The organism is Comamonas testosteroni ATCC 11996, assembly GCF_000241525.1.
Classification (GTDB): Bacteria; Pseudomonadota; Gammaproteobacteria; order Burkholderiales; family Burkholderiaceae_C; genus Comamonas; species Comamonas testosteroni.
Window position 1 is genome coordinate 1 of the sequence record NZ_AHIL01000032.1, and the last position, 57,671, is coordinate 57,671.

Here is a 57,671-nt window from a genome sequence, read left to right on the forward strand (position 1 = left end):
TTTTTCTTTGCCCGGGCTCCGGAGAAAAAGGCCTTGCGGCAAGGCCTTTGATTCACCCATTATTTCGGGGCCATGCGAATGGCGCCGTCCAGGCGGATGACTTCACCATTGAGCATGTCGTTTTCCAGGATCTGCTTGACCAGCTTGGCGTAGTCCTCGGGCTTGCCCAGGCGACTGGGGAAGGGGACACTGGCGGCCAGTGCATCCTGAACTTCCTGTGGCATGGTGAAAAGCATGGGGGTGCCGAAGATGCCGGGAGCAATCGTCATATTGCGAATGCCGCTGCGAGCCAGGTCACGAGCAATAGGCAGCGTCATGCCGACCACGCCGCCCTTGGATGCAGAGTAGGCTGCCTGTCCGATCTGGCCGTCATAGGCAGCGACGCTGGCGGTGGAAATCAGAACCCCGCGCTCGCCGGTGGGCTCTGGTTCATTCTTGCTCATGGCGTCCGCTGCCAGGCGAATCATGTTGAAAGTGCCGACCAGGTTGACCATGATGGTCTTGGTATAGACGGCCAGGCTGTGAGGGCCGCTCTTGCCTACGGTTTTCTCGGCCGGTGCAATGCCGGCGCAGTTGATCAGGCCGGCGAGTTTGCCCAGGCTGGTGGCTTTGGCGACCACGGCCTGACCATCGGCCTCATTGCTGACATCGCAGCGCAGATAGACTCCGCCGATTTCGCTGGCCACGGCCTCGCCGCGCTCTGCATTCATATCGGCAATGACGACCTTTCCGCCGTTGGCGGCCAGCATGCGCGCCGTGCCTTCACCCAAGCCCGAAGCTCCACCGGTCACGATGAATACGCGATCCTGAATCTGCATGAACTGTCTCCTTGTTCGATCTCTATTGACGTTGACGTAAACGTCAATTATGCACAGAGCAGAGGAGTTGGCGACCTGAGGAAAGCGCGCATAAAAAAAAGCCCAATCGGAAAGATTGGGCTTTGAAGGGATCCATGAAACGGGGGTTTCAGGAGGATCCAAGGAGACAACTTGCGCAAGGCCGGCATCCACATCAATGCATGCCGACCTGACATGCTGGCAATTATAGGGTAAACCCCTAATCTTTGCCAAGCATGTCAATAACCATGTGCTTAACGCTTGGCAGTGGTCGTGGCCTTGACAGCTTCGGTTGCTGTCTTGGTGGCCGCGTTGAAATTGGCTTCGGCCATGTCGGAGGCTTGCTTCACAGCCTTTTGCACGGACTCGAAAGCGTTGTTGGCGGCAGAGACTGCGCTCTTGACCATGGCCACAGCGGATTCGGAGCCGGCAGGCGCATTCTTGGTGGAGTTGTCCAGCAGGGCGTTGAAACTCTTGCGAGCTTCGGTGGATTGCACTTCCAGGGCCTTGTTGAATTCGCCGGCAGTGTTGCTGGCGATGTCATACAGATGGCGGCTGTAGGAAGCGGTCTTCTCAGCCAGAGGCTGGAACAGGCCGGCTTGCAGAGTCAGCAGTTCCTGGGCGTCCTTGACGCTGAGCACGGCTTGGGTGTGCTGGGCAGCTTCGGTCAGGGCGGCACGCGAAGCGGTGACGTTCAGCTCCACCAGCTTTTCCACGCCTTCGAAAGCTTTGCTGGTCAGGCCGAACAGCGTCTCGAAGTGGGCTTTTTGTGCGCTCAGGATTTGGTCAGGGGTCAGGCTCATGGCAATTCTCCAAAATTACGGATCTAACAAAGGGATCGGACCGGAGGAAACGTCTGCTCTGACATGACCGCTAGCTCTGAGCCAGTTCTATGTTGCAGTGCAGCATGGGTGCATTGTGGAAGAGAATTTGCGGCAATGCAAGCTTTAATTTGTTGCGTTGCAGCAAAAAGATTAATGACTCTTTGTTTTTGATAAGTATTTGATTTTTAAAAACTTTGTTATGTCTGATAACTGACAAAGAAATGCATGGATGTGCTTTTTGCTGCGCTGCGTCAAGCGTTGGCGGGCGGTGACTTCCAGGCCCTGTCGCGGTGGTGCTGGCGGCGCTGGAGCGGCTCTGCAAAATGCCTGCATGACTGCATCCCCCAATCATGGCAAACCCTTGCGCGCCCAGCCGCAGGCGCGCGACTCCTATTCCGTGTTCCGTGACATCAGCACGCGCTGGTCGGACAACGATGTCTACGGCCATGTGAACAACGTCATCTACTACAGCTGGTTCGATACCGCCGTCAATGCCTATCTGATGGAGCAGGGTGCGCTGGATATTCATGAAGGTCAGACGATCGGCCTGGTGATAGAGACCCAGTGCAATTACTTTGCCTCGCTGGCCTTTCCGCAGGCCGTACAGGCAGGCATTCGCGTGGCACATCTGGGCAGCTCCAGCGTGCGCTACGAGGTGGGGCTGTTTGCACAGGGCGAGAGCCAGTCGGCCGCTGCCGGGCATTTTGTACATGTCTATGTCGACAGGCAGACGCGCCGGCCTGTGGCTTTGCCCCAGCCCTTGCGTGCGGCACTGCTGCCGCTGCAGCGTGCAGAGCCGGTTGGCGAATAGCAAAAAAGATAGTTTCTTGCGTATACCTATCAGTCGTTCAAGGCTCATTTGAATGAGGCATCCGGTGGCGCTTGCAAAGCCGGCATCCGCAAGAAGCGCATAGGGGCAGCAACCACGGTGCCGGGTGTGGAATCGCCTACACTCGTCAGTCTCTGTTGAGGTTGGCGCAGCCTGTGTTTTGAGCCAGCCTTGTTCCATGACTGAACGGACCGCCAGGCCCACCGTCGTCCATGATCATCACCAGTCTGCTAGACACCGACCTGTACAAATTCACGATGATGCAGGTGGTGCTGCATCAGTTTCCGGGGGCGCAGGTGGAGTACCGCTTCAAATGCCGCAACCCTGGCGTGCAACTGGCTCCGTACGTCAATGAAATCCGCGAAGAAATCCGCTCTCTGTGCAAGCTGCGCTTTCAGGATGCCGAGCTGGCCTATCTGAGTTCGCTGCGCTTTATCAAGAGCGATTTTGTCGATTTCCTGAGCCTGTTCCAGCTCAACGACAAATACATCACGGTCACGCCCCTGGCCAGCGGCGAGATCGACATCACCATCCAGGGCCCTTGGTTGCACACGATCCTTTTCGAGATCCCGGTGCTGGCCATCGTCAACGAGGTGTATTTCCGCAATACCCAGCCCGTGCCCAATTTCCTGGAAGGACGCAAACGCCTGGACGAGAAGATCGAGCTGCTGCAGGCACCCGGTCTGGAGTCGCTCAAGATCGCCGACTACGGCACCCGCAGGCGCTTTTCCAGGGCCTGGCATGAAGAGGTGCTGCGGGTGCTCTGCGCCAGGCTGGGTCACTCGGGGGCAGCACGCATCAACGGCCAGCGCAAGGGGCAGCTGGCGGGTACCAGCAATGTGCTGTATGCAATGAAGCTGGGCCTGATTCCGCTGGGCACCTTGGCCCATGAATATCTGCAGGCCTGCCAGTCGCTGGGCCCGCGCCTGCGTGACAGCCAGATCTTCGGCTTCGAATCCTGGGCGCGCGAGTATCGGGGCGATCTGGGTATTGCGCTGTCCGACGTCTATGGCATGTCTGCGTTTCTGCGTGATTTCGATCTGTACTTCTGCAAGCTGTTTGACGGCGCGCGCCATGACAGCGGTGACCCGTTTGACTGGGGTGAGCGGCTGATAGCGCATTACAAGGCCAACAAGATCGATCCGCTGAGCAAGGTGCTGATCTTCAGCGATGGGCTGACCATCCCTAAAACCATCGGTCTGTTCGAGCGCTTCAACGGTCGCTGCCAGCTGGCATTCGGCATTGGCACCAATCTGACCAACGATCTGGGCAATCCCCCCGAGCATGTGCCCTTGCAGATCGTGATCAAGATGACGCGCTGCAACGGCCAGCCCGTGGCAAAGCTATCGGACACACCGGGCAAGAGCATGTGTGACGATGAAAAATACCTGGCCTATCTGCGTCAGGTGTTCAGCATTGCACCGCCGGAGCCGGTTTCGCAGGCATAGAAATAAAAAACTCATTGGCAGGAGTTGTGCCTGTTGCAGGCAAAGAGCAGAGAGGATGGGCGTTTGAACAGCAAATCTTGTATGAAAGCCGCAGCGGCTACGCTGCTGACTCTGGCAGCAGCCACCGCGCAAGCCGCAGACATTGACGGCGCAGCCATGTCCGTGGCCTGGGGCCTGCCGTTTGTGGGCATGCTGCTGTCGATTGCGCTGATGCCGCTGCTGTTGCCGCAATTCTGGCATCACCATTTCGGCAAGGTCACCGCAGGCTGGGCGTTGGTCTTCCTGCTGCCTTTTGCGCTGGTCTACGGCTTGGGTGCGGCGGGCGTGAATCTGGTGCATGCCTTGCTGGCCGAGTATCTGCCGTTCGTGATCCTGCTGACCGCCTTGTACACGGTGGCTGGAGGCATCTATGTGCGCGGCAATCTGCGTGGTTCACCGGGGTTGAATACCGCCATCCTGGCAATCGGCGCGGTGCTGGCCAGCTTCATGGGTACGACGGGGGCTTCCATGCTGCTGATCCGCCCCTTGCTGCGCGCCAACGACAACCGACGCCATCAGGCCCATGTGGTGGTGTTTTTCATCTTTATCGTCTCCAACGCCGGTGGCGCGCTGACGCCACTGGGTGATCCGCCGCTGTTCCTGGGCTTTCTGAAGGGGGTGGATTTTTTCTGGACCGTACGCAATATCTGGGGCCCAATGCTGTTTCTCACGCTGGCGCTGCTGGCCGTTTTTTATGCGATAGACCGCAAGCTGATGGGCGAAAAGGGTGAGACCGATCTGCCCGATCCCACGCCCAGCATGGACGTGACCGGTGCACCAAGCCGTCTGGGCTTTGATGGCCGCGTGAACTTTGTTCTGCTGGCAGTAGTGGTGGCGCTGGTGCTGGTCAGCGGCATCTGGCGCACTCCTGCGGGTATCGAGATCGCCGGAACGCATGTGGGCCTGCCCGGTCTGGTGCGCGATCTGGGTTTGCTTGCTGTGGTTGTGCTTTCCCTCAAGCTCACACCCGCCCGTGTGCATCAGGCCAATGAGTTCGGCTGGGGCCCCATGCAGGAAGTGGCCAAGCTGTTTGCAGGTATTTTCCTGACCATCATTCCCGTCATCGCCATGCTCAAGGCCGGTGTCGACGGCCCGTTCGGCGCCGTGGTACGTGCAGTCACCAATGCCGATGGCACGCCCAATCCGGCCATGTATTTCTGGGCTACGGGTCTGCTGTCCTCCTTCCTGGACAACGCACCGACCTATCTGGTTTTCTTCAATACCGCTGGTGGCGACCCAGGGCATCTGATGACCGATATGGCGCTGACGCTGACCGCCATTTCTGCCGGCGCCGTGTTCATGGGGGCAAACACATATATTGGCAATGCGCCCAATCTCATGGTCAAGGCGATTGCCGAAGATCGTGGCGTGAAGATGCCGGGCTTTTTCGGCTACATGATCTGGTCGGTCTGCGTGCTGGTGCCGCTGCTGGCTTTGATTACCTGGATTTGGTTCCTGTAAGCCACGCATGGCTTTCCGGGCTGCGGTGCGCCGCCATCACCCATAACTTGAAGAGGAAACAATGATGAGCAACAAGCCTCGCATTTTGATCGCCCGTGCCATTTCACCCGAGGTGGTGCAGCGGCTGCAGCAGCACTTTGAGGTGCAGTCCAATCAGGACGATGTGGTCTGGTCGCCAGCGGAGCTGGCTCAGCAGTTGCAGGGCAAGGATGGCGTGCTGACCACGGGGTCGCAGCGCATCGATGCCGAGTTGCTGACCGCCTGTCCGCAGCTCAAGATCGTGGCCAATATGGCGGTGGGTTACAACAATTTCGACGTGCCCGCGATGACGGCCGCAGGCGTGCAGGGTACGAATGCCCCCGATGTACTGACCGAGACCACGGCCGACTTCGGCTTTGCCCTGCTGATGGCCACGGCGCGCCGCATTACCGAGAGCGAGCACTATCTGCGTGCCGGGCTCTGGAAGGACTGGCATTACGACCTGTTCGCCGGTGCCGAGGTGCATAGCAGCACGCTGGGCATCCTGGGCATGGGGCGCATCGGTCAGGCGATTGCGCGTCGTGCGGCTTACGGCTTTGGTATGCAGGTGATCTATCACAATCGCTCGCGTCTGGATGCTGCGCTGGAAGCCGAGTGCAAGGCCAGCTATGTCGGCAAGCAGGAGTTGCTCGAACGTGCGGACCACCTGATGCTGGTGCTGCCATTCACCCCTGAAAACCGCCACACCATCGGCGCGGCAGAAATTGCCCGGATGAAGCCCACGGCCACGCTGATCAATATTGCGCGCGGCGGCATCGTCGATGATGCCGCCCTGGCCCAGGCACTGAAAGACGGGCGCATTGCCGCAGCGGGGCTGGATGTTTTCGAAGGCGAGCCAGTCGTGCATCCCGATCTGCTGACCGTGCCCAATGTGGTGCTGACCCCCCATATCGCCAGCGCCACCAAGGGCACGCGCACGGCCATGGCCGCTCTGGCGGCAGACAATCTGATCTCCTTCTTTGCAGGCAAGGGGCCGCTGACACCCGTCAATCAGCTGGCCTGATGCCACGATTAGGCCGTATCACGTCATATCAGTTTGAGGGCGAATACGTGCTCTGAGTGCGTTGTCGGCTTTGATAATTTCTGCCCGCTTGGCGTCTGTGCGCACAGCGGGCTTTTTTATATCAAGAGAGACAGCAATGCCTTTTATCCGCACCAGCGTCCACAAGGACACCACGCCCGCCCAGCGCCAGGCCATCGTCAATGGTATTCATCAGGCCCTGATCGACGGCATCGGCATGCCCGCCGATGAGCTGTTCAACATGGTTGAGGAATATGACGAGCAGAAGTTCTTCTTCAGCCGCACTTTCAACGGCTACAAGCGCTCGGACCGCGTGGTCGTGGTTGAGATCACCATGCGCCGTGGGCGCAGCGATGCCATGAAGCGTGCCCTCTACGCCAATATCGCTGCCAATCTGGAAAAAGAGGCGGGCGTGGCACCCAGCGATGTGTTCATCTTCACGCACGAAAACGACTACTCCGACTGGTCGGTGGGTGGCGGCAAGTTCGCCATGGCCATTGCCCAGCAGGTCGGCCCTGACGCCTGATTCTTGCGTCAACCGGTTGCAGTCTCGCTGTCGCCAAGGCTGCAACCGGAAGCCGCACTTTTGCCTGCATTGAATTTTTCGTGGCGCTGAGGGCTGATAATTTGCCAGCGCGCTAGTGCTTGCAAACTTCAGTCTGCAGTGCCATTCGCGAAATTTCAATGGAAAATAGCCTGTAGCGCTTTGCTGATAAGCGCTTGCAGCTATGAAAAAGAGTGCGAAAGGCGTGGCAAGACAGTGACTACGTGGTGGCTTGGGTTGGCGGCGCTGGCCGTATTGATGGTGGCCCTTCTCCTGGTGCTTCTGTGGTGGCTGCAGGGGCTGCGCCGCCAGACGGAGCTTGCTCTTGGCCCTGATGCGATGAGGCTGCAAGCCCAGCTGCTGCAGGGATTGCAGGCGCTGGATGTCAGGCTGCAGCAGCTCGAGCGCAGCAGCCAGAGTACGCAGATGACGGTGGCCAAGAGTGATGGCGCCCTGGATCGTGTCACCCAGCATGTACAGACCCAGTTGGCCCAGGCCCAGCAAGATGCACTGGCCGCGCGGCGCGAGCAGGCGGCGGCACTGGCGTCCTTTCGTGAAGAAGTTGCCCAGCTTGCGCAGCGGCTGACGGGCGACAGCCAGCAAGCCCGCGCGGCACTGGCCCAAAGCAGTGCAGAGCAGTCAGTCCATGTCCAGCAGCGCTTCGAGGCCCTGGCTGAGACGACGCGCGGCACGCTGGACTCGCTCAAGGGCGATATCCAGCAGCAGCTCACGCATATGAGTACCAATATGGGGGCTGCGCTCAAGGATCAACTGGGCAGCAATGGCGAGCAACTGCGCCATCAGTTTGCCGTGCTGCAGGATGCGGTGAGCCAGCAGCTGGCTGCGTTGGCACAGGGCCAGCAGACCACGGCGGAGCAGCTGCGCGCAACGCTCAACGAGAGACTGGCCACGATTCAGAGCGACAACGCCCTCAAGCTCGATGAGATGCGCCGCACCGTTGATGAGAAGCTGCATGCCACGCTGGAGCAGCGTCTGGGCGAATCCTTCAAGCTGGTCAGCGACCGGCTGGAGCAGGTGCACAAGGGGCTGGGTGAGATGCAGACTCTGGCGGGCAGCGTAGGCGATCTGAAGCGCGTGATGACCAATGTGAAGTCACGCGGCACTTGGGGCGAGCTGCAACTGGGCAGCATCATCGATAATGTACTCACGCCCGAGCAGTACGCCAGAAACGTCAAGACCGTGCCGGGTAGCGACGAGCTGGTCGAGTTCGCCATCCGGCTGCCGGGTCGCAATGACGAGCATCCCGTCTGGCTGCCTATCGACGCCAAATATCCGGTCGAGCATTACCAGCGCCTGCAGGATGCGCAGGACAGTGCCGACAGGGTGGCCATTGTCGCGGCGGGCAATGCCTTCGAGACATCGATTCGCGGCGAAGCCAGAAAGATTGCGAGCAAGTACATCGCCCCGCCGCACACCACGGACTTTGCCGTCATGTATCTGCCCACCGAGGGGCTGTTTGCCGAGGTGCTGCGCCGTCCGGGCCTGGTCGAGGCGCTGCAGAACGAGCACCGCATCGTGGTTACCGGTCCCGCGAATCTGGCCGCCATGCTCAGCAGCCTGCAGATGGGCTTCAAGACGCTGGCGATCGAGAAGCGCTCCTCCGAGGTCTGGGGCGTGCTCGGTCAGGTCAAGACCGAGTTCGGCCGTTTCGGCGAGGTGGTGGAGGCGACGCGAAAGTCCATCGATGCCGCTGCGCGCAAGTTCGATCAGGTGGGCGTGCGCACGCGCGCCATTCAGCGCCATTTGCGCAATGTGCAGGAGCTGCCAAATGGAGCGGGGCAGGAGCAGCCCCTGTTTCCGGTCGCATCACCTGGTGGTGATCAGACTGCCAGCGAGAACGACGAATGAATGCGGCCCTGTTACGCCTGATCCTCGCGCAAGTCTGTATCCACGGCACCATGACCGGAATGCGCATGGCCACGCCACTGTTGGCGCTCAAGGAGGGATACAGCGCGGCTGCAGTCGGCATGCTGCTGGCCCTTTTTGCACTGACCCAGGTGTTTCTGTCGCTGCCCGCAGGCCGCTATGCGGACCGTCACGGGCTCAAGCGTCCGCTCATCATCAGTGTGGTGGCCGCATGTTCCGGAGCGGGAGTGGCCGTGCTGTTTCCGATCTATCCGGTGCTATGCCTGAGCGCGCTGCTGACGGGAGGTGCAGCCGGCATGGCACTGATCGCCTTGCAGCGCCATGTGGGGCGCATGGCGCACAACAAGGACGAACTGCGCAAGGTCTTTAGCTGGCTGGCGATTGGCCCGGCCATTTCCAACTTCCTGGGGCCATTTGCGGCCGGGCTGCTGATCGACTACGCAGGCGGTGAAGCGGCCAGCACTACGGGCTTCAGGGCTGCCTTCCTGCTGCTGACCCTGATGCCTTTGGCAGCCTGGTTCTGGGCCAGGACGGTGCAGGAGCTGCCGGCGCTGCAGACCGAGGGTGCGAACCAGAAGGCAACGGCCTGGGACCTGGTTCAGAACCGGGGCTTCAGGCGCTTGTTGCTGCTGAACTGGGCGCTTTCCTCCTGCTGGGACGTGCATACCTTTGTCGTACCCATTCTGGGTCACGAGCGCGGGCTGCCAGCCTCGGTGATCGGCAGCATTCTGGGTGCTTTTGCGATTGCTGCGGCCGTGATCCGCATGCTGATGCCCATCATCACGCGCCATCTGGCCGAATCACAGGTGGTGTTGGGTGCCATGGTTGCCGCCTGCGCCTTGTTCATCGCCTATCCCTTCATGCCTGGTGCCTGGACCATGGGTGCCTGCTCGGTCTTGCTGGGCGTGGTGCTGGGATCGGTGCAGCCCATGGTGATGAGCATGATTCATCAGATCACGCCACCTGAGCGCCATGGTGAGGCGCTGGGATTGCGCATGATGGCCATCAACGGCTCCAGCGTGCTGATGCCGGTACTGTTCGGCTCGCTGGGCACGGTGGTCGGTGTCTCGGCCCTGTTCTGGGCGGTGGGGGCGCTGGTCGGCGTGTCCTCGCGTCTGCCCTGGCTGATCGGCAAGCAGGATATGCCGACGGATGAGTGGGAGGCACATTAGCCTGCCCGGCTGCTTGCATTAAAAAAGAGCGCCTAAGGCGCTCTTTTTTCTTCTGGAAGTGCTTTACAGCTCTTCGACTCTGCGTGCCGGGTAGCTGTCCCAGCTCTGGCAGCCGGGGCAATGCCAGAAATGGGTGCGGGCTTCAAAGCCGCAGGCTGCACAGCGGTAGCGGGTCAGGGGCTTGGTGGCATGGTTCAGTGCCTTTTGCACGGTGGCATGGTACTGCTCTTCGGTCAGAGTCTCGCCTTCCAGCCATTGGGCGGCAGCCACCAGGGAAGATTCATGCTCCAGATGTTGCACCAGGCGCTGGCGGCCGGGGGCTCCTGCATCTCCGCTTTTCTGATCGACTGCGACCAGTGCCTGCAGCAGGTCCAGCGAAGGTGCCTGCTCATAGTGCTTGAGTAGCAGATTGTGTGCCTCGCTCAGCGCACCCGTTGCCTCGGCCACTTCCACCAGCAGGCTGGCCGCCAGGGGCAGGGCTGCGGGGCTGTTCTGTGCCAGTGCCTGAAGGCTTGACAATGCCTGCGCGGACCGGCCCTGGCGATGCTGGAGCTGGGCCAGCTCCAGTCGGGGGCGCGGAGCTTGCGGCGCAGTCTCCAGAGCCTGCTGCAGCTGCGCAAAAGCCTTGTCGAGCTGGCCTTGAGCCACCTGTGATTGCGCGTCTTCGCAAAGGTAATGGGCCAGCCGGGTGCTGAAGTCTCCCTGGCCTGCGGCCTGCATCTTGCGCACGATGGCCGCTGCCTGGGCCCAGTCGCGAGAGCGCTCGTAAATGGCCAGCAGTGCCAGGCGTGCCTCGCCTTCGTACTGTGTGCCTTCCAGGCGGTTCAGTGCCTCTTCTGCGCGGTCCAGCAGGCCGGCCTTGAGAAAGTCCTGTGCCAGTGCATGCTGGGCACGGTCCCGATCGGGACGGGTGAGGTCGGCGCGGCTGAGCAGATGCTCGTGGACGCGCACCGCACGGTTGTATTCGCCGCGGCGGCGGAACAGATTGCCCAGGGCAAAGTGCAGCTCGGTGGTATCGGGGTCGTTCTGCACGGCCTCGATAAAGGCATCGATGGCCTTGTCCTGCTGCTCGTTGAGCAGAAAGTTCAGGCCTTTGAAGTACGCCTTGGGTGCCTGGCGGTTGTCGGCACGCACCTGGCGCAAATCCCAGCGGGAGGCCAGCCAGCCCAGCACAAAGGCCGCAGGCAGGCCCAGCAAAATCCAAGTCAGATTAAATTCCATGCACGTCGCCCGGCGCAATGATCGAAGAAGAGTTCTGTTCCTTCGCCGCAGGTGTGGCAGCAGTGGCCTTGTCTGCGGCATCCGGTGCCTGTTGAGTGGCCTGTGCCTCGCGCGCTGCGCTGCGATGCTTGAGCCAGCGTGGCACCATGCCCAGCACCCCGACAAAAAGACCCAGCGCAAAAGCCGCCAGAACCACCAATACCAGGGGGGCTGTCCAGGCCGTGCCAAAGAAGAAATGCACGGTGGCGTCTTGCTGGTTGTTGAGTGCGAATGCGAACAGAGTGAAAAAAATGGCTGCCTTGAGCAGCCACAGCAGGTATTTCATGCTTCCCTTTATGCGCCTTGTGTGACGGGAAGATTTTAGGCCAGCCCATGCGCGGACTGGCAAACGTACGGCGTGGTCAGTCCTGAGGTGGCTGACGGTGCCCATGGACTTCAGGCCGTCTGCGGCTGCTGGGCAGCGGAGTCTTCGGCCTTGAGGTTGTCCACGGCTTCGCGCAGGGCCTTGCCTGGCTTGAAATGGGGAACGCGCTTGGAAGGAACCTGAACGGACTCGCCCGAGCGGGGGTTGCGGCCTATGCGGGGCTGGCGGTGATTGATGGCAAAGCTGCCAAAGCCGCGAATTTCAATACGGTGACCGCGCACCAGGGCATCGCTGACGGCATCCAGAATGGTTTTGACGGCCTGCTCGGCATCACGTTGGTTGAGTTGGCCAAATTGGGCGGCAAGTTCTTCGACGAGATCGGATCGGGTCATCGGGTGGCGGAGGCTCTAGGTTGAAAACAACAACGGGCGCACAGGGCGCCCGTTGTCTTTGACGCTTGGCGGTCAGCCAGACGAGCTGGCTGACCGGCTGATGCAAGATTTACTTGTCAGCGTCCAGCTTGGCGCGCAGCAGAGCGCCCAGGCTGGTGGTACCAGCGTTTTCCTTGGAGGACTGAGCCGACAGGGAAGCCATGGCGACTTGCTGTTCAGCGTGATCCTTTTGCTTGATGGACAGCTGGATGTTGCGGCTCTTGCGATCCACGTTCACCACCACGGCAGTCACTTCGTCGCCTTCCTTCAGGACGGAACGAGCATCTTCCACGCGGTCTTGCGAGATTTCGGAAGCGCGCAGGTAGCCGATGATGTCTTCACCCAGGTCGATTTCAGCGCCCTTGGCGTCCACAGTCTTGACCTTGCCGGTCACAACCTGGCCCTTGTCGTTCACGGTCACGAAGGTCGTGAAGGGGTCGCTGTCCAGTTGCTTGATGCCCAGGGAGATGCGCTCGCGCTCAACATCCACGGCCAGCACGATGGCTTCGACTTCTTGACCCTTCTTGTAGTTACGAACAGCGGCTTCGCCGGCTTCGTTCCACGACAGGTCAGACAGGTGCACCAGGCCGTCGATACCGGCAGCCAGACCCACGAACACGCCGAAGTCGGTGATGGACTTGATGGGGCCCTTCACGCGGTCGCCGCGCTTGGTGTTCTGGGCGAATTCTTGCCAGGGGTTAGCCTTGCACTGCTTCATGCCCAGGGAGATGCGACGCTTGTCTTCGTCGATTTCCAGAACCATGACTTCCACTTCGTCGCCCAGGGACACGAGCTTGGTGGGAGCAATGTTCTTGTTGGTCCAGTCCATTTCGGAAACGTGCACCAGGCCTTCGATGCCGGGTTCCAGTTCCACGAATGCGCCGTAGTCAGCAATGTTGGTGACCTTGCCGAACAGACGGGTAGCGGAGGGGTAGCGGCGAGCCACGCCCATCCAGGGATCGTCGCCCATTTGCTTCAGACCCAGGGACACGCGGTTCTTTTCGGTGTCGAACTTCAGGATCTTGGCAGTGATTTCCTGGCCGGCAGTCACCACTTCGGAGGGGTGACGCACACGGCGCCATGCCATGTCGGTGATGTGCAGCAGGCCGTCGATACCGCCCAGGTCCACGAACGCACCGTATTCGGTGATGTTCTTGACCACGCCCTGAACGATAGCGCCTTCCTTCAGGGTTTCCATCAGCTTGGCGCGCTCTTCGCCCATGGAGGCTTCCACCACAGCGCGGCGCGACAGCACCACGTTGTTGCGCTTGCGATCCAGCTTGATGACCTTGAATTCCAGGGTCTTGTTTTCGTAGGGAGTCAGGTCCTTGATAGGACGTGTGTCGATCAGCGAACCGGGCAGGAAAGCGCGGATGCCGTTGACCAGAACGGTCAGGCCGCCCTTGACCTTGCCAGAAGTGGTGCCGGTCACGAACTCGCCGGATTCCAGAGCCTTTTCCAGCGACAGCCAGGAAGCCAGACGCTTGGCGGTGTCACGGGACAGGATGGTGTCGCCGTAGCCGTTTTCGATGGAGCCGATGGCCACGGACACGAAGTCACCCACTTGGACTTCGACTTCGCCCTGGTCGTTCTTGAACTCGTCGAGGGGCACGTAGGCTTCCGACTTCAGGCCGGCGTTCACCACCACGAAGTTGTGCTCAACGCGCACGACTTCAGCGGTGATAACTTCGCCAGGACGCATTTCGGTGCGTGTCAACGACTCTTCAAAAAGGGCGGCAAAAGATTCAGACATGTAGTTCCTTGCCCGCAATCAGGTTTCCGTCGGCACCATTGCCAAGCGTTTTTAAGACTGACTGCGGAGGTTGTGGGTTTGAGGCCCACGGGGGTTAAAGGTTAACAACCTTGCTGCCGGTTCGCGGTCTGCGAGAACCTGACATCAAGGGCCAACAAGCCAGATGCAGGGCTGCCCTGGAAACTTCAAGCGAGAAATTTCAAGGACGGCCAAACGGCTGGCGTTCCTGCCACCACGACAGCACCTGGGCAACCACTTCTTCAATGGTCATCTCGGAGCTGTCGAGCTGCAAAGAATCCTCGGCGGGCTTGAGCGGAGCGGTGGCGCGATTCATATCGCGGGCGTCGCGCGCCTCAAGGTCTGCCAAAAGGGTGGACATATTAGCTGAAATTCCTTTGGAAATCAACTGTTTATATCGGCGCTCGGCGCGGCACTGGGCAGACGCCCATAAATAGACCTTCAGCGGGGCGCGAGGGAAGATGACCGTACCCATGTCGCGGCCATCGGCAACCAGCCCGGGCAGGGCCTGGAAGGACAGCTGCAGATCCACCAGCGCGGTGCGCACGGCGGGCAGGGCCGAAACGCGCGAGGCGTTCATGCCGGCTTCTTCGCTGCGAATGGCCAGGCTGATGTCCTCCTCGCCGAGCCAGACACGCTGCTGCGCATCGAAGCGCACGGGCATGTCCAGCGCCATCTCGGCAATGGTTTCCTCGTTCGACTCGTCAAGCGTCATGCCGGCACGCGATGCGGCCAGGCCGGTGATGCGATACAGCGCACCGGAGTCCAGCAGCTGGTAGCCCAGGGCCCTGGCGACTTCTGCGGCAATCGTGCCCTTGCCGGAGGCCGTGGGCCCGTCGATGCAGATCACGGGGATATGCTCGCGCTCGGCTTCGCTGACGGAGAACAGCGCCTCGAAATAGTCGGGGAAGGTCTTGGCCACGCATTTGGGGTCTTCGATGCGCACGGGCAGCTTGGCCGGGTTGAAGGCCGCCAGAGAGAAGCACATGGCGACGCGGTGGTCGTCATAGGTGTGGATGCTGGCCGCTTTCCAGGCGGCCTTGCCGGCCGGGGGGGTGATGCGGATGTAGTCCGCGCCTTCTTCTACCGAGGCGCCGAGCTTGCGCAGCTCGATCGCCATGGCGGCAATGCGGTCGGTTTCCTTGACGCGCCAGCTGGCGATGTTGCGCAGCGTGGTCACGCCGTCGGCATACAGCGCCATGGTGCCCAGCGTCATGGCCGCGTCGGGAATATGGTTGCAATCGAGGTCGATGGCTTTCAGAGGCCAGCTGCCACGGCTGACCTGCAGCCAGTTGGGGCCGCTTTCGATCTGTGCGCCCATGGCCTGGGCGGCCTCGATGAAGCGGATATCGCCCTGGATCGAGTCCTGGCCCACACCCAGAATGCGGATGCTCTTGGGCTGCGGCGCGTTGTCGGCATCGGCCTCATCGGTCGTGCCGGTGGCAATCGCGCCCAGCGCGATGAAATAGCTGGCAGACGAGGCGTCTGCCTCCACATGGATGGCACCGGGCGACTGGAAGCGGCAGCCTGCGGGAATCACGAAACGTTGCCAGTTGTCGTTTTTCACGGCAATGCCGAAGCGCGCCAGCAGCTCCAGCGTGATGTGGATATAGGGCTTGGAGATCAGCTCGCCCACCACCTCGATGGTGATGTCGCGCTCCTTGGCCAGCAGGGGCAGGGCCATCAGCAGCGAGGTCAGGAACTGGCTGGAGACATCTCCGCGCACCTTGATGGATTCGCTGCCCAGCTGGCTGAAATCGGGCTGGCCGATCTTCAGGGGCGGAAAGCCTTCATCCTTCAGGTAGTCGATCTTGCAGCCCAGCTGGCGCAGCGCATCGACCAGGTCGCCGATAGGGCGTTCATACATGCGGGGAACGCCCGTCATCTCGAAGTCGCCGCCCAGCACCGACAGCGCCGCAGTCAGCGGGCGCATGGCCGTGCCGGCATTGCCCAGGAACAGCGTGGCCGCAGTGCCGGGTGGCAGTTGCCCACCGATGCCGGTGACGTCAATGGCCTGGCCGGGTGTGACGGCATCGGGGGTGATGCTGCAGCCCAGCTGCTTGAGTCCGGCCAGCATGACGCGGGTGTCGTCCGAATCCAGCAGGTCGTGAATGGTGGTGGTGCCCTGGCTCAGCGCCGCCAGCAGCAGCACGCGATTGGAGATGCTTTTGGAGCCGGGCAAGCTGACGCTGCCGTTGGCGGAGTCCAGTGCGGGCAGATCCAGAAATTCAGTGGTAAACATAAAACTCTCGTAGCCCCTGCGCAGCCTGGCTGCTTCGACACCGGGCTGTGCTGCGAGCGTGGCCGGGTGTCCGTGGCGGTTGGGTGAATAGATCGACGCCGCTAGTTTAAGAGCCCCGCTTGCCGCCCATGGTCCATTCGGCGCGAGCGGCGCTGGCCAGGGTCAGTCGGTCCTGCAGGCCCTGGCCGTCGTTGGCCTGCATCAGTCCTTCGAGCTGCTCCAGCGCCTGGCGGAACTGGCGCGACTGGGCCAGCACCTGATCGCGGTTGGCCAGCAACACGTCGCGCCAGAGCTTGGGGTCGCCCGCGCCGATGCGGGTGAAATCGCGAAAGCCTGGTCCGGCCAGCGACAGCATATCGTCGGCACCGGGCTGGTTCAGCACGCTTTGCATCATGGCGAATGCCAGCAGATGGGGCAGGTGGCTGACGGTGGCGAGTGCACTGTCATGGGCTTCGGGCGACATGGCTGTGACCTTGCAGCCCAGGGCCTGCCACAGCGCCTGAGCCTTGGCCAGATGCGCGGTCAGCGTACGCTCCGTCGGGGTCAGCACGACCTGGGCGCGCTGGTAGAGGTTGACGTCGGCATGCTCCACGCCAGCCACTTCCTTGCCGGTGATGGGGTGGGCCGGCACAAAGCTGCCGATCTGGTCGCGCAGTGCGGAGCGCGCGGCCTGCACCACATCGACCTTGGTGGAGCCCACGTCCATGATCATCATCTGGGGCGTGACCAGATGCTTGATGGACTTGAGCGTGGCCTCGGTGGCCGCCACGGGCACGGCCAGCAGCACCAGATCGGCACCGGCCGCCGCCAGCAGGGCGGAGGGCGCTTCCACATCGATCACGCCCATCTGGCGGGCGCGCTCGGTAGTCGAGGGCGATTTGCTGTAGCCCACCACGCGCTTGACGAGACCGGCCTTCTTGAGTGCCAGGGCGAACGAGCCACCCATCAATCCGCAGCCGATCAAGCCGAGCTGCTCGAACGGCTGCAATTCCTGAGTCGCCATCACTTGCTCACCGGGTAGGTGCCCAGCACCTTGTAGAACGCACACAGGCCCTGCAACTCCTGCAGGGCGGCGGCCACATTGGCCTGGGCTGGGTGGCCTTCGATGTCGATGTAGAAGTAATACTCCCATTGGCCGGTGCGGGCCGGGCGCGATTCGAAGCGCGTCATCGAGACGCCATGCTTCTTCAGCGGCACCAGCAGGTCATGCACGGCGCCGGCCGTGTTGGGCACCGAGACCACCAGGCTGGTGCAGTCGCTGCCGCTGGGTGCGGCCGTGGCCAGCGTGTGCGGCAGGCAGATGACGGCAAAACGCGTGCGGTTGTAGGCGTCGTCCTGAATCGCGTGGCTGACGATGTGCAGGCCGAACTGCTGGGCGGCACGTTCGCCGGCAATGCCGGCCCAGTTGGGGTGCAGGGCCGCCAGGCGCGCGCCTTCGGCATTGCTCTCCACGGGGCGGCGTTCGGCATGGGGCAGATGCTTGGACAGCCAGCCCTGGCATTGGGCCAGAGCCTGGGGGTGGGCGGCCACGACCTCGATGCCGTCCAGCGTGTTGCTGGTGCGCATCAGGTTGTGGCGGATCAGCATGCTGACTTCGCCCACCACATGGCAGGGCGTGTGCAGGAACATGTCCAGCGAGCGCGTGACCACGCCTTCGTTGGAGTTCTCCACGCCCACCACGCCGTACTGTGCGCTGCCGGCGGCCGTGGCGTGAAAGACTTCCTCGAAACTGTTGCAGTACATCAGGTCGGCCGCGCCGCCGAAGTACTGGATCGCGGCTTCCTCGCAGAAGGTGCCGGCCGGGCCGAGCACGGCCACGCGCTGGGGCGATTCCAGCGCCAGGCAGGCCGACATGATCTCGCGCCAGATGGCGGCCACATGCGCGCCCTTGAGCGGGCCGGGGTTGTTGGACTTGATCTTCTCGATCACCTGGGCCACCCGGTCCGGGCGGAAGAAGGCCGAGCCTTCCTTCTTCTTGAGCTCGCCCACCTGCTCGGCCACATGGGCGCGCTGGTTGACCAGCTCCAGCAACTGGCGGTCCAGGGAATCGATCTGGTTGCGCAGCGACAACAGCTCGGGGCTGGCTTGGGGTTCTTGGCTCATGAATCTCTCAAATTTCGTAGCTGCTAGCGCAAGCTGTACAAGGATTTCAGACCAAAACCTTGGTGAAGTACTTGCAGATAAAGCGCTGGCAGCTCATCTTTTTACAAGGCTAAGAGCGGGGCTCAGGCCTGACGTTGCTCGAAGTCCCGCATGTAGTCGACCAGCGCCTGCACGCCTTCGATGGGCATGGCGTTGTAGATGCTGGCACGCATGCCGCCCACGGACTTGTGGCCCTTGAGCTGCAGCAGGCCGGCTTGCTTGGCGCCGGCCAGGAAGGCGTCGTTGCGCGACTCATCATGAAGGAAGAACGGAATGTTCATGCGCGAGCGGCAGTTCGCGGCCACCTTGTTCACATAGAGCGAGGACTGGTCCACATAGTCATAGAACAGCTTGGCCTTGGTGATGTTGCGCGCTTCCATGGCGGCCACGCCGCTGAGGCCGCCTTCGGTCTGGCGCTTGAGCCACTGGAAGGTCAGGCCGGCCATGTAGATGCCCCAGGTGGGAGGCGTGTTGTACATGCTGCCGTTGTCGGCCACGGTTTTGTAATCAAACGCCGAGGGGCAGACGGGCAGGGCATGGCCCAGCAGGTCTTCGCGCACGATGACGATGGTCAGGCCTGCGGGGCCGATGTTCTTCTGCGCGCCGCCAAAGGCCAGGCCCACGCGGCTCCAGTCGATGGAGCGCGAGGCTACGTGCGAGGAAAAGTCGATGACCAGCGGAGCATCCGAGCCCAGGGCCTGGAGGTCGGGCAGCTCATGGAACTCCACGCCGTGAATGGTCTCGTTGCTGCAAATGTGCACATAGCTGGCGCCGCGGCTCAGATTCCAGCTGCTTGCGGCGGGAATCGTGGTGTAGTCGCTGTCCTTGGCGCTTGCGGCCACATTGGCATCGCTGGCGTACTTGGCGGCTTCCTTGGCCGACTTCTGGCTCCAACTGCCGGTCACCACAAAGTCCACCACGCCGGCGCGCGACAGATTCATGGGCACGATGGCGTTTTCGGCAATGCCGCCGCCCTGCATGAACAGGATCTTGAAGTGGGCGGGCACGGCCAGCAGCTCGCGCAGATCGGCTTCGGCGGCTTCGTAGATGCTGATGAATTCCTTGCCGCGGTGGCTCATTTCCATCACCCCCATGCCGGATCCGTGCCAGTCCAGCATTTCGGCGGCTGCGGTTTGCAGCACTTCTTCAGGGATGGCGGCGGGGCCTGCGGAGAAGTTAAAAGGGCGGTTCATCAGATTTACGCTCAAAACATGTGAAAGCGCTTGTCTAGCTTGCGCTTTCAGCTATCAAAACATTGGGCCACGGGCATGGATCATGCCCGTGGCGTCCGGTCCGTATCGGGGCAGCCCGGGGCTGGCCGATCAGGATGCGTCGCCGGACTCGGCTGTGCCTTCTTCGGAGCCGGCGCTGCCGGAGTCCTCGGCTTCGCCATCCTCGCCGGCACTGTCGTTGGCATCATTTTCGACGATGCGCTGCAGACCGATGAGCTTGGCACCTTCGTCCAGATTGATCAGCGTCACGCCCTGTGTGGCGCGGCCCAGCTCGCGGATTTCCGCAACCCGGGTACGCACCAGCACGCCGGTGTCGGTAATCAGCATGATCTCGTCCTCGGGCGCCACCAGGGTGGCAGCCACGACCTTGCCGTTGCGCTCGGACTGCTGGATTGCAATCATGCCCTTGGTGCCACGGCCGTGACGGGTGTATTCGCTAATGGCAGTGCGCTTGCCGTAGCCGTTTTCGGTGGCGGTCAGCACGCTTTGCGAACCCGCCACCACGTTGCCCGTGCCGTCGTCGGCCTCGGCGACCAGCATTGCGATCACGTTCTGATGCTCTTCGATGTTCATGCCACGCACGCCGCGCGCATTGCGGCCCATGGGGCGCACATCGTTCTCGTCAAAGCGCACGGCCTTGCCGCCGTCGCTGAACAGCATCACATCGTGCTTGCCGTCGGTCAGTGCGGCGCCGATCAGGTAGTCGCCTTCGTCCAGGCCCACGGCAATGATGCCGGCCTTACGCGGGTTGCTGAACTCGGTCAGCGCCGTCTTCTTGACGGTGCCCATGCTGGTGGCCATGAAGACGAAGTGATCTTCGGGGAAGCTGCGGTTTTCGCCGGTCAGCGGCAGCACCACGTTGATCTTCTCGCCTTCCTGCAGCGGGAACATGTTGACGATGGGGCGACCACGCGAGCCACGCGAGCCCGATGGCACTTCCCAGACCTTGAGCCAGTACATACGGCCGCGGTTGGAGAAGCACAGCAGGTAGTCGTGCGTGTTGGCAATGAAGAGCTGGTCGATCCAGTCGTCTTCTTTGGTGGCCGTGGCCTGCTTGCCGCGGCCGCCGCGCTTTTGCGAGCGGTACTCGGACAAGGGCTGGCTCTTGATGTAGCCGGTGTGCGAGAGCGTCACCACCATGTCGGTGGGCGTGATCAGGTCTTCGGTGGACAGGTCCTGCGCGCTGTACTCCACGGTGGAGCGACGCTCGCCCTTCTTGGACTGACCGAACTCGGCCTTCACGGCGTTGAGTTCTTCGCCAATGATGATGGAGACGCGCTCGGGCTTGGCCAGGATGTCCAGCAGGTCTTCGATGACCGACATGACGTCCTTGTACTCGGCCACGATCTTGTCTTGCTCAAGGCCTGTCAGGCGTTGCAGACGCATCTGCAGAATTTCCTGGGCCTGGGTTTCGGACAGGCGGTACAGGCCGTTTTGCTGCATGCCGAATTCGACTTCCAGGCCCTCGGGGCGATAGTCGTCGGCATTGACCACACCGCCGTCGGTGCGCGTGCGGGTGAGCATCTCGCGCACCAGCTTGCTGTCCCAGGATTTTTCCATCAGCGCGGCCTTGGCCACAGGAGGTGTGGGAGCGTTGCGGATGATGGCGATGAAGTCGTCGATATTGGCCAGTGCGACGGCCAGACCTTCCAGCACATGGCCGCGGTCGCGCGCCTTGCGCAGCTCGAACACGGTGCGGCGGGTCACCACTTCGCGGCGGTGCTCCAGGAAGACCTGGATCAGATCCTTCAGGTTGCACAGCTTGGGCTGGCCGTTGACCAGCGCCACCATGTTCATGCCGAAGGTGTCTTGCAGCTGGGTCAGCTTGTAGAGGTTGTTGAGCACCACCTCGGGCACTTCGCCGCGCTTCAATTCGATCACCAGGCGCATGCCGGACTTGTCCGACTCGTCCTGAATATGGCTGATGCCCTCGATCTTCTTTTCGTGCACCAGCTCGGCCATGCGCTCCTGCAGCGTCTTCTTGTTGACCTGATAGGGCAGCTCGTCAACGATGATGGACTGGCGCTGGCCCTTGTCGATGTCCTCGAAGTGGCACTTGGCACGCATCACCACGCGGCCACGGCCGGTGCGGTAGCCTTCCTTGACGCCGTTGATGCCGTAGATGATGCCGGCCGTGGGGAAGTCGGGCGCGGGAATGATCTCCATCAGCTCGTCGATGGAAGCCTCGGGGTTCTGCAGCAAATGCAGGCAGCCGTCCACTACCTCATTGAGGTTGTGCGGCGGGATATTCGTGGCCATGCCCACGGCAATACCCGAGGAGCCGTTGACCAGCAGGTTAGGCAGGCGGCTTGGCAGCACCAGTGGCTCGCTCTCGGAGCCGTCGTAGTTAGGGCCGAAGTCCACGGTCTCCTTGTCGATGTCGCCCAGCATTTCATGAGCGATCTTGGAGAGGCGGATTTCCGTGTAACGCATGGCGGCGGCGCTGTCGCCGTCCACCGAGCCGAAGTTGCCCTGGCCATCGACCAGCATGTGGCGCAGCGAGAAGTCCTGCGCCATACGCACGATGGTGTCATATACCGCGCTGTCGCCGTGAGGGTGGTATTTACCGATCACGTCACCGACGATACGCGCCGACTTCTTGTAGGGGCGGTTCCAGTCGTTATTGAGTTCGTGCATGGCGTACAGAACGCGGCGGTGCACGGGCTTGAGGCCATCACGCGCATCAGGAAGCGCCCGGCCCACGATCACGCTCATGGCGTAATCGAGATAACTGCGACGCATCTCCTCTTCAAGGCTGATGGGCAGAGTTTCTTTAGCAAACTGGGTCATGTCTAGTGATACTTTGACGGCTGGAAAACAGCCATTTTAGGTCGAATGGCGTGTGGCAGCAGAGCAACATAACTGAGGAATTACATAGCTGTCCTACTTGTTGGTGCCTAGTTGACAACACTCTTGCATGTTACGTATGGCACAATCATTTCAACGTTTTTGGTGATGGTCACTGATGACGTCCACAGATTCGCAGCCCTGCTGCGGCTTTTTCCCCAAGAGGAGAACCATGAAGAAACTGAACAAAGTGGCGATGTTGTTTGCCTCTGCTGCCCTCGTGACAGCCGCTGGCGCACAAGTGAAGGCTGCTGACGGTGGCAAGACTATCGACAACTGGCAAAACGGCACCAGCGAACTGGTGTGGAAGAACGGCACGAACGAACTGTGCTGGCGCGATGCCAACTGGACTCCTGCTACTGCCGCTGTTGATTGCGACGGTGCTCTGAAGGCCCAGGTTGCTGCTCCCGCTCCCGCCGTTGTGCCTCCCGCTCCTGTGGCTCCCCAGCCTGCAGTGGCATCTAAGGTTACCTACTCTGCTGACGCTTTCTTCGACTTCGACAAGTCCGTGCTGAAGCCCGCAGGCAAGGCTAAGCTGGATGACCTGACCGGCAAGATCAAGGACATCAACCTGGAAGTCATCATCGCCGTGGGTCACACCGACTCCATCGGTTCCGATGCTTACAACCAGAAGCTGTCGGTGCGTCGCGCTGAAGCTGTGAAGGCTTATCTGGTGTCCAAGGGCATCGAAAAGAGCCGCGTGTACACCGAAGGCAAGGGCAAGAAGCAACCCGTGGCAGACAACAAGACTGCTGCTGGTCGCGCTCAAAACCGTCGCGTGGAAATCGAAGTTGTGGGCACCAAGGCTGCTCAGTAATCTTTCGATTGCTACACAAAAAGCCCCGGTAACGGGGCTTTTTTTATGCCTGATCCATCGCGGTAATCGCGGACAATTGCACCATGAGCAACACTATCAATGCCGACCCGGCAGAACTGGAAAAATTCTCCAGCCTGGCCCATCGCTGGTGGGATCCCGAGAGTGAATTCAAGCCACTGCATCAGATCAACCCCCTGAGACTGGACTGGATCAACGCCCAGGCGCCCCTGGCGAACCAGCGTGTTCTGGATGTGGGCTGTGGCGGAGGCATTTTGGCGGACTCCATGGCGCGCAAAGGTGCCAAGGTGGTGGGTATCGATCTGGCAACCAAGGCTTTGCGCGTCGCGCAGTTGCATGCTCTGGAGGCGGGAACGCCCAATATTCAATACCATGAGGTCAGTGTCGAGCAGCTGGCGCAGGAGCAGCCGGCCAGTTTTGATGTGGTGACCTGTATGGAAATGCTGGAGCATGTGCCCGATCCTGCGTCCATCGTGCGGGCATGTGCACAGCTGGTCAAGCCTGGCGGCTGGGTGTTTTTTTCCACCATCAATCGCAATGCCAAGGCTTTTGCGCTGGCGATCGTGGCTGCCGAATACATGCTCAAGATGATTCCCAAAGGCACTCATGAGTACGCCAAGTTGCTGCGCCCCAGCGAGTTGGCTCGCTTTGTGCGCGAAGCCGGCCTGGATGTGCAAGGCAGCAAAGGCATGGAGCACAACCCAATCTCGGGCCGCTATTGGCTCAGCAATGACACCTCGGTCAATTACATGCTGGCAACACGCCGCCCTCAGGAGTGACAGCCATGTGGAAGCACGTTAGAGCCGTTCTTTTTGATCTGGATGGCACTTTGATCGACAGCGCTCCTGATCTGGGTGCTGCAGCGGACAAGATGCGTGTGGATCGCGGCATGCCGTCGCTGCCGCTCCATGCCTACCGCCATATGGCCGGGGCTGGGGCTCGTGGAATGCTGGGTATTGCGTTCGGTATGACGCCAGAGTCTGCAGGATTTGCGGAAATGCGCGAGGAGTTCTTTCGCAATTACGAGCAATGCATGACCGAGCGCACCTATGCTTTTGAGGGCGTACCGGAGCTGATCCAGGCATTGGAGGCTGGCCCGTTGTTGTGGGGGGTTGTGACCAACAAGTCCATGCGCTTCACTGACCCGTTGACCCGTCAGATGCCCTTGTTTGCTCAGGCTGCGGCCGTGGTGAGCGGGGACACGACGCCGCATTCCAAGCCGCACCCCGAGCCTCTGTTTGAAGCCGCGCGACGCATGCAGATTGCTCCCGAGCATTGCATCTATGTCGGAGATGATGAGCGCGATATCCAGGCGGGTGCAGCAGCGGGCATGAAAACTGTAGCTGCACGCTATGGCTACCTGGGTGCGACAGCAGATACGGTTCATTGGGGTGCCGATGCGCATATCAATTCACCACTTGAGCTGTTGAAGTTGCTGGGATGAGGCTAGAATAGGCAACTAAGGGGCTGTCCTGGTTTCGACGTGGGTTCGGGACCGGTGCGGTGCATGTCGAGCTTGAGTGACGCTCGTAAATCTCCATTCAAAAAACTAACTGCAAACGACGAACGTTTCGCACTCGCCGCTTAATCCGGTGAGCCTTGCAACAGCACGCTAGTGGGCTGGGCAAGGGGGTAGCAATACCTCCCGGCTGCAAGGGAATTTTCATTAGCTGGCTGGATACCGGGCTTCTTGGTATTTGGCGAGATTTTAGGAAGCTGGCTACCCAAGCAGCGTGTGCCTGCGGGGTTTGGGTGGCGAGATTTAAAACAGAGCACTAAACATGTAGATCTGTCCGGCGAAGGCTTACGGACGCGGGTTCAATTCCCGCCAGCTCCACCATTCACCCATCCAAAGGGGTTCAATGAAGTTCATTGAACCCCTTTTTCTTTTTGTAAATCAACAACTTATCGTCTTTTTATGTCTTAAGTGATTTCACTGCTGCTAATGCATACATGGGGAACAGTTGGGGGAACAGGTGGGGGTAATGGTAAATTTACCCACTATTGTTCCCCCTTTCCCCTCTGGGGGAGGTCTTTTTGAGAGGATTTGTTCCCCCTATGTTGACTGATGCACAGTGCCGAAATGCAGTCTGTTCCCCCGGCGCAAAGCGAGAGCGTTTTTCCGATGCAGGTGGCCTGTACCTTGAGGTCAGTCCTGCAGGGTCTCGGCGCTGGTTCTGGAAGTATCGAAAAGACGGCAAAGAAAAGCGTCTGGCGCTTGGCAGCTATCCGGAGGTTAGCTTGACAGCTGCTCGGAAGGCCAGGGATGTCGCTCGGCTGCAGAAGTCAGAAGGCGTTGATCCGGCCAATGCACGTAAGCTGGAAAAGTTGGTCAACCCAACGGGTGTTGCTGACACATTTAAAGCTGTGGCGCTGGAGTGGTATGGCAAGCAGGTGCCACGCTGGAGTCCTGGTCACGCGGAGCGAATGCATCGTCAACTGGAGCGCGACTTGTTCCCGTGGATTGGTGATCGGGAAATGACGCAGATTCAGCCCATGGAATTACTCGCGGTGCTGCAGAAAGTGGAGGCGCGTGGGGCTGTGGAGACCGCTGACCGCGCACTGATGTTGGCGCGGCAGGTCTGGCGCTACTGGTTGCCAACTGCCAGCAATACTCAGCGTGACATCACCGAAGGTCTGAAAGCTCGATTGACACCATATCGAGGCACGAACTTTCCTGCCATTGTGGAGCCCCAGCGCTTCGGGGAACTTCTGCGTGCCATGTACGCCTATAAGGGTGGCCCCTTTGTGCGCACTGCGCTTTTGCTTGCCCCATTGCTTTACCAGCGCCCTGGCAATCTTCGGATGATGGAGTGGGGTGAATTGGATCTTGATGCTTCGCTTTGGACCATCCCCAGCGTCAAGATGAAGCGCACGGTACAGGAAAAGGAAAATGGGGAGCCGCATGTGGTGCCGCTGCCAAAGCAAGCTGTGGCGATGCTGCGTGAATTGCTGCCGCTTAGTGGCCGTGGACGATATGTGTTCCCTGGTCAACGTGACCATGACCGTCCTATGTCCGATAACTCTGTGCGTACAGCTCTCTACAGCCTGGGGTTTGGCGATGAGCAAAGCTGGCACGGCTTTCGTGCGAGTGCCAGAACCATGTTGGTCGATCAGCTAGACCTTGATCCGCTGGCGATTGAGGCTAATCTGGCGCATGCCGTCAAGGATGCCAATGGACGCAGCTATAACCGTACGAAGTACTTGGCAAAGCGCTTCGAACAGGTTCAACAGTGGGCTGATTACTTGGATCGCTTGCGTGAGGGTGCTGCCGTGATCGATTTTCCACAAAAAATCAAAGTTATGTGACACAAGCCAGCGCATAGGGCGCTGGCTTGTGTGTTATGGGTAGCTGCGTTAACTTGCGCTGAGTGCTCGCCAACCGTTTTCGGTCTTGCGCATCGTCACGGAGCCCTTCATCTGAATCTCGCGTGCTTCAAACCAGTGGCTGGGGTCATCGGTTTGGTTGGCAGCTTGTGCCTGGCCTTGCAACATGCTTTCTGTGAATTTGTACGAAGTACTAGGGCAGCCTTGGCGATAGAACTTGTAGACTGCAGATCCTTCATTGGTCAGGAGTTCTGGGCGCTGTGTATTTGAAAGCTCTGCAGACCATGCAGCTTTCAGAGCTTCGAGTTGCTCCTGTTTTTGAAAGATGATGGCTGGGCGTTGTTGATTGCGGCTTTCGATAGCTGCCTCATAGGCCGCTTGTTGATCAGGTGTCAGGTAGAAAGAATGACCTGTTGTGGAGAACGCATTTTGCCTAGGCGATGGCACATTGCGATCAAACTCCCGTTCCAGTGCCAAGATTTCCTCTTTCAGTGCCTCTACTTCGCCGTAATGTTGCTTTGACTCTTCTTGGTGTAGTTGGCTTGCCGCTTTCTCTGTCTCCCAGATCTGTTTCATTGCTTGGAGTTTGCTTGCGTCCTTGAGCGTAATGCCATAGTTGTATTCCACTCGGTAGTAGCCGTCCTCCTCGTAGCCGTTGGTCTTTTTGATGTCAACTACTTCTATGTTCTGGCAACTGGCGAATTTGGGTTCGAGAAATTTTTCAACATCACTTGTGCTGGGCGAAGAGTTGCAGCCAGCCAAGGCCAAGGCTGAGCAAAGTAGTAGTAGCTTTTTCATATATCCCTCTCTTCGGTCTAGATAACGAATTGGAAATTTGGACCTGCCTCCAAGGAAGCGTAGGTGTGTGCTTTAGGGTGATTGCCGATTGATGCCTTGCAGGTAGTGCGGTGTCCAAGCCGCAGTAATGCGCAAAACCTTCCTGAGAAAACCCTCGCGCGCTTCGGCACTCACGCACGGCCTGCCCAAATGCCTTGAGCACTGGAGATCGGTCTGCATTGGTCATTGGTTTGCTTGCCATAGGACGCAATGGTTACGATTCGTAGCATGCTTGGCCACAGTGCAAAAGCACACGGTGATAGCGATCACGGTGTTTAGAAACACTGCTTCAAGTACTACGGCCACAACAGCCACTGCTTTTACGGATACGGACTTTGCGTACCATTTCGCTGTCTGGCCTGGGTGATAGGGGGCCAGTGCTCATTGGCTGCAGCTGTAGTAGGGGCGGTGGATATGTCGCTTTCTTCGGTATAAAACTCCTCCACAATCTCAACCACCTCATCGGGTGCATCTTCAAAGTTGCCATTGGCAAAGCCCTGTCGTGCGGCCCCGTCCAAGGCAGACTGATCAAACCCAGCTGACAAGCGCTCAGCCGCCAAGGTGTGAGCTTGCCCAATCGCCTCGTTCAAAGAAGCACCAGAACGCACCACCAAGTCCGCGTAATAAATGGCCGATCGATGCGACTGCGTGGTGGACTTACCCCGCAGCTTGAGCTCCAGGGGCATGCAGGCCAGGTGCCCGCCAGAGACTGCAGCGAAGTACTGCAGCCGTGCTGCCAGAGTGCGAATGCTGTTGAAGCCCGTGGTGCGAAACACAAAGCTGCCCAGCTCATCGCTGTCGCCAATACTCACATTCAAGCGGCCATAGGGCTTGCAATGGCCCATGCCAAATCGACACGCATCGGGACCCGGGCAGGCCAACTCCTCCAGACCTTTATCTGTCACGCGCTTGCAGCTCTCGCCATTGCCCACGCACAGCGGGCGAGCTGTGCTGCGATCAAACATGCAGTAATCAGCTCGGAGGTTCAAATCTGGATCGTTGAACAGCACCCGCACTGGGATGCTGCGCAGCTTGCGCCTTGCCGTGCTCGGTGCAGCCGTTGGCGTATCTGCCACACCCATCTTGTCTTTGAGCGAGCGTTTGCCTTGCCGAGCAGGGGCTTGGTCTGTGTCACTTTCACTTTCTGCATCGGAAGGCTGCTGGCCTTCTTTTATGCCGCCGGAAACTTGACCAGGTGCTTGGCTCTGGCGCAAAGCCTCATCCAAAGGGTGTAGCACCCACTGGCCCCGCTGCTGCACCTGCGTGGTGATGGTGAACTCATCGTCCTTTTCTGGCAGACGCTTGCCGTTCTTCTCCACCACCTTGCCAATCGAAATCCTGCCAATCACAGGCGGGGTGATCATCAAACCTTTGATCATGTTTTGCTCCAAAAAAAGCTCTCTGGGGCTGTGAACCGCAGAGAGCAGAGGGTAGGGGTGAAAGAGGGCCGTGAGTCACCGCTCACGTTTCATTGACGAAAAATCGCCGAGCGCCAGCCCGCGTGGACATATAGGCCTTGGCCAGCTCTGGATGGTCTTTGTTGAACTGCGCCGTATTGAACACTTGACTATCCTTGCTGCGCCGCCATGTCACGCTGCCGCCGCAGGCAAACGTTGCTTTGCCTGCTTCCCCCATGTGGATCTGAATGGCTTGGCGCAGGCGTGCTTCATGCTTCTGTGCAGCATCGAGTTGCTCTCGGGCCAACAGCAAGGCTTCAAACGTGGCATTGAGTTCTGGGTCATCACTCATGTCTACGTCATCGCCTGCACTGTTTGGATAGAGGCTACGCAAGGATTTTTCTGCACTGTCCGATCCATCGCCAGCAGGCGGCGTTTTGCTCTCCACCATTTGCCAGAAGGCGTGTTCCATCTCGATCAGTCGGGCAATCAAGGCCTCATCACGCTCAACCCTAAAAATACGTAGCTCCTGACCACCAATCAGCACCGCTACATCAGCAGCACGATGGCCAGTCACGGCCAACTGGTGCATCACCTGCAGTTGCACATACTCCGGCACGCCATCGCGCCACAGGCGGGCACCATGGATACCTGCAGTTTTGCATTCCAGTAGCTGCACCTCCGAAGAGCCGACCACTTCACGATCCACATTGGCCAGCATCCAAGGATGCTCAGAGTGCTGCAAAACCGCATTCACTCGGCGTACCTTGTTGCCTGTGCGCTTGGTGTAGTGAGCCGCCACAATGGGCTCCAGCATCGTTCCCCAGAACATGGGGCTGGTGTCATCATTGGGATCGGCGACTGGCAGCAGATCACCCTTGCCCGTCTTTTGCATCCACAACTCCAGCTGGGACTGGTAGGGGTTGAGGCCAATCGCTGCAGCTGCATCGGAGCTGCCAATGCCGGTACGGCGCACCTCCAGCCAACCATCTCGCTCCAGGTCTATGGTGGAGACTAGGCGCAAAGCAGCGCCCTTGCGGGGCGTGCGTGGAGCGTTGTTGGAGGCAGCGTGAGGGGCTGTAGAGCCAGCATCCAGATTGCCATTCTTGAGAACATGCACAGACATCGAAATCTCCTGGCCCGCCAATTGCGGGCATAAAAAAGCCACCTCAAAAGGTAGCTCGTGGGGGTGAGAAGAGTGGTGGAAAAAGGGGTGGAAAGAAGAGAAGGGGGGCGTCCAATGACGGACAAGAAAGCCAGCGATCAAGCACGATCAGACCACTGGATCAGGCCACCAGTTGCAGCGCATGGTCCAGGGCCCGCTGCTTGATCACTGCCCCCTGGCCGAACCAGGCACTGTCCAGGCGGTTGTCCTGGCTGCGGGCCTGTTTCTCGTGGTCGACGAACTCGGTGACGGCGCACAGCAGGCCCCAGGCCGTGTCCTTGGCCGCCTGCATCTCGGCACCCCGGCCGTGGCCCTCGTAGAGCATCTGCACCTTCTTGAGGGCCCGCTCATTGGTCAGGCCCACCGTGGGATCGGAATGCTGGTCCGTGTTGCAGATCACCTTGAGGAAATAGTTCATCGCTTCATGGGTCTTGATCTTGCGCTCGGCCAGGGTCTTCATGCGGTACATGAAGCTGTCCCACTGGCCCACGGCCACACCCAGCTGGCGCTTGACCGCCTGGGCATCGAAAGCCGTGCTGTGCGGCACCTTGACGGCGCCCACGCCATCGCGCAGCGCAATGGTCAGCGTGTTGTTGCACACCACCCGCACCGTCGTCGGCATCGCCACCGTGGCGAGAGTCCCATCGCAGGAGGTGGCCAGCAGCAAATAGCCGTTGACCACATCCTTGCCCTTGAGGGCAGCTGACTTGCCCGTACGGGCCAGGGCCCAGAACTTGCGCCCGGCCTTGAGCACTCCGGCCGTTTCCAGCTCGTAGCCGGCGACTTCGGTCAGGTCCCGATAGAACTCCAGCACCTCACGGGGCTGGACCACCTGGTAGCGGCTGCCGACCACCGACAGAGGCGCTTGCGTATCGCTGCGGTACAGCACCTTCTGCTCGGGGAACTCCTTGGGCTCGGCATACAGGCCGGACAGCTCGGAAGAACCTGACTCACTATTGGATGCCAGATAACGCACTGGAGTCTCCTGGATACGCCAATCCATGCCAGCCGCTTGCGCCCAGACATCGATGCCTTGTTTGGCTGGCAGGGCGTGGCCCAGTTCATGCCAAGGGGTCTGGCCGGTATAGGCCATGGTTTCTACGAGATGTGCCATGAGAAAACTCCTTCAATAAGAGAAGCGAAAAACCAAAAAGGGAGATGAGGGATAAAAGGGAAAATGGACTGAGCCGGGCGAATCGCTCAATCGGAATCGGCATAGTCGGAGGTCGATTCCTGACGGGCAAACACATGCCTGCATTCCAGGCACTTGAAGTTGTCCAGCATTCGGGCATCAATCGTTTTGCCCACCGACGTGCCGACTTCGCAGCCAATGGCTGTCCCGGCCAAGCCACCCAAAACCGCGCCCGCAATGCTGCCGATGCTCGAACCCGCAGGGCCGGTCATCAGGCCCGAGGCAATCCCAATCTGCGCACCGCGCAGGGCGCCGACAAAGCCACCTGTGGCACCAGCGGCGCAGCCGATGGCGCCTGCAGTCTTGCGTGCCCAGTTGCGGGAGACGACCCGTGGGCTATGGCACAGGGGGCAGTTGGGAGGGAGAGAGGAAAAAGGCATCAAAGCTCCTTGGAAGAAAGACAAGAAGCCAGGTGCTGGAGCGCCTGTCGTGAGGGAGGCAGGCGCATCACCATGACCTGGACGACAGACCGGTGTCTGCTCAGGTCGGTGATATGTGGTTGAAAAAAAGTTGATTGAAAGAGTCAGCTTTTTGGGAGAGCTCGGAGAGGTGTTTGTCTCGATATCACGCAGCTTGTGATGCGTCACAAGCCTGGCATCACATGCGGCTTCGCATGCCAAAAAGCGAAGCTTTCGCATGCGCCCGAAACACTCGATTTCTCCAATGTGGGGGAACTAAATGTTGGCGACCTTTCGCAGGTTCGCATGACGAGGTTGCGAGTGGATGCGATGGTTGATTTTTATCACTGCCGTGAATTAAGTGAAAAGTCAAGATGGATGCTTGAGTCTGTTCTCGTAGCCAAGCAACCGGCTCGAAAGAAATTGGTCGTTCCGCTGCAATCCGGTTCTCTTCAACACGAACTGATTGCCATGAACCACACCCCTTACGCACCTCAATCCAAGAGCCTGATGGAGCGCAGCTTCCACCCTATACAGGCATCTCAGGCGAGCATGTCCTTGCTCGCTTACTCCCAAGCCTCCCAGACTGCAGAAGTCTCCCGTACGCCTTTCTGCGACGAGGAAGCGGTTCAGACCGTTGCCACAGTAGGCAGCGATGCCATGCGTCTGAACACCATCCTCCGCCTGCGCCAACTTCTGAAGGCGCTAGGGATTTCTCGCTCCACGGTGTATCTGCGCATCAATCCCAAATCCAAGTACTACGACCCCATGTTTCCGAAGCCCATTCGCCTTGGCGCAAAGGCGGTGGGATGGGTGCTGTCGGATGTGTATGACTACATCGAGCACTTGAAGAAGAAGCAACAAGCTTGCTGATTTAGGGGTACTAAATACCCGGAACCACTCACGTGTGAATTTACCCCTCCATGAAGGTTAATCCTTCGTGGAGTACGGAATATTTAACGCTGATGGATAAACGAAATTCAATCAATAAACTCGGTTTCTTAGTAACTAAGATATATAAGAGAAATATATCAAAGAGAAAGAGTAAAACCATTCGATAAATGATTACCTATGAAGTCACACTACGTCATGCATAACTCTGTTGTGCAGAAGAACATTCTGCTGGAATACGCGAAAGATGATGATGAAAATCATCTTCCTGGCTTTGAAGGTCCAGGAATGAAGCGTGCTCTTGATGAGTTGATTCAGCATCTCATCAAGCACAACTACAAGGACCCTTTTGGGAGTAATGATCACAAGCTGAAAAAATCAAAATATATACCGAAGTTTGCGGGTGCACTTATCACCTTGGTTGATGAGGTTGGCACTCAGCTTCTGCAAGAAAAGGATAGGGGAGTTTGGAGCTGCCTTGATGTTAATCCGATGGTTGCCGGAATCATCGAGACCACGTGTGCCTTTCTTCAGAAGAAAGGCTCCCAGGATAGAGGTACTGAGAACTGTGTCTTGCTAGGGATGGGGATGCCGGAGTTCCTGACATTGAACGATTGCGAGTTGCAGTTGGCTCAATCTGCATTCAATGAGTTGGCACTTGCATTGCGCAAAATGCTTTTGAACAAAGGAATGCGTGATGCTGTAAAAAGTTATCGTACAAATGCTACAAAGCGCTATGGCCAGGTGATGCGGGTAACCCGCAGATTCTGGAAGAAATTTTCAAAGATTCTGCTGATTCGGCTGGATTGGGGGCTACGCCATTCAATTCCTGACTTACGTGCAACATTTAAAGATCAGAAAGATTTTGAGGATAGATTGATGGAGGTGAACGAATATCGTGATGCCATGCTTAAGCTGCTCAAGAAGCGCTATGGCTCTGATCTGGCTTTTTATTTCTGGAAAATTGAGTTTGGTGCTCAGCGTGGCCTGCATATGCACTGGATGATTGGCCTGAATGGCTCCAAGCATCAGTATCGCATCAGGACAGCTCGTGCCATAGCGGAGATGTGGGAGTCTGTAATCGATAATGAGAAATCCTACATCTGGAACGTCAATGCCATCCAGTCTACAGGTGAGCCCTTATTGCGTGTGATTCAGTACGACGATCCACTGCTGTGGGAAATCGTAGGTGTCTATGCCGACTATCTAACCAAGGTGGATTACTTCCTCAAGCTGCGTATGCCGGGAAATATGCACAGCTTCGGAGGCACTCAGCTTCGTAATGAATCGTGCAAGAAGCGTGGTCCCCAGAGAAACAAAACGATGACAGAGGCTGATATCAAGCTGGTACGAGGCCCTCAAGGAGGCCGCAAGGTAAAGGGAGAGAAGGCATGAGCGTTTTGAAGGAATGCCTGTTGTTTTATCCGACGGAGTCTTTGCCGCCACTGATGCGTGACTTCATCTACTGCGTGATGCATGCAACGCAGGCCAACGATGCCTTGGTCGGCCCTGTGGTGTTGAGCGTCGCCTCGGCGGCTGTGCAAGGCGTGGCAGACATCCTGACCCCGTTTGGCACTGACATGCCCACCAGTCTGTTCACTGGTGTCGTCGCTTTGTCTGGCGATCGCAAGTCCACGGTGCTGAAGTTGGCCTGTCGCGGTATGGAGGAGTTCGAGCGGGGCATGGAGGGCTATCTTGATCCGGAGATGAGCTTCCGTCATTGGGGCTCGCATCCCTTTTTGCTGGAGGAGGCTACGGAGAAGGGCGTGGTCGATTTTTACGCCAAGGGGGCCAAATCCTTGTTCTATGCCTTGGATGAAGGGGGCATGCTGACACGCAACCTGGATGTGCCTGCGCTGTGCAAGCGTTTCGATGCTGCGCCTATTCGCCACCTCAGTCGTACCCGTGGATTGACCTACGTGGCTGATACGCGTGGTGCACTGTGCATGTTGGTCCAGGACTTGACCTTCAGCCGCATGATGAAAGGTGACAAGGGAGCCTATTTGATCGAATCGGGGCTCTTGCCGCGGATGCTGATGTCGTTTGCTTCAATGTCTGTGGTGGGTCCACTTCCCTTGTGCAGCATGGATGCTCACAACCATGAGTTTCACGAGCGTATCAAAGTGCTGATGCGGGACTACAAGGAGATCTTCATGCACGGCAAGTCCCGCAGCAAGATGTATCTTGCTGCTGATGCGGAACAACTATGGAAAAAGGCTCTTGAAGAGTGGGAGATGCTGTTGCGGGACGGCATGTGGCACAGCATTCGTCCCTTTGTTCGCCGTGCAGGAGAGCAGGCACTGCGCTTGGCAGGGGTCTTGCAATGGTTCACAGCCCCGCAGGAGATGATCGAGTGCAAGTCCATGCAGGCGGCGATTGACATCGTCCAATGGCATCTGCTCCAAGCCCGGGCGGGCTTCGGAAAGCTTCCGCAAGAGGCATTGCAGCAGGAGCTGGCACAAGCGCTTTATGACTATCTGATGCGCCGAGCAGTCAAGTACAACGCCACAGCCACGCCTCGCAACACGTTAATCCGTAGTGCGCCTGTGAGTCTGCGTAAGGCCGATCAACTTGACTTGGCTCTTGACCAACTGGAGCTGGAAGGCAAGGTTGGCTTTTATCCGATGAATACTCGCAAGAATGTGATTTTGACGGCCGCATCAATCGCAGCTATGAATCCAAAAAACACAACAATTGCCAATAATTTGTCGGATAAATTTTAATATTTGATATGTTTATGGCGCCCTACCACGGGGCGCTATTTTTTTTTGCTTGGCATATCAGAGTTGTATATTTTATCAATTAACACTCTGAAATCTTCATCCCTTTTTGACCAATCTTTAAATTTAGTATCGAGATTATCTGCTTGAAGTGTTAATCCATAGTTTTTATTCTTTTGTTTAGCAGATTTTTGATATTCGCTTATTAGCTGGATAAATTCTAGGTAGAAGCAATCATAGAGATTTTTAAAATTTTTGATTTTTCCATTTTTCAGATTGCTTTTGTTGGTGTCTTTAAGTGGTGTATTTAAATTCAGGTCAATTTGAGTAAATAATTTTTTGAATTCGTTGATCAAATCCTGCCTTCCACTGTTTCGTGCAGCACCCGCTTTGGATGATCTTTGCCTTCTTATGTGCTCATCTGTTGGGATGCCTTTTTTCTGAGATGATAATTCGAGTAATTTTTTGGAAGTGATTAGGAGTCTTCTAAAAAGATATCCTATAGAGTTTTTTAAGTCCTCAGAAATATTTTTATCATGAGGAATTTCGTTTCTTATAAATTTTTCGAAGCACTCATCATTAACTGTGATATACATTGTCCATAATCGCTCTATTTTCACGCATAAAAATAATAAGCTGAAGTAGGTTGATTTGAGTGATAAATGATGTGTGGTTGTAAGTAGATTTTTTTCATATGCAAAGTTTGCTTTGTTTAATATGCACTTTGTCTTGAAAGGGTTAGTGTTTTCATTTATTGTTCCCCACCATCTTTTTACCGTTGACTCCCTGGTTTCCTCCGTGTGGAGAAGAACTTCTGTGGATAATTTCCAAATAAAATAGTAATAAATAAATATCTTAAAAACTGCTTCTTGATCAGAAATTGAGTGCTTTTTAATATATTCGTTTAATAATTTTCTGAGAGATGTTGGACTGCTTAATTCGAATAATGAAATGAAGTTTGGTGGCTTATAGTTATTTTTACTTTTATCAAAGTCGTTGATAATTTCTATTCTTCGATGTCTTATTACTGCCAATTAATTTCACCTAATGTTTTTGTAAAAAATTTTCTGAATATATTTAAGATTTTATTCAAATATACTTCTAGTGTGCTGTGATCGGCTTGCAGAACATCTTAAGTCCTTAACTTGGTTTAAAGCTCAGTAGAGTGGGGGCTTCAGCGCCCAGAGCGTCTTTCTGACCGGCCCTCATTGGGCGCTACCGCCTGCGACTTGGAGGCGATAGCAAACTGCTATGAGTCAGCAACTCGTCGTAACTTCCACTTCAGTCAATTTGAGCACTGAAGTAGCCTTTGTACGATATTTTTCATGCAGCGACGTCTCCCCGGAATTTAGTAGCAGGTGAGCTTGGAGTCCAATCCCATGCAACAGAAGATTGGACGAGAGAAAAGATCTACGGAAGAACAGATCATTGGCTTCCTGCGGGAAGCCGAATCGGGCTTACTGTGGCCGAGTTGTGCCGGCGGCACGGTTTCTCCGAGGCCAGTTATGACCTCTGGCGCAGCAAGTTTGGCAGTATGAGCGTGTCCGATGCCAAACGATTGAAGGAGTTGGAAACCGAAAGCGAACGGCTTAAGCGGTTGCTGGCCGAAGCCCTGCTTGAGAACGAGGTGACGAAAGAAGCCTTGAGAAAAAAGTGGTGAGCGCACCCGCATCGCGCGAGTTGGTGCGTCACATGGTCAGCCGTGGACTGAGCGAGCGTCGTTCGCTGCGTGTCATCGGCATGAGCGCCAGTGCCCTGCGCTACAAACCCGCCTGCGACCACAACTGTGCCTTGAAGGAGAAGATCATCGCTCTGGCACAGCGTCATCGTCGCTACGGGGCCAGCATGATCTATCTGAAGTTGCGCCAGGCCGGAGAGATCGTGAATCACAAGCGGGTGGATCGTCTGTATGCCCAAGCCGGTCTTCAGATCAAAAAGCGCAGGCGCAAGAAGATCCCGATATCGGAGCGCCACCCTTTGGTACGCCCGACAGTTGCCAACCAGGTGTGGTCCATGGACTTTGTCTTTGATCGCACAGCGGAAGGACTCAGCATCAAAAACCTCACGGTAGTGGATGACGCAACCCATGAGGCTGTGGCCATCGTGCCGGAGCAGGCCCTGGGTGGCAACCAACTGGTGCGCATTCTGGAGCAACTCGCCAGGACAAGGGGGCTGCCCAAAGCGATCAACGGTAAGGAGTTCTGCAGTCGCGCCATGCTGAGCTGGGCTCATGCCCGAGGTGTTCAGCTGTTTCTGATCGAACCGGGCAAGCCCAACCAGAACGCCTACATCGCATCATTCAATGGGCGCTTTAGGGATGAATGCTTGAACGAACATTGGTTCACCAGTCTGGCGCATGCTCGGGTGATCGTTGAAGCTTGGCGCCGGGAATACAACGAAGAGCAGCCCAAGAGATCGCTTGGTGGACTGACGCCCGCTGCCTATGCCCGGAGGCTGATGTAAAACCCGTCAAATTAACACCGGACTCCAAAGCCTTGTGCTACTAAAAACGGGGGGCGTAGGATGGCCCACTACGTCGACGGTGTCCACCCCCATGAGAGAGATGAGTGGACCCATTATCAGTGAGCTTCCCGCCGATGTGCCCGTTCAAGCCGATGCAGATTGTGCTATCAACCGTGGCTTTGAGCAGCAAATCCGAAATCAGCGATGGTCACTGTTCAGTTGCTGGAATCTTCAGTCGTTGACTCAAGACTTGGATTCTGGCTTCCTCTGCCGCCAAAAAGTGGGTCAGCGAGTTACTGGCACACATGTCGATATCAAGTGTCGCATGTATTTGCTGGCTGATACGCTCAGCACGATCCATGTGACGGGCTAACTCGATGAGGTCAGGCATATTGTCGGCTACCCAGAAACCTGTGGGCATTGCAGCGATCCAAGCATTTATTCGGCGCTGCTGAGATAGAGGGAGCGCAGGATGGGCTCGCAGAGGGACTGTAGGCGTTTGCGCCGATGGATCAGAGTGATCCACGTAAGAAGAACTGAATGCTTTTATAGGCCACATACCAAAAATACCTCCGTATCAGACTCCCTGGGGTAACGATGAATGCGCTTAACTCACCGCATCCGATCGGCCTTGGTCCATAAATTCCGTTGGAAGTGGCATGAACCTAACCCGGAAGGATGTATACCACGGTACCGCCATCGCGGGGTCCAATTTGGCTGAAGCAGTTGAGCAATGTGGATGTGTAACCCAGTAATCTGACGCTCAATCGGCATGGCCATCCCCTTCTAGCCTATCCTGCTTGAAGCAACTCAACTTCGTCTACACCGGACTGCCAATCCACTTCTTTTAGAATTACCCTCCCAGTCGCTGGCACGCTCGCGAGGCTTCGTCGCGTGAGGCGTACACGTCAAATCTGATAGCATAGTCTTCGTAATAAGTGCAACAAATATGTAAATAAGGGGCATGTGCTCGTGGTTAGATCGTTGAAACACGGTAGTTCTGGGGAGTTGATTGGTCGTACACCGACATGCTTTACGACTCTCCGTCCAACGTGGTGGACTGCACTGCGAAAACGCTTCACCGCGTCCGTGCTTGCCTGTGCCCCAGTCTGAGGTCAACAATGACGAGGCGCATCGCAAATCTGACCCAAGGCACTTTTGTTCGAATCGAGTCTTCACCCTATTCCGATTGGGGAGTTGGAAAACTCACCGACATCCAGGGGGGGCTTGCGCGAATCCAGTTTTTTGATGCGCCTGGCGCTGCTTTGCCTGAGGCGGTGGAGGTAGCACTATCGCATGTAAGGGGCGCCATGCTGCCCGTACAAACACGTGTGTATCGCCGCATGCAGGGAGGACGCTGGCAAGTCGGCCGGGTGCAGGAGGGCGAAGGCCCAATTTTGTTTGTCCAGTTTCCCAATGGCGAGACCGTCAACGTTGAGGCCGAACAATTGGAGGTGCGCTGGAGTCGCCCACTTACCGATCCACTGCCACTGCTAGTATCTGAGGCCACAGAAACCCCATTTTTGGCGGATGCGCGGTCACGTTTCGTTCGCGCAGTGGCCCGCCAGCACTTCGCCGCTGCCGGTATCGATGCGGTGCTGTGCTCAGCAATCGATTTGGTGGATTACCAATTCGATGTTGTGCGGCGGGTTCTGACAGACCCGATCCAGCGCTACCTGCTGGCGGATGAAGTGGGCTTGGGAAAGACCATTGAGGCGGCGATCATCGTGCGCCAATACTTCATCGATGATCCATCCGCTGAGGCTGTGTTGATCGTTCCTACTGCTCTGGTGTATCAGTGGCGACGGGAGTTATCCGCACGTTTCGGTCTGGGCAATGAGTTGGACGACCACTTACATGTCATCGCGCATGATGACCTAGATCGTCTGTCTCAAGTCATCGGCAGTGCCGGCATGCTGGTGGTCGATGAGGCTCATCATCTGTCGCGGCAATCCACGGCCGGGCAACATCAGCTTTATGCGTTGCTCGAATCGCATGCCCGACGCGTGCCGCGACTGCTGCTGCTATCGGCCACGCCGGTGTTGGGAAACGCCGAGGAGTTCCTGCGGGTCCTGCACCTGCTCGATCCTGTGGTTTTTCCGTTGGAAGATCTCGAGGGGTTCAAGCGACGGATCGCCTCGCGCCAGGTAGTCGCCGAAGTTGTCTCCACCCTTGTGCCGCAAAACGTCTGGGGACTGGGACCAGATCTTGAACGCTTGTTGGAGAACTACCCCGACGATCCCCTACTGGTCACCAAAGTCGCAGCCCTTCAGCAAGTCCTGAACACCTTCCCGGACGAGGAAAGCGAGTCGTTCCTAGCCGCATTGGACGACCTCAAGACGCACTTGGTCGAGAACTACCGGCTACACCGCCGATTGCTGCGTAACCGGCGCGCGGCGGTGTCTTGGGCGACGCCGCGGCGGGCCGACATGCGACCGGTCGCCTTCACTGGTCAAGCGACGGCAACTTGGCGCGACCGCCTCGAAACCTTGCGCCTCGCCGCGACGGCCGCGGGCAGTTTGACGCCCCCGATCGAGCAGGCTCTGCTGCAATCGGCCGTCAACCCCCATGCCAGCGCGCCGCTAAGGCCAGCGTTGGCGCAAGCCGGTCTCGATCACCCGGACTTGCTGTCGCAGGCCGAGGCGGTGGATCACGCGGCGCAGCGCCTGCGCGACGATCCAGCGCGGATCATCGCGTTATGCCGGCAAGTACGCGCGCTCCTGGAAACTCCGGGCACGCAGGTTGTTGTCTTTTGCGACCGCCCCGAGGACGCGGATCGGGTGGCGCAAGCCTTGGCCGGGCAGGTCGGTGATCGCGTCGTGCGTCACGAACCGGTCGAAGTTGACGAAGATGGCGAGGTCACGGCCCCGCAATGGGAGCAGTTCCTCGCCGCCCCCGAACGCATACGCGTGCTGGTGTGTGATGTGCGCGCCGAGGAGGGAGTCAACCTGCACGGCGGACGCAAAGTCGCGGTTCATTACGACTTGCCCGCCTCACCCAACCGCATCGAGCAGCGCCTGGGACGCCTGGACCGTTATGGCACCGGGGACCCGATCGTGAGCTACGTCTTGCTGGATGAGGCCAATGCGGACGAGGCCGCCTGGGCCTCGGTCCTCGACCATGGGTGGGGAGTCTTTGGCCAGTCCGTGGCCAGTTTGCAGTACCTGATCGAAGCCACCGCCGGACCTTTGGCGCGGGAATGGGTCGAACTGGGCACCGTGGCCCTTGAAACGCAGGCCCAGCAACTAGGCGGCGAGGACGGCTGGGTCCAGCGCGAGGTGCGCCAACTCAATCACCAGGACGGTCTGGATGCCATGGCCAACCGGGAAATTCCCGGCATGGAGACCTTGGAAGACGAAGACAGCGATTGGGTGGAGTGGCGCGCCGCCTTCAAGGCCTTGGCGATCGAAGCACTGCAATTTCATTGGCACAGCGAAGGCGAACCGGGCGCACCCTCCGCAGATACCCCCTTCCGCGTCGGGTACACCTATCGCGACAGCGGCCGCACCACCCTGTTGCCGTTGACGGGGTTCCTCAAGCATTTCCTGGCGACCGTCGATCAGCACGCCGCCGGCGGCAGCGCGCGTCTGCCATTGACACAGCGCTATGCCTTCAAGCGTCAGACCACGACGAGTCGACGCGGTCTGGCCCAGGGTATTCGCCTGCTGCGTATCGGAGATCCACTGGTCACGTCGCTGGAGCAGTTTTGCGCGAATGACGACCGTGGTCGGGCGTTCGCGGTATGGCGGGTTGATCGGCAGTACGAGGTGAGTGACCCCAGCGGGGCAGATCTGTACTTCCGCTTCGACATCTTGGTGCGTCCCGCCTTGCCGAGCGAAGCTCCGGAGGGAGGATCCGGCGCGGACGACCCCTCGCAACGCCTGCATACCCAGGCGCTCGTACGCAAGGCCAGCACCTTCTTGCCTCCGCTGGCCTTGCGCGTGTGGGTGCAGGGCAATGGCGAGATCGAAGTCGACCCTTCGGACTTGCTGACCAGCGAATACGCCGACAGTTGGAAGGGCACACGCCGCGACTTCAATTTGAACGTCCGCCGCTGGCGCAGTCTCCCGGCGGACATCAAGTCAACATGGATGCGCGACTGGGCTGGCTTGTGCGAGCGCCAAAGGCAGACAGCGATGGCAACGGTTCGGGCCCTGCCGCAGTACCAGAGCCGCCTTCAGCAAGCGTTGCAGGCTTGCGTTCAGGAGCGCCGCTTGCGCCGCTCGCAAGGCGATGCGCGGGCCAGTCGCCTGGCCGGTGCCGCCCAGGAACAAGAACTCGAGGAACTGCGCCAAGCCGATGCCATGTACGCCGCGCTGGAGGCAGCAATTGCCCACCCGCACCTTGAACTCGACGTCGTTGGCGCTGTCTTCCTGGCCTCAGATTCGCCGTTTGACGAATGAGCGGCGCTCTGTTTTCTGAGACTGACCTGCGGGCGGCCCTGGCGCACTGGCCGGACAGTGCGCCCGACCTCGAAGGCAAGGGCACCACGAGCGGCCTGATGGACCGCCTTCGGCAATGCCTGCGTGATCTGCTGCGGCAAAGCGGCACCGCCACATTTTTGGACCTGATCGCACTCCTGCGGCATTGGCTATTGGCCCAGGCTCGCGGTGGCGAGGCGCCCTGGCTGGAGGTGCCACTCACACCGCCTTGGCCCTCAAGTCAGGTCTGGAACGACCACGGTTTTGAAGTGGCCGATCTGGGCACCTGCGCCCAAATCCGCCCCCACTACCCACGGCTACCGTGGCTTGGGGAGCAGCACGACCTGTTTGACGATGCGTTCAACGGGATCGAGGCCCGTCTGCCTACGCGTCTGCCATCGGACCCGCCACTGCGCTCACTGCTAGGACTGCCCACCTACACGGGGCCGGGCCAACGCGAAGCCGTCCGGGCGCTGATGCATTTGCCCGCCGACACCACCCTGATTGCCAACTTGCCCACCGGCAGCGGCAAGTCGCTGCTGGCCCAATTGCCGCCGCTGGCGGCCAGCCAAGGCACCCTGACGCTGGTCATTGTCCCGACGGTGGCCTTGGCCATCGACCAAGGTCGCCGGATGGCGGAGTTGTTCAAAAAGCGCGACCCTCAGTGGACGGATCGCCCCCTGTCTTTCCACAGCGGCCTGAGCATCGAAGAGCGTTCGTCCGTCTTTCAGGCCTTGCGCCGGGGTGAACAACGCGTTCTGTTCACCTCACCGGAGGCCGCCACCGGTTCCCTAAGAAGCCTGTTGGTCGACTGCGCGCGCGAGGGGCGCATTTCGCATGTCGTGATTGACGAGGCGCACCTGGTGGTGACTTGGGGCAGTGGGTTTCGTCCGGCTTTTCAACTGCTGCCAGCGCTGATCGCCAGTCTGCGGCAGGCACGTGGCCCCGACGCGCCCCAGCCGATTCGTGTAGTCCTGGCCTCCGCCACCCTCACACCCCACACTGTCACCAGCCTGCAAAGCCAGTTTTCGGGATCGATGGGGCACTGCGTCGTCTCTGGGATTTTTCTGCGCCCCGAACCCCGCTATGCGATGAAGCCGTTGGCGTCGCCGAACACGCGGGTACGGCGTGTGTTGGAAGTTGTCCTCAAGGCACCTCGCCCCTTCATCTTGTATGTGACCCGTCCCGATGAAGCCGAGGAATGGCTGCGACATTTGTCCGAGGCTGGACTAGGCCGGGTCGCCGCCTTCACGGGCGAGACACCCGCCCAGCAGCGCCAGTTGCTGATGGCGTTGTGGGACACCAATGCACTCGATGGGATGGTCGCGACCTCCGCTTTTGGCCTGGGCGTCGACAAGAACGACGTGCGCGCCGTCATCCACGCCACCTTGCCGGAGTCACTCGATCGCTTTTACCAGGAGGTGGGGCGCAGCGGCCGCGACGGCCTGGCTTCGGCCAGTTTACTGCTGTACACGGAACAGGATGTGGAGCAGGCCCGAGACATGGCAGGCCCGACCCTCATTGGCAACGACCTGGGCTATGAGCGGTGGGTGGCCATGCTCGACGATCCGGCTCGTCCGATCACCGCCGATGGCGAGATTTGGGTCAACCTCAATCGCCTGCGCGCCGGCTTATCGAGCCAGGGCAAGAGCAACCGGATCTGGAACTTACGAACGCTCAATCTCATGGCCACCGCGGGCCTCATTGAGATCACGGGCTTGAGTGCCCGCGCCCCCGACGGTGCCACCTCAAACGACGATCAGGAGTACACCGACGCGCAGGTGACGTTTGCGAGTGTGCGCATTCGCCATCCCAACCACCGTGATGTCCTGGTGTTCGACGAACGCATGAATGCTGCGCGCGACGGCCTGCTTCAGGCTGCCGGCGACGCATTCACCTTGATGTACCGCGCCGCGCAGGCGCAGATCGAGATCTCGCAGGCCTTGATCCAACTCTATGGCCTCGCGTTACCCAATCATTGGGGCCCGGTCACGGCGTTCTGTGGCGGGTGCAGCCAGCACTGGGGGGACCGGCGCATGCCAGTGCGGCAACTGAAACCGTTCGTGGCCAGGATCGACCGGTTCTCCCCAAGGCTCGAGGAAACGCCCGAACTGCAAAGCCTGCCGCGCGAGCAAGCCAATCTCGCATTTATCGCCACGGCAGATCTTGCTCGTACCTGTGCGGATAGTCGCTCGAGCTTGGCGATGCTGTTGCAAAAGGTGCGCCCCCACTCACTGTGGATCCCGCACTCGGCCAGCGACAGCCTGATCGATTCGATCATTACCCAGCTCATAGCGGTTCGCAGCGACACCTTCGTGGATCGCTTCGATCCACGCGATCCCACCGCGCTGCGCGGTGGTTCAGCTGAAGTCCGGTTCCTGTTGTGGCTCGAGCCGATGATTACGCCTGAAGCCGCTGCGGCCCTGCGGACGTCTCCCAGTGCGCTGACAGTCGTCTTCATCCACACCCAATTGCCGGACCCCAGCCGTCCGGATCGGCCGTGGTCCTCGGTGGTTGCCCATGCCGACGAGGACACGGTCTTGCGAAAGTTGATTGCATGAGCTTGTTAAACATCACCAACGACGGGCTGCCCAATATCCTGGTCGTGCTGCATGCCACGGTATTGCGCGCCACCAAGCCCATGGCCGAGGCAGATCTGTTGGAGGCCGTATCGCCGGCCGCGATCGTGGAAGACGATGGACAGATGACCCGCAACACCTTGAATCGGTGGACGGAACTGGGACTGTTTGTTCGTGAAAACGGGCTGATTTCGGTCAAGGAAAGGCTACCGGGGCGCCGCGCCACGGCGCTTGAAATACTGCCGTTCACCCGGCGAATGGCTTGTCGCCAGGCCCTGGCGGAAGAAAACAACCCCGACCTGTGGGCCAGCCAGAGCGCACGGGCTGCCGACCTCACCCGCTCGCTGGCATGGATGCTGGCGCAGGACGTCTACCGGGCCTCCTTCGCCCAGTTTGAGACGCAGGAGTCGCAGCAGATTTTTGATCCAGAGCGTCTGCTTATGCGTAACTCGACCCGTCGCTCAGGCCTACAGTACTGGGCACCCTTCCTGGGGTTCAGCCGGCATCCGTTTGCAGCGGTGGATCCGACCGTTGCTGTGCGAGATGCCCTCGCGGAGGTGCTGGGGCCAGGCGAGGGCCTGCCCGCGCCCCAGTTCGTGGAGCGCTTGGGGACGGTCTTGCCGGTGTTGGACGGCGGGCGCTGGCAGCTCGAGGTGCTGAAGTATGTGGCCCCCGCAGCGCTGCCGCCACGCCAACCCGGACAACTCTCCAGCGCCCTGTCGCGCGCGCTGCTGACCCTTTGGGACAGTGGCGAGTTGCTGCTGCAGCAAAAGGCCGACCTCGGCAGTTCGGTGACCCTCACCGGCGCGGGGGGCGCCCGCAGCGACCTGACCTTTCAATGGATCGCCCGTCCGCAGGAGACCACGGCATGAGCTCCCTGGAACAGTACTGGCCATCGGTCGAACATGCGACCGAGTGCCTGCGCACTGAAGCCGAGACGGTTGATGAGGCATTGCTGTTGGCCGTTCACGAGCCGACCACCTTGTTGCGTCGGGCAGCGCAGACCGGTGTTGAAATCGCGGCCGACGAAGTGGCCTTGCTCAATGAGTTGATGCGCCCGGTGACTGATGGCAGTGCGGTCGTGATTGCCATCACGGGCGCCTCCGGTGTGGGCAAGTCCCACATGGTCCGCTGGCTGCGCGCCCAACTGCAGCGGCACCCCCGCCGCCAGGAATTGGTCGTGGTGTCGATTCCCAAGACCGCCAGTCTGCGCCGCGTGGTCGAATTGATCCTGGAGCCGCTCGCCAGCGAAGAGTACGAAGCGCTCAAGCGCGAATTGGCGAGATCATCCGAGCAATTGACGCCCTCGACTGCTGCCGAGTTACTCGCCGCCGCGTTGGGCGAGGGACTCAAGGAGTACCGGGACCGAACCGCCGAGTTGGTGAAGGCCGCACCGACCGAGAACAGTGCTCTAGCCCCACATGTGGCTGTGGCCGAGCATGCGCGCAGTTTGATCCAAGCGCCGGAAGTGCGGGAGATGTGGCTGAGCAAGGTGCTCCATCGCATCGTGGGGGCCAGCCTGGGTGGCGCCTCCAACCCCGCGGACCGGCAATTTCGCGCGGACGACCTGGCCCCGCCGGAGCAAGCCGCGGGGCAAGAGTTGCCCCAACGGGCACAAATGGCGCTGGCTTTTTTAGGCAACGCCAATGGCCGGTTCCGCAGCACCGCGGCGGACATCCTGCAAGAGGTTCTCGACGGCGCGCTGCGCACCGTGTTCCGCGTCACTGAGGCCCTTCAGCAAAAGTCCATCCAGGACGTGGTCGACGACATTCGTCGTCAGCTGCTCAAGGATGGCAAGGAGTTGGTCCTCCTGATCGAGGACTTGGCGGCCTTGTCGGGGATTCAGCAGCCGCTGCTGGACATCATGATTGCGGAGAGCGATGAGCACGGCCGCCGCGTCCGCGCGCCCATTCGGACCGCGGTGGCCGTGACCGACGGTTTCCTGGCCGGCCGCCAAACGGTGCTCACGCGGGCCAAGGAGCAGTGGGTGGTCCCCAGCGAAGGCTTGGCCGAGGACACCATCGTCAGCAAACTGGTTGACCTGACGGGGCGCTACCTGAATGCCGCACGCTGGGGTGTCCAATACCTGAAGCAGGAGTTTGCTCGGTCCAGCCAGACTAGCCAGGACCTCTACGCCTGGGTGCCCAATTTCAATGAGACATTAGATGCCGCTGCGGCGGAACGGCTGGACGCTTTTGGTCGCAGCCGCCAGGGCTATCCGCTATTTCCCTTCAATACGCACGCCATTCGAGGCCTGGCGGAAGCCGCCATGAAGCAAGGGGGAGTCTGGACCTACAACCCCCGGGCCTACATCAATGAAGTCTTGCGCAAGACTTTGGCTGAACGTCCGGCGTTCATCGCAAGGCATTTCCCGCCCGCGGGCTTCAAGTCGCCCCGCCTGGTGGCCGAAGTGCGTACCGAGTTGCAGCGCAAAGGCTACACCCAGGAGCACGCCCAACAGTTGGAAGCGGCGTTGCACTTTTGGGCGGGCAGTCCGAGTCGTCTGGCGGCGGCCCCGGTACCGCGCGCGGTGTTTGAGGCGTTCTCTCTGCCGTGGCCGTTCGGTACCGCCAGTGCGCCGATCTCACCGGTCGCGCCACCGGTACCGAGGGATCCTCCACCCCCAGGTCCCCCCGGGACCCCGCCACAGCCCTTGCCCCCAGTCCCGCCGTCCGTACCCGTCGATGCGATACCAGCCGCCCCCGACATCTCCGCGTACGCGGGCGCACTGGAAGCGTGGACGCCAACCAATCGCTTGCCCAACGCCCACGCGCGAGAGACCCGCAACCTGATCGCCCAGGCTTTGGACGAACGCATGGATCTGGGCAATTTCTGCCTGAAAGGACAGAAGGTTGATGCCAGCTGGTTCTGGCTTCCGCCCACGGCCACGGCTGGCAACCCGCCCAGTGGTTTGGTTGTCCAGGTGGTACGACCGGACCAAGCCATCCCTCCTGGCGTTGTCGCCGGTCTCAAGGCCCTAGCGCGCTGGGAGAAAAACGGCAAAAGCTGGTTCTATGCAAATGCGGAAACCGACTACGCCGCGGCCAATGCCCTGCTCGATGGGTTGGAGCACCAGGTCTTGCAGGCGCTGGCCGCCGAGGCAGAACGTGACGCAGGTATGGTGGCCCGGGCGCTCCATATCCAAAGCGTCTTGCTGGGACTGAGCAGCCGAGGACAGCCGGACAGCCCCAGCCTGAAGGCGTTGACCGGCGCCAGCCCCGACGAATCGACCTACATCGATCCGCGCGTGGGGGCCTCCGTCGGCCAAACGCTGGCGGTGCGCAGCAAAGCCACTGCGGCGCGCGCCGAGTTGCAAGATCGCCTCAAGCAATTGATCGGCTGCTTCCAGGGCGCCACCGGAGGCAAGGTGCTGGCCATCGATGCCGACCGCCTCAAGCGAGCGTGGAAGACGGAGTTGCCGGCCCGATGGAGCCTGGGATTGAAAGGCCGTGGTCTGAGCGAAGCAGCCTCCGACGTCCTCGAACGGGTCTCCAGCGGCAGCCTGCCCACGCTGGTCAACAACCTGCAAAGCACGGTTCAAGTGCTGCTGCCTCAAACCAGCGCCGCATTCGACGCGGAGCACGCCCGCGTGGCCTGGCGCGACGAGATGAGGTTGCTGGTGCAAGAGGCCTTGCAACTGTCCGTCTGGCCTGCGGGGCAGCGCGAGTCGGAGATCCGCGCCGTTATCGACCGCTTGGCACAGGAGAATATGGAATCGGTCATCCAGCGCCTGCGTAAGATGAGTATTCCTCCCTCAGATGAGCCGGCGCCGGTGCGATTGGCCGAACTCTGTGCCGTTCCGTTGCCCCGGCTGAGTCAACTGGCGTGCGACGTCGCGGAGTTGAGTCGCTTTTTCAGCGAACTCACGCGACTGATTGACAGCCAGACCCGGTCTGTCGAACTGGAGCAAGCGCTCGCCCAGCGGGAAGAACTGATCAAAAGCCTGGAGTGGGAGCGCTGATGTCGACGCTGATTCAGTCTTGCAGCCAACTGCGCGCCGGCCTGCAAAGGGCCAAGGTCGCCAACCAGACGCGCCAGGAAATCTCCGCGTTGCAGCAGCGCATGCGTGAGTGGGGACAGCACGCGACGACCCGTCACGCTTTGGCTGAAAAGGCCCGCATCGTGGACCCGGCCCTGCTCGAACGCGAAGACATCGCGCAGGCGGACCGCAGCGTGAAAGCCCTGGCCGAACAGGCCAGGCAAGTGCTTCAAGCAGGCGGCAATGTGCAGGACCTGGCAGCGGACAGTCTGTGGACCCGCCTGACGAATGCCGCGGAGTCGGCCAATGAGCGGGTCCAAGAAGCCGCGCGGGCGCAGTGGCGTCAATTTGTCGAGAACCTTGGCCACGTCGATTCGCCTTCGGTCCTGGAGGGGCGGATGCTCAAGACGCCCGCCAATGAAGCGCTCCTGGCCACCTACAAGCAGCAGCACGCGAGGTACCAGGCGGCGGTCCGCAACGACTTGCCTACCAGCGCCGCAACGCAGGAAGAACTCGCCAAGGCCGTGGCGGTGTTACAGGGCTTGCGCGAGCAACTCAAGGGCACTGCCCCCGACGCTGTCCGCCTGTTTCTGAAAGCCATCGAGACGGGCGGCGCTGCCCTGGAGTTGCTCACCCCCGAGGTGATGGAGTGGTTACGCGCCAACGATGACCCCGCTCGCTTCGTGATCAAGCCGAAGACGACCCAGACATGGCGCTAGCTCCGGACCTCCAACTCGCCGAGTTCGCCCTGGATGAACTCGAAGCCCTGGAGGCGCGCTGCCTGGTCTGGGGTCTGGTGGACAACGCCCTCAGCCGCGATGAGGTGATGGCCGCTTTGAAGCGAGTGCTCGACGCACCCAAAGCGCAACCCGTCAAAGACGATCCGAACTGCAGCATTCAAACCGCGCGCGACCTGCGCGATTTCTTGGTCACGCACAAGATGCTGTTTGAAGTGCCGTTTGTGGCCGACGAGGAGCCACGGTGGCGCACGCGGATGGCCGAGGGCGTGCGCTTGGTCGCGCAGTTGCGTCAACTGTTCCCTAAGCATGAAACCCACAAGTGGGCGGAAGCCGCGACGTTGGTCGCCGACTACCGTTTCCTGCGTCGGCCGCGGCGCTACCCGCGCCGGGACCTGGGCGGCTCGCAGGTTTTCGCCACGCTGAGTGAATCTGTCCGTTCGCCCTTGCTATTGGAGGCCATCAAGACGTGGCTCGACCACTTGGATAAGGGCGGCGGACTGGCTCGGTTCCAGGTCAAGTCCGCCGAGCGCATCCTGGCCGGCCTGGAGGCGCGCAGTTGCACGGGAACCCTGGTCTCGGCCGGAACGGGCAGCGGCAAGACCTTGGCGTTTTACCTGCCCGCGTTGTCTTGGCTGGCGGCGCAACGGGTGCAGGCGCCAGGCACGCGGGGGGTGCGGGTCCTCGCGCTGTACCCCCGCAACGAACTGCTGAAAGATCAACTGGCCGAGGTCTACGGCCAATGCCGCAAGTTCGATAGTTGGATCACCCGACAGGGCGGGCGGCCTTTGCGTGTGGGTGTGTTGTACGGGGACACGCCTACCAAAGCAGCCAAGGCCCTGGACAAACGCAGTTGGCCTTACCACCCGCAGGGCAAACGCGTGCCATTCTTCAATTGCCCCGACGACAGCCAGCACGGGGAAATGGTGCTGCGACGCGACGATGTGACGCAAGATCGCGAACGCCTGGTCTGCCCCCACTGCAGTGCCGTGGTCGACGTCCACACGCTGGCCTTCACCCGCGATGCCATCAAGGCCGATCCTCCAGACATTCTCTTCACGTCGGTGGAGATGCTCAATCGCCATCTGCCCAGCAGCGATTTGCGTCATGTCTTTGGGGTTGGCCCCATGGCCGACCGCGCACCCGATCTGATCCTGCTGGACGAGGTGCACCTGTACGCCGGCAGTTATGGCGCTCAAGTGGCGTACCTTCTGCGGCGTTGGTGGGCCGCCAGCGGCCGACGCTCCAGTTTTGTCGGTCTGTCCGCCACGATTGCCGACGGCCAGTCCTTCTTTTCCCACCTGACCGGCTTAAGCGAAGGGGTGGTCGAGGAAATCAAGCCCCTGGAGGACGAGATTGTCGAGGAAGGAGCCGAGTACATGTTGGCCCTGCGCGGTGACCCGGTCTCTCAGACAGCCTTGCTGTCCACCACGATTCAAACGCTGATGCTCAGCGCGCGGCTGTTGGATCCTCCCGGGACCTTCGACCGCAAAACCATGCCCTTTTTCGGCTGGCGGGCCTTTGCGTTCACCGACCAGTTGGACGCTACCAACCGTCTGTTCAAGGATTTGCTCGATGCCGAGGGCCGCTACCCCAATGGCGGGGCCCCAAACCTGAACAAGCATCCGGACGGCGGATTGGCACGGCTGCGCCAGGGAACTTCGCCCATCAGCGGCTCCGCGCGGTACTACGCCGGTCAGGACTGGAGTGTTCCTGAAGCGATCGGTCACGACCTGACGTACCGCCTGGGCGTTGGACGAACCACGGCGCTGGACAGTGGGGTCAGTGGCAGCACGGAGGTGGTGGTGGCCACCTCTGCGCTCGAAGTCGGCTTCGACGATCCTGCCGTGGGCGTCGTGGTGCAGCACAAGGCTCCCCGCGACATTGCATCTTTCCTGCAACGCAAGGGCCGCGCGGGCCGCACGCGCCACATGCGGCCCTGGACCCTGGTGATCTTGACGGATTACGGTCGGGACCGACTGGCGTACCAGGCCTACGATCAGTTGTTCGACCCAGACCTGCCGGCGCGCCAGCTGCCGATGGCCAACCGCTACGTCCAGCGCATGCAAGCCGTGTACGCGCTGCTTGACGTATTGGGCGACTGGACCTGCCGCGACCATCCGCCGCTGTCGGTGTGGCGGGATTTGTCCCATCCGAACAACGAAGCCTTGCCGCCCGGCTGGAATCCCGCCGCCTTCGCCGCCGTCAAGCGCTTGGCCGAGCACGTGCAGTTTCCCCTGACGGCGCCCGGTTGGCAGGCACTTCGGGTCCAGGCCCGCGACCTGGGCCCGAACGGTCATTCGACCGCCATCAAATTTGCGGGCGTTAACTGGCTGAACAAGCGCCTGCAGCACCAGCGCGTGGTCAAACTGCTCATCGAGGTGCTGGAAAACCCCGCGCGGGCCGAACGCCTGGCCCGGGATCTGGCCGACCGCTTGGCCCTGGGAAGCGATGACCTGAACATATTGATGTGGAGTCAGCCTCGTCCGCTCATGCTGGGGGCCATCCCCACTGCGGTCCGACGCCTCGCCTCCGGGTGGCGCGCCCGCGGTCGTCCAGGCGAGGACCACCAGGCGGGGCACCCCCTGCCAGACTACATTCCTGCCAGCCTGTTCGACGACCTCAGCCTGCCTGAGATGCGCATCGACCTCGTCGCACAACAGGGCGAGTTGGAGGATCAGTACATGCCGGTGCAACAGGGCTTGGGAGAGTTTGCACCTGGCAAAGTCTCCCGTCGCTACGACGACGCCTTGTGGTTGGGGGTCGATGGCGACACGCTGGCTCGGTTCTTTGCTTGCGGCACGACCGATTTGTCGGAAGACGCCGATCTCCTGCCGTGGTTCACACTCGATGCCAAGCGCGATTTCATCGCACCGCATGGCACCGCGCTGACCACCTTCAAGGCGTTTCGTCCCCAAGCGGCTCACCTCCAACGCGTGCCTCGCGCTGGCAATGGCGTACCGGAGTTGAGTGACACCTCCAATGCCCAGTTGGCCTGGCGGTCGTTTCACCTGGCGCCACACCAGGGTTTGACCCTGGTCACACCCGCCCATATCGGCATCAGTCGGTTGATCAAGCAGGTGGTCCTGTACACCCATGCCGAGCAGGCACACGCGGAGGTCAGGCGCTACGCGGTCGGCTCGCGCGCCGAGTTGCGACTGCGTTCGGGGAGTAAGACGGAACGGGTCACGGTGGACTGGCAGTTCCGGCATGAGGGTCATCCCAGCGGAGTCGGGTTTGACATTGATGTCGACGCGCTGGCGCTGGTGCTCGACTTACCGCTGGATCTCAGTCAAGTCATCGACTGGACCGACCCGCAGCGCCAACGCGCCGCCCGTGCCTCCCGGTACAACTGGGAGGCCCGTGAAAACGCGGCGTTTTGCGCAGCGGTGCCCAATCCTTTCCTGCGCGGATGGATCGCCCAGATCTTCCAGATCGCGGCCCTGCAGGTCTCGGTCGCGCAGGTCATCGACTTGCAGCAAGCCCTGGACCGGGTGGCCGATGGCACCCAGATGGATGTCCTGCTGGCGGTTTTGCAGACCGTGTTCCAGGTGCCGGATCTGGACAATGGCGACGAAGGTTCCGACAAACTGCGGCAAAAGCTCAATGAGGCACTGAAGTCCGACGCGGTCCGCCAAGCGGCGCGTGTCGCAGCCCGGGTGCTCGTCGAACCCATCGACACGGAATGGAACGAGTGGCTGTCCCTGTCGATTCGCGCCACCCTCGGTGCGGCCTGCCTGGATGCGATTCAGCAGGCCTGTCCGCAGATCGATCCCGACGGGTTGGTCGTGGACATTGTGGTGCGGCGCGACGACGGCACCGAACCCACGCAGCCAGAAATCTGGATCTCGGAGGTCAATCCGGGGGGCAACGGCCTCATCGAGAGTGTCGCGGAGTTACTGACCAGTCGGCCTGACAGCCTGTATCGGCACATCGAGGCAGCACTGGGACCGCGTGACTTCGAATGGACCAACGCCCAGTTGCGACAGGTGGTGCAATGGCTCGGGGGCGGACAGCCTGATGCGGACGTGACCCAGGCTGTGGGCATGGTGCGGCAAGCCATGAACTCCGCCGACGCATCGCAGCACTTTGCCGCGCTGCGCACGATGCTGGTCACGCGCGGGCAATCCATCTTCCACGGCTACAGCGTGGCGTTGAGCATGCGGCTGTTGCGCCCAGACAGTCCCAGCGAATTGGATCGCCTGTTGGCGTTGATTCATGAGCGCTGGGACGAGCTGGAAGCGCTGCACGGGGTGGAGGTCGATGTCCGTGTCCTGTGCGCTCTGTTCAGCGTCGACGACCGACTGGACCAAGCCTTTGAAAACGCCGGCCAACTCCTGCCGGCCGACAATCGACGAGCCTGGCGCTTCGGCGTACTCATGGGCCTGCTCTGGCCCCAAGGCCATGCCCTGCGTGCGGTTGCCATGCCCTGGTCGAATCGCTTTTCGCCGTTCAGCATTGACACCGAGCGCCTGTTGCTGGCGCAGTGGCTGACGCCCCGCCCGGACCCCATCGATCCGGCGCATCCGGATTGGGAGGAGCAAGTACGCGAGCGACTGCTGACAGCCTCTCGCGCCGTCGTGTCGGTGCCGGCCAGCCATGCGGGCCAACTGCTGCCGAAGGTGGTCGCGGCCTTGGTGACCGAACCAGTGCAGTTCGAGTACCTGAACGTCTTTGCCCAACTCATCGAGGTCAGGCGACTCGGTGACCGCATCGAGTGGACCTTCTCGATCCCGGATACGCTATGACCAACGTACGCTACATCTTCAAATCGGCGACAACCGCGCCGCGGGCGGCCCGGGACGTGTTGGCGATGGTGCTGGCGGAGGAACTGCTGCTGCCCAGCAAAACCATCTACCTCGCCGCTCCCTGGGTCACAGACATCGTGATCTTCGACAACTCCACCGGGAGCTTCGAGGGCCTCAATCCGGAGTGGGGTCGCCGCGAAATCCGCTTGATTGAGGTACTCGTGGCCATTGCCGCCAACAACACACGCCTGGACATCCGGGTGCGACCCGATCCCCACAACAAACCATTTGGCAAGCGTTTGTCTGCGGCGTTGGCGGACATCGGCCTGCAGGACGCTTGCGTGTGGTCGGAGATCCCAGATTTCCATACCAAGGGTCTGCTGACCGATCGAGTCTGGATTGGTGGCTCCATGAACTTTACCGAGCGGGGAATCGGTTTGAACGCAGAGTCCTTGACAATTGATTTCAATCCGCAAAAGGTGGCCAGCATCCGCCTGGAATTCGCAAACCATGGCACCAGTCTCTAGCACATCGGCCAACACAGCAGCGGCAACGGCGCAGGCCGTGCTCGGTAGGTTCTTTGCGGCCGTTAATACCTATGCCAATCCCTTGACCGGTACGGTGCCCGTGAACAAACAGGCGGTGCCGCAGGCCCTGGTCTCGGCGATTTCCAGGTATGGCAAGGGCTTCAAGGACCGGCCGCTTCTGTTGCCTTTTTTGGAGGCAGGAGCCGAACGGACCTGCTGGCTTGCCTGTGCGCATGACGAATTGAGTGCGCGGGGCCTGCACGACGAGATGATGGCCTTTGTAGGTCCGAGCTTCGGGGATTTCGAAAAAGACGGCGCGGCCCTGTCTGCAACACAAGGCAGTGCCAGATCCGTCCTGACCCAGGCGGGCTTGCACGTGAGCGCTTTCTTTGCGATCACGCCCAAGCTTGAGTCTCGGGTCATCGCTAGTTGGCAGCGCTATTGGCAACTACTCGAGCAGAGGCCTGCGCGCCCCCGCCAGGAATTGCGTACCTTCCACCAGTTGCGTGCCGCGTTTGATCGCGCCCTGGTGGCCCGCAACGAGAAGGATGCCTTGGCCGCGATGGCGGCTCTGCGCGAGCAGCACCGCCTCAGCGCTGAGAACCGTGCCTTCCTCGAAATCCGATTGCACGCGGCCCTGGGACGCTGGGACCGGATCCTGGCCCACCCCCAATGGGACGACCTGCTCAAGGTTCGCCTGCCGCCGGAGACTTACGGCGACATTTGGGATGCACTGTACGAGACCTACCTTGCCCCCGTGGAGGTACGGGGAGTTGCCGACGATCTGGTAGAGGCCTTCGCCCAGCGCGTGCGCATCATGGCCACGAACCTGCTCAAGGGACGCGGTCGCAGTCGCCGACCCGCCGCGCTCAAAGGCTTCCTGCTGCACGAGTTGTCGTTGGACGAGCCGTCGGCCCAACTGTGCGCATCCCTGCTTCAGGAGTTGGGGGCGCACGCGTTCGGTCCGGCTTCCGAGGCAATTGCCACGATAGCTCGGGCATTGCAGCCCAAGTCGGGGCTGGAGCAGGCGCTGCACGAGATGGAGTTGGAGCGCTACGAACAAGCATTGGCGCTGCTGCAACCGTTGCCAGACTCGATCGAGGTCCTGCAGGCACAATTGCGTTGTGCCAAGGAGATCGGCCATCCCGGCCAGGCCAGCGCAGCCATCGACCGACTCCAGGCGGCCAACGCGGAGATGGCGATGAAAGCGCGGCAGGCTCGGCCACGGCTTCTGGCGGATGTCGAAAAGCTCGCTGCGCAAAACATCACCACGGCCACGCTGCCGGGTCCCCAATCGCCCCCCGGTCCCGGCAAGGCCGACGACTTGCTGGTGTACTGGCGGGAACTGGTTCACTCACCTGAGGCCGCGGCCATGCTGGAGCAGCCCAGTTTTGTTCAGTCGTTGTTATCGACGATCGAAGATGTCGCCCTCGACACGTCGCCCTTGTTCGAATCCTTGTTGCCGATCTGGTTCGACTGGCTGGTGATTCGCACCACGCCCGCCAGCGCGCTGATGAAGGTCTACCTCGGCTTCATCGAAGCGCTGCATGTCCGCGACCGCGCGGGCGAAAGCGAACGGGAGATGGTCCGACTGGCCACGCGCCATGCGCTGATCGCAGGCCTCACGCCCTCTGAATACACCGGCCTGGTTGACCGCCTGGGCGATGTGTTCTCCGAATCACCTTCACCACGAGAAATCGGCTGGGGCCTGGACCTGGCAGACTTGCTGGCCGTTCACCCGTGCAGGGATGACGAGGCGCGCCTTCGGTGGACCGCCAAAGTGCTTCAGGCAGCCAACCAAATCTGGGCTCGTCTTTCGACCGCCGAGCGGTGCCTGCTGGAATTGCTGGCACAAGAAGCGGAGTTCCCTCTGCCGCCAAGGCCAGCGGAGGATACCGACGGCGAGGCACAGGTTCGCGCGGACATTCAGGCGCGCATCTTTCTCTACAGCCTGGATACCCACGCCATCCGCCGAGCAGCGCTAGTCCTTGAAGCAGCGTTTCCACAAGCCAAGATTGACACCAACTCCGATGAAACCTGTACGCCTCGCCTGAGGACTGGAACCCGTCACGCCGACTGGGTGGTGTTCGTCTCGGGGGTCGCCACCCACCAGGCCTTTTTCTGCATCAAGGCCGCCGTGCGTGCAGATGCGGCCTTGCTTCAAGTCGACGGCAGTGGCACCACACGTATTGTGGAACGCGTGATACGGCAAAGCCAGTTGGTCTCGGCCACGCCCGCGGCCTGATCAGAAGAGTTACCCTCAGCACAGCACGCACTGGTGTGCCGTGCCCTGGCCAAATTAGGCTGAGGCGGCACAATGCGAGCTGTGGTTCGAGATAGATCGGTGCATCAATTAATGAGCGAAAATAGACAGCGATTGAGACCTGCAGGTCACACTGTCCAGACCTCTGAACGCCATGTTTACACAAGTTGTGCCCATGCAGCAGAGGTTGGCGTAGATACTGCCTCCATCTAGGAGGGGCAACGTGTTTGCAGCGCCTTAATCAGTACGATAACTGGCCTCATGTAGTTGAGTTATCCGCATCTGTCACACCAGGCACCATTGATGCCTAGATCAACAGTTGTTGTTGCTCATGTCCTGTGTCTTGAATGGCACCACCTTTGAGTCTGGCTGCTTTCCAGTAGTTGCGACACAGTCCGGTGGTGGTGCCGTGTTTGCCGGTGTTGCTGGGGAATGCCCTGCATCATCTATGACACCTGCCGATGCTGTCCGCCGTCGATCTCCGCCCAGCAGTTGGGCGTTTCGTACAGCGTCACTTTGGCCAGCGAAAGATGGCGGCCGAAGCGGTCTTGGAACACGTCCTTGAGGATGTCAAATGCAGCCTGTGCTAGGTTCTCCACCGTTGGCACGCGGTCGATGACGACGGTCTTGTGGTCCGGCATGCTGTCCAGAAAGGCGCGCACGGCCGTGTCTTTTTCATAGACGATGAAGGCATGGTCCCACAGGTCCACTAGGTGCGCTTTGGCCAGCGTCTTGATATCGCCGAAGTCCATGATCATGCCGTTGTCGGATTCGCCGTCCTTCTTTACCAAGTCGCCCGTGAGGGTGATGAGCAGTGTGTAGCGGTGGCCGTGCAGGTTGCG

At 59.8% G+C, this 57,671-nt stretch carries 42 protein-coding genes, 1 other RNA gene and 1 pseudogene (1 of these 44 running past the window's edge); 24 read left to right on the forward strand and 20 right to left on the reverse strand.

The window, feature by feature from the left end; genetic code table 11:
• Positions 1 to 59 precede the first annotated feature (59 nt).
• The 3 genes from CTATCC11996_RS13420 to CTATCC11996_RS26270 all read right to left on the reverse strand — a co-directional run bounded on the left by CTATCC11996_RS13420 (position 60) and on the right by CTATCC11996_RS26270 (position 1,982).
• Positions 60 to 818 carry a 3-hydroxyacyl-CoA dehydrogenase gene (locus tag CTATCC11996_RS13420; RefSeq protein ID WP_003057163.1) on the reverse strand — a complete coding sequence of 253 codons (759 nt, stop codon included), beginning with the start codon at positions 816 to 818 and terminating at the stop codon, positions 60 to 62.
• A 272-nt stretch (positions 819 to 1,090) separates the two neighbouring features.
• Positions 1,091 to 1,639, reverse strand: a complete 549-nt coding sequence (locus tag CTATCC11996_RS13425) for a phasin family protein (protein WP_003076988.1) — start codon at positions 1,637 to 1,639, stop codon at positions 1,091 to 1,093.
• Positions 1,640 to 1,709: 70 nt separating this feature from the next.
• Positions 1,710 to 1,982: a hypothetical protein gene (locus tag CTATCC11996_RS26270; protein ID WP_238532411.1), complete on the reverse strand. Its 273-nt coding sequence runs from the start codon at positions 1,980 to 1,982 to the stop codon at positions 1,710 to 1,712.
• Between the two features lie 9 nt (positions 1,983 to 1,991).
• On the opposite strand from CTATCC11996_RS26270, the gene CTATCC11996_RS13430 reads away from it, so the two are divergent.
• From CTATCC11996_RS13430 to CTATCC11996_RS13460, 7 genes are all read left to right on the forward strand, one after another.
• A complete protein-coding gene (locus tag CTATCC11996_RS13430) occupies positions 1,992 to 2,471 on the forward strand; it encodes an acyl-CoA thioesterase (RefSeq protein ID WP_034349198.1) in 480 nt (159 codons plus the stop codon).
• A gap of 230 nt (positions 2,472 to 2,701) precedes the next feature.
• Positions 2,702 to 3,937 carry a nicotinate phosphoribosyltransferase gene (gene pncB / locus CTATCC11996_RS13435; RefSeq protein ID WP_003076993.1) on the forward strand — a complete coding sequence of 412 codons (1,236 nt, stop codon included), beginning with the start codon at positions 2,702 to 2,704 and terminating at the stop codon, positions 3,935 to 3,937.
• 81 nt (positions 3,938 to 4,018) lie between these two features.
• Entirely contained in the window at positions 4,019 to 5,437 is a 1,419-nt protein-coding gene (locus CTATCC11996_RS13440; protein WP_003076995.1) for a sodium:proton antiporter, read from the forward strand.
• A 64-nt stretch (positions 5,438 to 5,501) separates the two neighbouring features.
• A complete protein-coding gene (locus CTATCC11996_RS13445) occupies positions 5,502 to 6,479 on the forward strand; it encodes a 2-hydroxyacid dehydrogenase (protein WP_003076997.1) in 978 nt (325 codons plus the stop codon).
• A 136-nt stretch (positions 6,480 to 6,615) separates the two neighbouring features.
• Positions 6,616 to 7,023: a tautomerase family protein gene (locus CTATCC11996_RS13450; RefSeq protein WP_003076998.1), complete on the forward strand. Its 408-nt coding sequence runs from the start codon at positions 6,616 to 6,618 to the stop codon at positions 7,021 to 7,023.
• 276 nt (positions 7,024 to 7,299) lie between these two features.
• Positions 7,300 to 8,910, forward strand: coding sequence for a DNA recombination protein RmuC (locus CTATCC11996_RS13455; RefSeq protein ID WP_034349166.1), 1,611 nt, complete (start codon positions 7,300 to 7,302; stop codon positions 8,908 to 8,910).
• Complete coding sequence (locus tag CTATCC11996_RS13460; protein ID WP_003077001.1) at positions 8,907 to 10,100, forward strand: MFS transporter; 1,194 nt, start codon at positions 8,907 to 8,909, stop codon at positions 10,098 to 10,100. The genes CTATCC11996_RS13455 and CTATCC11996_RS13460 overlap by 4 nt, the downstream gene beginning before the upstream one ends.
• Before the next feature lie 63 nt (positions 10,101 to 10,163).
• Here CTATCC11996_RS13460 and lapB read toward each other — a convergent pair whose 3' ends face one another.
• The 9 genes from lapB to gyrA all read right to left on the reverse strand — a co-directional run bounded on the left by lapB (position 10,164) and on the right by gyrA (position 22,293).
• On the reverse strand, positions 10,164 to 11,321 hold the full coding sequence (gene lapB, locus CTATCC11996_RS13465; protein ID WP_003077003.1) for a lipopolysaccharide assembly protein LapB: 1,158 nt from the start codon (positions 11,319 to 11,321) through the stop codon (positions 10,164 to 10,166).
• Positions 11,311 to 11,646 carry a LapA family protein gene (locus tag CTATCC11996_RS13470; protein WP_003077005.1) on the reverse strand — a complete coding sequence of 112 codons (336 nt, stop codon included), beginning with the start codon at positions 11,644 to 11,646 and terminating at the stop codon, positions 11,311 to 11,313. Before CTATCC11996_RS13470 ends, lapB begins: the two co-directional genes overlap by 11 nt.
• Before the next feature lie 110 nt (positions 11,647 to 11,756).
• A complete protein-coding gene (locus CTATCC11996_RS13475; RefSeq protein ID WP_003077008.1) occupies positions 11,757 to 12,077 on the reverse strand; it encodes an integration host factor subunit beta in 321 nt (106 codons plus the stop codon).
• A 109-nt stretch (positions 12,078 to 12,186) separates the two neighbouring features.
• Positions 12,187 to 13,869 carry a 30S ribosomal protein S1 gene (gene rpsA, locus CTATCC11996_RS13480; protein WP_003057144.1) on the reverse strand — a complete coding sequence of 561 codons (1,683 nt, stop codon included), beginning with the start codon at positions 13,867 to 13,869 and terminating at the stop codon, positions 12,187 to 12,189.
• Between the two features lie 199 nt (positions 13,870 to 14,068).
• Positions 14,069 to 16,129 carry a bifunctional 3-phosphoshikimate 1-carboxyvinyltransferase/cytidylate kinase gene (locus tag CTATCC11996_RS13485; protein ID WP_003077009.1) on the reverse strand — a complete coding sequence of 687 codons (2,061 nt, stop codon included), beginning with the start codon at positions 16,127 to 16,129 and terminating at the stop codon, positions 14,069 to 14,071.
• A 106-nt stretch (positions 16,130 to 16,235) separates the two neighbouring features.
• Positions 16,236 to 17,132, reverse strand: a complete 897-nt coding sequence (locus CTATCC11996_RS13490; RefSeq protein WP_003077012.1) for a prephenate dehydrogenase — start codon at positions 17,130 to 17,132, stop codon at positions 16,236 to 16,238.
• Positions 17,132 to 18,232, reverse strand: coding sequence for a prephenate dehydratase (gene pheA / locus CTATCC11996_RS13495; RefSeq protein ID WP_003067663.1), 1,101 nt, complete (start codon positions 18,230 to 18,232; stop codon positions 17,132 to 17,134). Before pheA ends, CTATCC11996_RS13490 begins: the two co-directional genes overlap by 1 nt.
• Positions 18,233 to 18,354: 122 nt before the next feature.
• Positions 18,355 to 19,464 (reverse strand): 3-phosphoserine/phosphohydroxythreonine transaminase, encoded by a 1,110-nt coding sequence (serC, locus tag CTATCC11996_RS13500; RefSeq protein ID WP_003077014.1) that lies wholly within the window; start codon positions 19,462 to 19,464, stop codon positions 18,355 to 18,357.
• 129 nt (positions 19,465 to 19,593) lie between these two features.
• Positions 19,594 to 22,293 carry a DNA gyrase subunit A gene (gyrA, locus tag CTATCC11996_RS13505; protein WP_003077016.1) on the reverse strand — a complete coding sequence of 900 codons (2,700 nt, stop codon included), beginning with the start codon at positions 22,291 to 22,293 and terminating at the stop codon, positions 19,594 to 19,596.
• Positions 22,294 to 22,522: 229 nt separating this feature from the next.
• Here gyrA and ompA point away from each other — a divergent pair, with 229 nt between their 5' ends.
• The 5 genes from ompA (at position 22,523) to CTATCC11996_RS13525 (ending at position 26,494) form a co-directional block, all read left to right on the forward strand.
• Positions 22,523 to 23,167, forward strand: coding sequence for an outer membrane protein OmpA (ompA, locus tag CTATCC11996_RS13510; protein WP_003077020.1), 645 nt, complete (start codon positions 22,523 to 22,525; stop codon positions 23,165 to 23,167).
• 83 nt (positions 23,168 to 23,250) lie between these two features.
• Positions 23,251 to 23,964, forward strand: a complete 714-nt coding sequence (gene ubiG / locus CTATCC11996_RS13515) for a bifunctional 2-polyprenyl-6-hydroxyphenol methylase/3-demethylubiquinol 3-O-methyltransferase UbiG (RefSeq protein ID WP_003077022.1) — start codon at positions 23,251 to 23,253, stop codon at positions 23,962 to 23,964.
• A 5-nt stretch (positions 23,965 to 23,969) separates the two neighbouring features.
• Complete coding sequence (locus CTATCC11996_RS13520; RefSeq protein WP_003077023.1) at positions 23,970 to 24,629, forward strand: HAD-IA family hydrolase; 660 nt, start codon at positions 23,970 to 23,972, stop codon at positions 24,627 to 24,629.
• Between the two features lie 19 nt (positions 24,630 to 24,648).
• Positions 24,649 to 25,025: a transfer-messenger RNA gene (gene ssrA, locus CTATCC11996_RS25045) on the forward strand.
• A gap of 218 nt (positions 25,026 to 25,243) precedes the next feature.
• A complete protein-coding gene (locus tag CTATCC11996_RS13525) occupies positions 25,244 to 26,494 on the forward strand; it encodes a tyrosine-type recombinase/integrase (RefSeq protein ID WP_034349167.1) in 1,251 nt (416 codons plus the stop codon).
• Positions 26,495 to 26,542: 48 nt separating this feature from the next.
• Here the strand turns inward: CTATCC11996_RS13525 and CTATCC11996_RS13530 are convergent, their stop codons facing one another.
• The 5 genes from CTATCC11996_RS13530 to CTATCC11996_RS13550 all read right to left on the reverse strand — a co-directional run bounded on the left by CTATCC11996_RS13530 (position 26,543) and on the right by CTATCC11996_RS13550 (position 31,483).
• Positions 26,543 to 27,310, reverse strand: a complete 768-nt coding sequence (locus tag CTATCC11996_RS13530; RefSeq protein WP_003077027.1) for a hypothetical protein — start codon at positions 27,308 to 27,310, stop codon at positions 26,543 to 26,545.
• Positions 27,311 to 27,669: 359 nt separating this feature from the next.
• Positions 27,670 to 28,728, reverse strand: coding sequence for a recombination directionality factor (locus tag CTATCC11996_RS13535; RefSeq protein WP_003077030.1), 1,059 nt, complete (start codon positions 28,726 to 28,728; stop codon positions 27,670 to 27,672).
• A gap of 82 nt (positions 28,729 to 28,810) precedes the next feature.
• Entirely contained in the window at positions 28,811 to 29,872 is a 1,062-nt protein-coding gene (locus CTATCC11996_RS13540; RefSeq protein WP_003077032.1) for a YqaJ viral recombinase family nuclease, read from the reverse strand.
• A gap of 160 nt (positions 29,873 to 30,032) precedes the next feature.
• A complete protein-coding gene (locus CTATCC11996_RS13545; protein ID WP_003077034.1) occupies positions 30,033 to 31,025 on the reverse strand; it encodes a DUF932 domain-containing protein in 993 nt (330 codons plus the stop codon).
• Positions 31,026 to 31,111: 86 nt separating this feature from the next.
• Positions 31,112 to 31,483, reverse strand: coding sequence for a glycine zipper 2TM domain-containing protein (locus CTATCC11996_RS13550; protein WP_003077039.1), 372 nt, complete (start codon positions 31,481 to 31,483; stop codon positions 31,112 to 31,114).
• Positions 31,484 to 31,681: 198 nt separating this feature from the next.
• Between CTATCC11996_RS13550 and CTATCC11996_RS26275 the strand changes: the two genes are divergently transcribed.
• The 3 genes from CTATCC11996_RS26275 to CTATCC11996_RS13565 all read left to right on the forward strand — a co-directional run bounded on the left by CTATCC11996_RS26275 (position 31,682) and on the right by CTATCC11996_RS13565 (position 35,115).
• Positions 31,682 to 32,374, forward strand: a complete 693-nt coding sequence (locus CTATCC11996_RS26275; protein WP_003077041.1) for a helix-turn-helix transcriptional regulator — start codon at positions 31,682 to 31,684, stop codon at positions 32,372 to 32,374.
• 198 nt (positions 32,375 to 32,572) lie between these two features.
• Entirely contained in the window at positions 32,573 to 33,787 is a 1,215-nt protein-coding gene (locus CTATCC11996_RS13560; protein ID WP_003077043.1) for a YagK/YfjJ domain-containing protein, read from the forward strand.
• Positions 33,784 to 35,115: a DUF3987 domain-containing protein gene (locus CTATCC11996_RS13565; protein ID WP_003077045.1), complete on the forward strand. Its 1,332-nt coding sequence runs from the start codon at positions 33,784 to 33,786 to the stop codon at positions 35,113 to 35,115. Before CTATCC11996_RS13560 ends, CTATCC11996_RS13565 begins: the two co-directional genes overlap by 4 nt.
• A gap of 35 nt (positions 35,116 to 35,150) precedes the next feature.
• On the opposite strand, the gene CTATCC11996_RS25535 is transcribed toward CTATCC11996_RS13565, so the two are convergent.
• Positions 35,151 to 36,146 (reverse strand): hypothetical protein, encoded by a 996-nt coding sequence (locus tag CTATCC11996_RS25535; protein WP_138983857.1) that lies wholly within the window; start codon positions 36,144 to 36,146, stop codon positions 35,151 to 35,153.
• 345 nt (positions 36,147 to 36,491) lie between these two features.
• On the opposite strand from CTATCC11996_RS25535, the pseudogene CTATCC11996_RS13575 reads away from it, so the two are divergent.
• Positions 36,492 to 37,569 (forward strand): annotated as a pseudogene (locus CTATCC11996_RS13575) (IS3 family transposase); the annotation flags it as partial.
• 214 nt (positions 37,570 to 37,783) lie between these two features.
• On the opposite strand, the gene CTATCC11996_RS13580 reads toward CTATCC11996_RS13575, so the two are convergent.
• A complete protein-coding gene (locus CTATCC11996_RS13580; RefSeq protein WP_003077051.1) occupies positions 37,784 to 37,996 on the reverse strand; it encodes a hypothetical protein in 213 nt (70 codons plus the stop codon).
• A 700-nt stretch (positions 37,997 to 38,696) separates the two neighbouring features.
• Between CTATCC11996_RS13580 and dpdE the strand changes: the two genes are divergently transcribed.
• Genes dpdE through dpdD form a run of 8 tightly spaced genes read left to right on the forward strand, consistent with a single transcriptional unit; the run spans position 38,697 to position 56,811 of the window.
• Positions 38,697 to 41,978, forward strand: a complete 3,282-nt coding sequence (gene dpdE / locus CTATCC11996_RS13585) for a protein DpdE (RefSeq protein ID WP_003077052.1) — start codon at positions 38,697 to 38,699, stop codon at positions 41,976 to 41,978.
• A complete protein-coding gene (gene dpdF / locus CTATCC11996_RS24620) occupies positions 41,975 to 44,557 on the forward strand; it encodes a protein DpdF (protein ID WP_003077054.1) in 2,583 nt (860 codons plus the stop codon). Before dpdE ends, dpdF begins: the two co-directional genes overlap by 4 nt.
• Complete coding sequence (gene dpdG / locus CTATCC11996_RS13595) at positions 44,554 to 45,447, forward strand: protein DpdG (RefSeq protein WP_003077055.1); 894 nt, start codon at positions 44,554 to 44,556, stop codon at positions 45,445 to 45,447. The genes dpdF and dpdG overlap by 4 nt, the downstream gene beginning before the upstream one ends.
• The gene (gene dpdH / locus CTATCC11996_RS13600) at positions 45,444 to 48,536 is read left to right on the forward strand and encodes a protein DpdH (RefSeq protein WP_003077057.1); all 3,093 of its coding nucleotides are present in this window, start codon (positions 45,444 to 45,446) and stop codon (positions 48,534 to 48,536) included. The genes dpdG and dpdH overlap by 4 nt, the downstream gene beginning before the upstream one ends.
• A complete protein-coding gene (locus CTATCC11996_RS13605) occupies positions 48,536 to 49,273 on the forward strand; it encodes a hypothetical protein (protein ID WP_003077060.1) in 738 nt (245 codons plus the stop codon). The genes dpdH and CTATCC11996_RS13605 overlap by 1 nt, the downstream gene beginning before the upstream one ends.
• Positions 49,264 to 54,039: a protein DpdJ gene (gene dpdJ / locus CTATCC11996_RS24625; protein WP_003077061.1), complete on the forward strand. Its 4,776-nt coding sequence runs from the start codon at positions 49,264 to 49,266 to the stop codon at positions 54,037 to 54,039. The genes CTATCC11996_RS13605 and dpdJ overlap by 10 nt, the downstream gene beginning before the upstream one ends.
• Positions 54,036 to 54,566, forward strand: a complete 531-nt coding sequence (gene dpdK, locus CTATCC11996_RS13615) for a phospholipase D-like domain-containing protein DpdK (RefSeq protein WP_003077062.1) — start codon at positions 54,036 to 54,038, stop codon at positions 54,564 to 54,566. Before dpdJ ends, dpdK begins: the two co-directional genes overlap by 4 nt.
• Positions 54,550 to 56,811 carry a protein DpdD gene (gene dpdD, locus CTATCC11996_RS13620; protein ID WP_003077064.1) on the forward strand — a complete coding sequence of 754 codons (2,262 nt, stop codon included), beginning with the start codon at positions 54,550 to 54,552 and terminating at the stop codon, positions 56,809 to 56,811. The genes dpdK and dpdD overlap by 17 nt, the downstream gene beginning before the upstream one ends.
• Before the next feature lie 464 nt (positions 56,812 to 57,275).
• Here the strand turns inward: dpdD and queD are convergent, their stop codons facing one another.
• A protein-coding gene (queD, locus tag CTATCC11996_RS13625; protein WP_003077066.1) for a 6-carboxytetrahydropterin synthase QueD crosses the window boundary here: on the reverse strand, positions 57,276 to 57,671 show its 3' portion. The gene runs 69 nt beyond the window's last position; the window shows 396 of its 465 coding nt (coding positions 70–465); its start codon lies off the right edge, out of view; it ends in the stop codon at positions 57,276 to 57,278.

What these genes read in the sequence shown, in the direction of transcription:
- pheA (WP_003067663.1), bottom strand. Translation starts at nt 18,232, where the DNA reads ATGAGCCAAGAACCCCAAGCCAGCCCCGAGCTGTTGTCGCTGCGCAAC.
- lapB (WP_003077003.1), bottom strand. Translation starts at nt 11,321, where the DNA reads ATGGAATTTAATCTGACTTGGATTTTGCTGGGCCTGCCTGCGGCCTTT.
- CTATCC11996_RS13440 (WP_003076995.1), top strand. Translation starts at nt 4,019, where the DNA reads ATGAAAGCCGCAGCGGCTACGCTGCTGACTCTGGCAGCAGCCACCGCG.
- dpdF (WP_003077054.1), top strand. Translation starts at nt 41,975, where the DNA reads ATGAGCGGCGCTCTGTTTTCTGAGACTGACCTGCGGGCGGCCCTGGCG.
- CTATCC11996_RS13550 (WP_003077039.1), bottom strand. Translation starts at nt 31,483, where the DNA reads ATGCCTTTTTCCTCTCTCCCTCCCAACTGCCCCCTGTGCCATAGCCCA.
- pncB (WP_003076993.1), top strand. Translation starts at nt 2,702, where the DNA reads ATGATCATCACCAGTCTGCTAGACACCGACCTGTACAAATTCACGATG.
- dpdD (WP_003077064.1), top strand. Translation starts at nt 54,550, where the DNA reads ATGGCACCAGTCTCTAGCACATCGGCCAACACAGCAGCGGCAACGGCG.
- CTATCC11996_RS13565 (WP_003077045.1), top strand. Translation starts at nt 33,784, where the DNA reads ATGAGCGTTTTGAAGGAATGCCTGTTGTTTTATCCGACGGAGTCTTTG.
- CTATCC11996_RS13450 (WP_003076998.1), top strand. Translation starts at nt 6,616, where the DNA reads ATGCCTTTTATCCGCACCAGCGTCCACAAGGACACCACGCCCGCCCAG.
- dpdH (WP_003077057.1), top strand. Translation starts at nt 45,444, where the DNA reads ATGAGCTCCCTGGAACAGTACTGGCCATCGGTCGAACATGCGACCGAG.
- dpdE (WP_003077052.1), top strand. Translation starts at nt 38,697, where the DNA reads ATGACGAGGCGCATCGCAAATCTGACCCAAGGCACTTTTGTTCGAATC.
- dpdG (WP_003077055.1), top strand. Translation starts at nt 44,554, where the DNA reads ATGAGCTTGTTAAACATCACCAACGACGGGCTGCCCAATATCCTGGTC.
- ompA (WP_003077020.1), top strand. Translation starts at nt 22,523, where the DNA reads ATGAAGAAACTGAACAAAGTGGCGATGTTGTTTGCCTCTGCTGCCCTC.
- CTATCC11996_RS13540 (WP_003077032.1), bottom strand. Translation starts at nt 29,872, where the DNA reads ATGTCTGTGCATGTTCTCAAGAATGGCAATCTGGATGCTGGCTCTACA.
- rpsA (WP_003057144.1), bottom strand. Translation starts at nt 13,869, where the DNA reads ATGTCTGAATCTTTTGCCGCCCTTTTTGAAGAGTCGTTGACACGCACC.
- gyrA (WP_003077016.1), bottom strand. Translation starts at nt 22,293, where the DNA reads ATGACCCAGTTTGCTAAAGAAACTCTGCCCATCAGCCTTGAAGAGGAG.
- CTATCC11996_RS26275 (WP_003077041.1), top strand. Translation starts at nt 31,682, where the DNA reads ATGCGTCACAAGCCTGGCATCACATGCGGCTTCGCATGCCAAAAAGCG.
- CTATCC11996_RS13470 (WP_003077005.1), bottom strand. Translation starts at nt 11,646, where the DNA reads ATGAAATACCTGCTGTGGCTGCTCAAGGCAGCCATTTTTTTCACTCTG.
- CTATCC11996_RS13580 (WP_003077051.1), bottom strand. Translation starts at nt 37,996, where the DNA reads ATGCCCACAGGTTTCTGGGTAGCCGACAATATGCCTGACCTCATCGAG.
- ubiG (WP_003077022.1), top strand. Translation starts at nt 23,251, where the DNA reads ATGAGCAACACTATCAATGCCGACCCGGCAGAACTGGAAAAATTCTCC.
- CTATCC11996_RS13490 (WP_003077012.1), bottom strand. Translation starts at nt 17,132, where the DNA reads ATGGCGACTCAGGAATTGCAGCCGTTCGAGCAGCTCGGCTTGATCGGC.
- CTATCC11996_RS13605 (WP_003077060.1), top strand. Translation starts at nt 48,536, where the DNA reads ATGTCGACGCTGATTCAGTCTTGCAGCCAACTGCGCGCCGGCCTGCAA.
- CTATCC11996_RS13485 (WP_003077009.1), bottom strand. Translation starts at nt 16,129, where the DNA reads ATGTTTACCACTGAATTTCTGGATCTGCCCGCACTGGACTCCGCCAAC.
- dpdK (WP_003077062.1), top strand. Translation starts at nt 54,036, where the DNA reads ATGACCAACGTACGCTACATCTTCAAATCGGCGACAACCGCGCCGCGG.
- CTATCC11996_RS13535 (WP_003077030.1), bottom strand. Translation starts at nt 28,728, where the DNA reads ATGATCAAAGGTTTGATGATCACCCCGCCTGTGATTGGCAGGATTTCG.
- CTATCC11996_RS13530 (WP_003077027.1), bottom strand. Translation starts at nt 27,310, where the DNA reads ATGAAAAAGCTACTACTACTTTGCTCAGCCTTGGCCTTGGCTGGCTGC.
- CTATCC11996_RS13445 (WP_003076997.1), top strand. Translation starts at nt 5,502, where the DNA reads ATGAGCAACAAGCCTCGCATTTTGATCGCCCGTGCCATTTCACCCGAG.
- CTATCC11996_RS13545 (WP_003077034.1), bottom strand. Translation starts at nt 31,025, where the DNA reads ATGGCACATCTCGTAGAAACCATGGCCTATACCGGCCAGACCCCTTGG.
- CTATCC11996_RS13420 (WP_003057163.1), bottom strand. Translation starts at nt 818, where the DNA reads ATGCAGATTCAGGATCGCGTATTCATCGTGACCGGTGGAGCTTCGGGC.
- CTATCC11996_RS13425 (WP_003076988.1), bottom strand. Translation starts at nt 1,639, where the DNA reads ATGAGCCTGACCCCTGACCAAATCCTGAGCGCACAAAAAGCCCACTTC.
- CTATCC11996_RS13475 (WP_003077008.1), bottom strand. Translation starts at nt 12,077, where the DNA reads ATGACCCGATCCGATCTCGTCGAAGAACTTGCCGCCCAATTTGGCCAA.
- CTATCC11996_RS13460 (WP_003077001.1), top strand. Translation starts at nt 8,907, where the DNA reads ATGAATGCGGCCCTGTTACGCCTGATCCTCGCGCAAGTCTGTATCCAC.
- CTATCC11996_RS13525 (WP_034349167.1), top strand. Translation starts at nt 25,244, where the DNA reads ATGTTGACTGATGCACAGTGCCGAAATGCAGTCTGTTCCCCCGGCGCA.
- CTATCC11996_RS13560 (WP_003077043.1), top strand. Translation starts at nt 32,573, where the DNA reads ATGAAGTCACACTACGTCATGCATAACTCTGTTGTGCAGAAGAACATT.
- CTATCC11996_RS13520 (WP_003077023.1), top strand. Translation starts at nt 23,970, where the DNA reads ATGTGGAAGCACGTTAGAGCCGTTCTTTTTGATCTGGATGGCACTTTG.
- CTATCC11996_RS13455 (WP_034349166.1), top strand. Translation starts at nt 7,300, where the DNA reads ATGGTGGCCCTTCTCCTGGTGCTTCTGTGGTGGCTGCAGGGGCTGCGC.
- serC (WP_003077014.1), bottom strand. Translation starts at nt 19,464, where the DNA reads ATGAACCGCCCTTTTAACTTCTCCGCAGGCCCCGCCGCCATCCCTGAA.
- dpdJ (WP_003077061.1), top strand. Translation starts at nt 49,264, where the DNA reads ATGGCGCTAGCTCCGGACCTCCAACTCGCCGAGTTCGCCCTGGATGAA.
- CTATCC11996_RS13430 (WP_034349198.1), top strand. Translation starts at nt 1,992, where the DNA reads ATGACTGCATCCCCCAATCATGGCAAACCCTTGCGCGCCCAGCCGCAG.